This is a genomic window from Empedobacter sp. UBA5987, assembly GCF_002429865.1.
Lineage (GTDB): Bacteria > Bacteroidota > Bacteroidia > Flavobacteriales > Weeksellaceae > Empedobacter > Empedobacter falsenii_B.
Map to the genome: position 1 here is coordinate 1 of NZ_DJBB01000054.1, position 57,671 is coordinate 57,671.

Annotated in this window: 51 protein-coding genes, 4 pseudogenes and 2 riboswitches (1 of these 57 running past the window's edge); of the genes and pseudogenes, 28 read left to right on the forward strand and 27 right to left on the reverse strand. The window is 30.7% G+C overall.

Annotated features, from left to right (window positions below; translation table 11 throughout):
* Positions 1 to 336 precede the first annotated feature (336 nt).
* A complete protein-coding gene (locus B3J26_RS08735; protein WP_147279997.1) occupies positions 337 to 750 on the reverse strand; it encodes a hypothetical protein in 414 nt (137 codons plus the stop codon).
* Positions 728 to 982, reverse strand: a complete 255-nt coding sequence (locus B3J26_RS08740; protein ID WP_115000598.1) for a hypothetical protein — start codon at positions 980 to 982, stop codon at positions 728 to 730. Before B3J26_RS08740 ends, B3J26_RS08735 begins: the two co-directional genes overlap by 23 nt.
* Before the next feature lie 120 nt (positions 983 to 1,102).
* Between B3J26_RS08740 and ligA the strand changes: the two genes are divergently transcribed.
* Positions 1,103 to 3,097, forward strand: coding sequence for an NAD-dependent DNA ligase LigA (gene ligA, locus B3J26_RS08745; protein ID WP_291074174.1), 1,995 nt, complete (start codon positions 1,103 to 1,105; stop codon positions 3,095 to 3,097).
* Positions 3,097 to 3,654, forward strand: coding sequence for a hypothetical protein (locus B3J26_RS08750; protein WP_219034626.1), 558 nt, complete (start codon positions 3,097 to 3,099; stop codon positions 3,652 to 3,654). Before ligA ends, B3J26_RS08750 begins: the two co-directional genes overlap by 1 nt.
* 31 nt (positions 3,655 to 3,685) lie before the next feature.
* On the opposite strand, the gene B3J26_RS08755 is transcribed toward B3J26_RS08750, so the two are convergent.
* Positions 3,686 to 4,318, reverse strand: coding sequence for a hypothetical protein (locus B3J26_RS08755; protein ID WP_291074176.1), 633 nt, complete (start codon positions 4,316 to 4,318; stop codon positions 3,686 to 3,688).
* Between the two features lie 42 nt (positions 4,319 to 4,360).
* A complete protein-coding gene (locus tag B3J26_RS08760) occupies positions 4,361 to 4,867 on the reverse strand; it encodes a hypothetical protein (RefSeq protein ID WP_291074178.1) in 507 nt (168 codons plus the stop codon).
* A 327-nt stretch (positions 4,868 to 5,194) separates the two neighbouring features.
* Between B3J26_RS08760 and B3J26_RS08765 the strand changes: the two genes are divergently transcribed.
* The 5 genes and pseudogenes from B3J26_RS08765 to B3J26_RS08785 all read left to right on the forward strand — a co-directional run bounded on the left by B3J26_RS08765 (position 5,195) and on the right by B3J26_RS08785 (position 12,085).
* Positions 5,195 to 5,572: a VOC family protein gene (locus tag B3J26_RS08765; RefSeq protein ID WP_291074180.1), complete on the forward strand. Its 378-nt coding sequence runs from the start codon at positions 5,195 to 5,197 to the stop codon at positions 5,570 to 5,572.
* A gap of 25 nt (positions 5,573 to 5,597) precedes the next feature.
* Positions 5,598 to 6,389 (forward strand): annotated as a pseudogene (locus B3J26_RS08770) (DUF4846 domain-containing protein).
* A gap of 51 nt (positions 6,390 to 6,440) precedes the next feature.
* Entirely contained in the window at positions 6,441 to 9,887 is a 3,447-nt protein-coding gene (locus tag B3J26_RS08775) for an ATP-dependent helicase (RefSeq protein WP_291074181.1), read from the forward strand.
* Positions 9,888 to 9,949: 62 nt separating this feature from the next.
* Entirely contained in the window at positions 9,950 to 11,233 is a 1,284-nt protein-coding gene (gene hemL, locus B3J26_RS08780) for a glutamate-1-semialdehyde 2,1-aminomutase (RefSeq protein ID WP_291074183.1), read from the forward strand.
* Positions 11,234 to 11,473: 240 nt separating this feature from the next.
* Positions 11,474 to 12,085, forward strand: coding sequence for a hypothetical protein (locus tag B3J26_RS08785; protein ID WP_291074185.1), 612 nt, complete (start codon positions 11,474 to 11,476; stop codon positions 12,083 to 12,085).
* A 31-nt stretch (positions 12,086 to 12,116) separates the two neighbouring features.
* Here B3J26_RS08785 and B3J26_RS08790 read toward each other — a convergent pair whose 3' ends face one another.
* A complete protein-coding gene (locus tag B3J26_RS08790; RefSeq protein WP_284583689.1) occupies positions 12,117 to 12,431 on the reverse strand; it encodes a DUF4286 family protein in 315 nt (104 codons plus the stop codon).
* 111 nt (positions 12,432 to 12,542) lie between these two features.
* On the opposite strand from B3J26_RS08790, the gene B3J26_RS08795 reads away from it, so the two are divergent.
* Both B3J26_RS08795 and B3J26_RS08800 read left to right on the forward strand, forming a co-directional pair.
* A complete protein-coding gene (locus tag B3J26_RS08795; RefSeq protein WP_038334410.1) occupies positions 12,543 to 13,925 on the forward strand; it encodes a dipeptidase in 1,383 nt (460 codons plus the stop codon).
* Between the two features lie 96 nt (positions 13,926 to 14,021).
* Complete coding sequence (locus B3J26_RS08800; protein WP_291074187.1) at positions 14,022 to 15,173, forward strand: FAD-dependent monooxygenase; 1,152 nt, start codon at positions 14,022 to 14,024, stop codon at positions 15,171 to 15,173.
* On the opposite strand, the gene B3J26_RS08805 is transcribed toward B3J26_RS08800, so the two are convergent.
* Positions 15,160 to 15,654 (reverse strand): DUF1493 family protein, encoded by a 495-nt coding sequence (locus tag B3J26_RS08805; RefSeq protein ID WP_291074188.1) that lies wholly within the window; start codon positions 15,652 to 15,654, stop codon positions 15,160 to 15,162. The genes B3J26_RS08800 and B3J26_RS08805 overlap by 14 nt on opposite strands.
* Before the next feature lie 6 nt (positions 15,655 to 15,660).
* A complete protein-coding gene (locus tag B3J26_RS08810) occupies positions 15,661 to 15,963 on the reverse strand; it encodes a hypothetical protein (RefSeq protein WP_291069585.1) in 303 nt (100 codons plus the stop codon).
* Between the two features lie 148 nt (positions 15,964 to 16,111).
* Between B3J26_RS08810 and B3J26_RS08815 the strand changes: the two are divergent.
* The 8 genes and pseudogenes from B3J26_RS08815 to B3J26_RS08850 form a co-directional block, all read left to right on the forward strand.
* Positions 16,112 to 16,777 (forward strand): annotated as a pseudogene (locus tag B3J26_RS08815) (IS982 family transposase); the annotation flags it as partial.
* 61 nt (positions 16,778 to 16,838) lie between these two features.
* On the forward strand, positions 16,839 to 17,138 hold the full coding sequence (locus B3J26_RS08820; protein ID WP_225540518.1) for a transposase: 300 nt from the start codon (positions 16,839 to 16,841) through the stop codon (positions 17,136 to 17,138).
* On the forward strand, positions 17,135 to 18,013 hold the full coding sequence (locus B3J26_RS08825; protein WP_257467973.1) for an IS3 family transposase: 879 nt from the start codon (positions 17,135 to 17,137) through the stop codon (positions 18,011 to 18,013). The genes B3J26_RS08820 and B3J26_RS08825 overlap by 4 nt, the downstream gene beginning before the upstream one ends.
* A 47-nt stretch (positions 18,014 to 18,060) precedes the next feature.
* Positions 18,061 to 18,255, forward strand: a pseudogene (locus B3J26_RS08830) (IS982 family transposase); the annotation flags it as partial.
* 129 nt (positions 18,256 to 18,384) lie between these two features.
* The gene (locus B3J26_RS08835; protein WP_291074192.1) at positions 18,385 to 18,567 is read left to right on the forward strand and encodes an aldo/keto reductase; all 183 of its coding nucleotides are present in this window, start codon (positions 18,385 to 18,387) and stop codon (positions 18,565 to 18,567) included.
* Complete coding sequence (locus tag B3J26_RS08840; protein WP_291074194.1) at positions 18,533 to 19,225, forward strand: aldo/keto reductase; 693 nt, start codon at positions 18,533 to 18,535, stop codon at positions 19,223 to 19,225. Before B3J26_RS08835 ends, B3J26_RS08840 begins: the two co-directional genes overlap by 35 nt.
* Before the next feature lie 123 nt (positions 19,226 to 19,348).
* Positions 19,349 to 20,443, forward strand: a complete 1,095-nt coding sequence (locus tag B3J26_RS08845) for a hypothetical protein (RefSeq protein WP_291074196.1) — start codon at positions 19,349 to 19,351, stop codon at positions 20,441 to 20,443.
* Positions 20,431 to 20,694, forward strand: a complete 264-nt coding sequence (locus tag B3J26_RS08850) for a hypothetical protein (protein ID WP_280045593.1) — start codon at positions 20,431 to 20,433, stop codon at positions 20,692 to 20,694. Before B3J26_RS08845 ends, B3J26_RS08850 begins: the two co-directional genes overlap by 13 nt.
* 329 nt (positions 20,695 to 21,023) lie before the next feature.
* Here the strand turns inward: B3J26_RS08850 and B3J26_RS08855 are convergent, their stop codons facing one another.
* From B3J26_RS08855 to B3J26_RS08870, 4 genes are all read right to left on the reverse strand, one after another.
* Entirely contained in the window at positions 21,024 to 23,090 is a 2,067-nt protein-coding gene (locus B3J26_RS08855; protein WP_291074198.1) for a protein-disulfide reductase DsbD family protein, read from the reverse strand.
* The gene (gene tilS, locus B3J26_RS08860; RefSeq protein ID WP_291074199.1) at positions 23,084 to 24,391 is read right to left on the reverse strand and encodes a tRNA lysidine(34) synthetase TilS; all 1,308 of its coding nucleotides are present in this window, start codon (positions 24,389 to 24,391) and stop codon (positions 23,084 to 23,086) included. Before tilS ends, B3J26_RS08855 begins: the two co-directional genes overlap by 7 nt.
* Positions 24,392 to 24,502: 111 nt before the next feature.
* Positions 24,503 to 24,910, reverse strand: a complete 408-nt coding sequence (locus tag B3J26_RS08865) for an RrF2 family transcriptional regulator (RefSeq protein WP_219035236.1) — start codon at positions 24,908 to 24,910, stop codon at positions 24,503 to 24,505.
* Positions 24,911 to 24,987: 77 nt separating this feature from the next.
* Complete coding sequence (locus B3J26_RS08870) at positions 24,988 to 26,397, reverse strand: aldehyde dehydrogenase family protein (RefSeq protein ID WP_291074201.1); 1,410 nt, start codon at positions 26,395 to 26,397, stop codon at positions 24,988 to 24,990.
* A gap of 63 nt (positions 26,398 to 26,460) precedes the next feature.
* Here B3J26_RS08870 and B3J26_RS08875 point away from each other — a divergent pair, with 63 nt between their 5' ends.
* Positions 26,461 to 26,895, forward strand: a complete 435-nt coding sequence (locus B3J26_RS08875; RefSeq protein WP_038334450.1) for a hypothetical protein — start codon at positions 26,461 to 26,463, stop codon at positions 26,893 to 26,895.
* Between the two features lie 4 nt (positions 26,896 to 26,899).
* Here the strand turns inward: B3J26_RS08875 and B3J26_RS08880 are convergent, their stop codons facing one another.
* From B3J26_RS08880 to B3J26_RS08900, 5 genes and pseudogenes are all read right to left on the reverse strand, one after another.
* Positions 26,900 to 27,538 carry a LysE family transporter gene (locus tag B3J26_RS08880; RefSeq protein WP_291074202.1) on the reverse strand — a complete coding sequence of 213 codons (639 nt, stop codon included), beginning with the start codon at positions 27,536 to 27,538 and terminating at the stop codon, positions 26,900 to 26,902.
* 83 nt (positions 27,539 to 27,621) lie between these two features.
* The gene (locus B3J26_RS08885) at positions 27,622 to 28,353 is read right to left on the reverse strand and encodes an alpha/beta hydrolase (RefSeq protein WP_291074204.1); all 732 of its coding nucleotides are present in this window, start codon (positions 28,351 to 28,353) and stop codon (positions 27,622 to 27,624) included.
* 105 nt (positions 28,354 to 28,458) lie between these two features.
* Positions 28,459 to 31,080 (reverse strand): valine--tRNA ligase, encoded by a 2,622-nt coding sequence (locus tag B3J26_RS08890; RefSeq protein ID WP_291074205.1) that lies wholly within the window; start codon positions 31,078 to 31,080, stop codon positions 28,459 to 28,461.
* Between the two features lie 78 nt (positions 31,081 to 31,158).
* Positions 31,159 to 31,818 (reverse strand): hypothetical protein, encoded by a 660-nt coding sequence (locus B3J26_RS08895; RefSeq protein ID WP_291074207.1) that lies wholly within the window; start codon positions 31,816 to 31,818, stop codon positions 31,159 to 31,161.
* Positions 31,819 to 31,856: 38 nt separating this feature from the next.
* Positions 31,857 to 32,456: pseudogene (locus tag B3J26_RS08900) on the reverse strand (IS982 family transposase); the annotation flags it as partial.
* Positions 32,457 to 32,631: 175 nt separating this feature from the next.
* Here B3J26_RS08900 and B3J26_RS08905 point away from each other — a divergent pair.
* On the forward strand, positions 32,632 to 32,997 hold the full coding sequence (locus B3J26_RS08905) for a DUF1573 domain-containing protein (RefSeq protein ID WP_291062867.1): 366 nt from the start codon (positions 32,632 to 32,634) through the stop codon (positions 32,995 to 32,997).
* 74 nt (positions 32,998 to 33,071) lie between these two features.
* Here B3J26_RS08905 and B3J26_RS08910 read toward each other — a convergent pair whose 3' ends face one another.
* Entirely contained in the window at positions 33,072 to 33,728 is a 657-nt protein-coding gene (locus B3J26_RS08910; protein ID WP_286496173.1) for a metal-dependent transcriptional regulator, read from the reverse strand.
* Between the two features lie 106 nt (positions 33,729 to 33,834).
* Between B3J26_RS08910 and B3J26_RS08915 the strand changes: the two genes are divergently transcribed.
* Positions 33,835 to 35,889 carry a TonB-dependent receptor plug domain-containing protein gene (locus B3J26_RS08915; protein ID WP_291074209.1) on the forward strand — a complete coding sequence of 685 codons (2,055 nt, stop codon included), beginning with the start codon at positions 33,835 to 33,837 and terminating at the stop codon, positions 35,887 to 35,889.
* Positions 35,889 to 36,335 carry a thioredoxin fold domain-containing protein gene (locus tag B3J26_RS08920; RefSeq protein WP_125350313.1) on the forward strand — a complete coding sequence of 149 codons (447 nt, stop codon included), beginning with the start codon at positions 35,889 to 35,891 and terminating at the stop codon, positions 36,333 to 36,335. Before B3J26_RS08915 ends, B3J26_RS08920 begins: the two co-directional genes overlap by 1 nt.
* A gap of 56 nt (positions 36,336 to 36,391) precedes the next feature.
* Here B3J26_RS08920 and B3J26_RS08925 read toward each other — a convergent pair whose 3' ends face one another.
* The gene (locus B3J26_RS08925) at positions 36,392 to 37,573 is read right to left on the reverse strand and encodes a homoserine dehydrogenase (protein ID WP_221856801.1); all 1,182 of its coding nucleotides are present in this window, start codon (positions 37,571 to 37,573) and stop codon (positions 36,392 to 36,394) included.
* Between the two features lie 124 nt (positions 37,574 to 37,697).
* Positions 37,698 to 37,796, reverse strand: a riboswitch (SAM riboswitch).
* A 445-nt stretch (positions 37,797 to 38,241) separates the two neighbouring features.
* Positions 38,242 to 38,340, forward strand: a riboswitch (SAM riboswitch).
* A gap of 43 nt (positions 38,341 to 38,383) precedes the next feature.
* Between B3J26_RS08925 and B3J26_RS08930 the strand changes: the two genes are divergently transcribed.
* The 3 genes from B3J26_RS08930 to metF all read left to right on the forward strand — a co-directional run bounded on the left by B3J26_RS08930 (position 38,384) and on the right by metF (position 43,289).
* Positions 38,384 to 39,382, forward strand: a complete 999-nt coding sequence (locus B3J26_RS08930; protein ID WP_219035074.1) for a homocysteine S-methyltransferase family protein — start codon at positions 38,384 to 38,386, stop codon at positions 39,380 to 39,382.
* Entirely contained in the window at positions 39,370 to 42,033 is a 2,664-nt protein-coding gene (gene metH / locus B3J26_RS08935) for a methionine synthase (protein ID WP_291074211.1), read from the forward strand. Before B3J26_RS08930 ends, metH begins: the two co-directional genes overlap by 13 nt.
* A 299-nt stretch (positions 42,034 to 42,332) precedes the next feature.
* Positions 42,333 to 43,289: a methylenetetrahydrofolate reductase [NAD(P)H] gene (gene metF / locus B3J26_RS08940; RefSeq protein WP_115000637.1), complete on the forward strand. Its 957-nt coding sequence runs from the start codon at positions 42,333 to 42,335 to the stop codon at positions 43,287 to 43,289.
* Between the two features lie 96 nt (positions 43,290 to 43,385).
* Here the strand turns inward: metF and B3J26_RS08945 are convergent, their stop codons facing one another.
* The 3 genes from B3J26_RS08945 to B3J26_RS08955 all read right to left on the reverse strand — a co-directional run bounded on the left by B3J26_RS08945 (position 43,386) and on the right by B3J26_RS08955 (position 46,400).
* The gene (locus tag B3J26_RS08945) at positions 43,386 to 44,021 is read right to left on the reverse strand and encodes a tetratricopeptide repeat protein (RefSeq protein ID WP_115000640.1); all 636 of its coding nucleotides are present in this window, start codon (positions 44,019 to 44,021) and stop codon (positions 43,386 to 43,388) included.
* 162 nt (positions 44,022 to 44,183) lie between these two features.
* Positions 44,184 to 45,398 (reverse strand): MFS transporter, encoded by a 1,215-nt coding sequence (locus B3J26_RS08950; RefSeq protein ID WP_291074214.1) that lies wholly within the window; start codon positions 45,396 to 45,398, stop codon positions 44,184 to 44,186.
* Between the two features lie 87 nt (positions 45,399 to 45,485).
* On the reverse strand, positions 45,486 to 46,400 hold the full coding sequence (locus B3J26_RS08955; RefSeq protein WP_291074216.1) for a helix-turn-helix domain-containing protein: 915 nt from the start codon (positions 46,398 to 46,400) through the stop codon (positions 45,486 to 45,488).
* A gap of 119 nt (positions 46,401 to 46,519) precedes the next feature.
* On the opposite strand from B3J26_RS08955, the gene B3J26_RS08960 reads away from it, so the two are divergent.
* Complete coding sequence (locus B3J26_RS08960) at positions 46,520 to 47,287, forward strand: methyltransferase domain-containing protein (RefSeq protein WP_291074218.1); 768 nt, start codon at positions 46,520 to 46,522, stop codon at positions 47,285 to 47,287.
* 46 nt (positions 47,288 to 47,333) lie between these two features.
* Here B3J26_RS08960 and B3J26_RS08965 read toward each other — a convergent pair whose 3' ends face one another.
* The 3 genes from B3J26_RS08965 to B3J26_RS08975 are packed head-to-tail and all read right to left on the reverse strand — an operon-like array spanning position 47,334 to position 50,793.
* Positions 47,334 to 48,521: an aspartate aminotransferase family protein gene (locus B3J26_RS08965; protein WP_291074220.1), complete on the reverse strand. Its 1,188-nt coding sequence runs from the start codon at positions 48,519 to 48,521 to the stop codon at positions 47,334 to 47,336.
* A gap of 1 nt (position 48,522) precedes the next feature.
* Positions 48,523 to 49,080, reverse strand: a complete 558-nt coding sequence (locus tag B3J26_RS08970) for a hypothetical protein (protein WP_286473428.1) — start codon at positions 49,078 to 49,080, stop codon at positions 48,523 to 48,525.
* Positions 49,081 to 49,119: 39 nt separating this feature from the next.
* Positions 49,120 to 50,793, reverse strand: a complete 1,674-nt coding sequence (locus tag B3J26_RS08975) for an OstA-like protein (protein ID WP_236688166.1) — start codon at positions 50,791 to 50,793, stop codon at positions 49,120 to 49,122.
* A gap of 244 nt (positions 50,794 to 51,037) precedes the next feature.
* Here B3J26_RS08975 and B3J26_RS08980 point away from each other — a divergent pair, with 244 nt between their 5' ends.
* On the forward strand, positions 51,038 to 51,958 hold the full coding sequence (locus B3J26_RS08980) for a Dyp-type peroxidase (protein ID WP_291074222.1): 921 nt from the start codon (positions 51,038 to 51,040) through the stop codon (positions 51,956 to 51,958).
* 61 nt (positions 51,959 to 52,019) lie between these two features.
* Here B3J26_RS08980 and B3J26_RS08985 read toward each other — a convergent pair whose 3' ends face one another.
* Positions 52,020 to 52,472, reverse strand: coding sequence for a Fur family transcriptional regulator (locus B3J26_RS08985; protein ID WP_038331681.1), 453 nt, complete (start codon positions 52,470 to 52,472; stop codon positions 52,020 to 52,022).
* A gap of 196 nt (positions 52,473 to 52,668) precedes the next feature.
* Between B3J26_RS08985 and B3J26_RS08990 the strand changes: the two genes are divergently transcribed.
* Together B3J26_RS08990 and B3J26_RS08995 are read left to right on the forward strand one after the other, a co-directional pair.
* On the forward strand, positions 52,669 to 55,011 hold the full coding sequence (locus B3J26_RS08990; protein ID WP_280048912.1) for an ATP-dependent helicase: 2,343 nt from the start codon (positions 52,669 to 52,671) through the stop codon (positions 55,009 to 55,011).
* 235 nt (positions 55,012 to 55,246) lie between these two features.
* Positions 55,247 to 56,710 (forward strand): alanine/glycine:cation symporter family protein, encoded by a 1,464-nt coding sequence (locus B3J26_RS08995; protein ID WP_291074224.1) that lies wholly within the window; start codon positions 55,247 to 55,249, stop codon positions 56,708 to 56,710.
* Positions 56,711 to 56,763: 53 nt separating this feature from the next.
* Here the strand turns inward: B3J26_RS08995 and B3J26_RS09000 are convergent, their stop codons facing one another.
* Together B3J26_RS09000 and ygiD are read right to left on the reverse strand one after the other, a co-directional pair.
* On the reverse strand, positions 56,764 to 57,282 hold the full coding sequence (locus tag B3J26_RS09000; RefSeq protein WP_125350085.1) for a YceI family protein: 519 nt from the start codon (positions 57,280 to 57,282) through the stop codon (positions 56,764 to 56,766).
* 38 nt (positions 57,283 to 57,320) lie between these two features.
* Positions 57,321 to 57,671, reverse strand: the 3' portion of a protein-coding gene (ygiD, locus tag B3J26_RS09005) for a 4,5-DOPA dioxygenase extradiol (RefSeq protein WP_125350084.1). The gene runs 468 nt beyond the window's last position; the window shows 351 of its 819 coding nt (coding positions 469–819); its start codon lies off the right edge, out of view; its stop codon occupies positions 57,321 to 57,323.

The window sequence follows — 57,671 nt, forward strand, 5'->3', positions numbered from 1 at the left end:
CAATTTACTGCTTTTTAGCAGGTTGTACAACTTTTATATACAATCCAATACAAATGCACTACCGGTATATAATACAATATAAGATCAATAAATTATACAAGCATATTTTATTTATACTTAAATTATCTTCGAAAACGAATTATCATATTCGTAAAATAGAAGAAAATCAGTCCAAATTGGCATTAAATAAAGGTTTTCATAGAGTATGGATTGCTAATTAATTCGAAAATCAATATAATTATTAAGATAAAAACATTTAAAATGTCTTAAGAATAAATTCTATCTAATCATCTTCGAGAACGAATTATGAATATCACAAAACTAAAAAGTCAAACTTTACAATGTTTGACTTTTTAATTTATATTTTTTGTAATGATAAATTAGGACAAAAATGGATGAAAATAACCAAATCCAATAACCAAAATGTGGTAAATCATATTCATGTATTTGTAAAATATCTAATCTTGTTAAATGATTAATTTCGTATAATGACATTTGAATAACAGCGATAATACCTAATATTAATCCTATTTTTTTCTTATAAAAAATCCAAGATAATAATAATGTAAAGTTCCCTAACCAACAAAAAAAGTCCAAATAAGGAAAAGCCATCCATCCGACATAAGCGTATATATATCCTGAATATTCTTCGGGATTGTCAAAAATGAAATGCACAGGTAAAATCAAACTCACCAAATAAGTTAAAATACTTACATATAAAAACAGATTATTTTTCCAATTTAGCTTCAAATTCTTCTATTTGTTTTTCCAATTTTTTATTCACTTTTTTCAATTTGTTTTGAGGACTAAACATTGCATAAACCAGCAAACCTACTCCTACTCCCACAACAGCGCCAACTTTTTCGTTCTTATTAATTGCTTTCGAAATTGCAATTCCTGCAGCTGCTCCAGTTGTTACGATTGAAACTGTATTTTCAAAACCTTTTGATTTTGTGTCCAAAACCTCTAATAAATTATTCATAGTTGATTATTTTTTTTTAATAGTTGCAATAAATATTCCTAAATATAAATCATTCCAAATTATTTTAAAAATTGTTCGTATTAATTCAAGTGTTTATCTTTGTTCGGTAACATTTTTAGAATGGAAATACAAGACAAAATTTTAGCGCTTCGAGAAGAGCTTACTCAGCATAATTATAATTATTACGTTTTAGATAATCCGACAATTTCTGATTTCGAATTTGATTTGAAATTGAAAGAATTGAAACGGTTAGAAGACGAAAATCCTATCTTTTTTGATGTCAATTCCCCTACACAACGCGTTGGTGGAATGGTTACAAAAAATTTTCCGACGATTACACACGAATTTAGAATGTATTCGTTAGACAATTCATATTCAGTTGAAGATTTACAAGATTGGGAAAAACGAATTGAGAAAACGTTAGGTGAAAAAGTAGAATTTGTTTGCGAATTGAAATATGATGGCGCTTCGATTTCTATTTTGTATGAAAATGGAGAATTGACGCAGGCTGTAACGCGTGGAGATGGAACGCAAGGTGATGAAATCACGAATAATATTCGTACAATACAATCTGTTCCATTGAAATTGAAAGGAAATTATCCTGAACGATTTTATATGCGTGGCGAAATTACAATTCCGCTCAATAAATTTGCTTCAATTAATGAAGAACGCGCTAATAATGGTTTAGAATTGTATGCAAATCCTCGAAATACTGCTTCTGGATCATTGAAATTACAAGATAATACCGAAGTTGCTAAACGTGGTTTACAATGTTTCCCGTATTATTTTATTGGAAATAATTTGCCTTATTCTACGCAATGGGAAATGCTACAAGCCGCTGATGAATTAGGTTTTAAGATTCCGCATACGTCAAAATTATGTACTTCTTTGGAAGAAGTTTTAGCTTTTGTAGATCATTGGGATATCGAACGTAAAAATTTACCTTACGAAACGGACGGAATTGTGATCAAAGTGAATTCTTTTTCACAACAAGACGAATTAGGTTATACAGCAAAATCTCCACGTTGGGCAATGGCATATAAATTCAAAGCTGAAGCTGCCGAAACCGAATTATTGAGTATTGATTATCAAGTTGGTCGAACTGGAGCGATTACGCCTGTTGCAAATCTTGCGCCTGTTTCTTTGGCTGGAACGATCGTAAAACGTGCTTCTGTCCACAACGAAGATATTATTAAAAAGTTGGATATCCGCATTGGTGATATGGTTTATGTGGAAAAAGGAGGCGAAATTATTCCGAAAATTATTGGTGTCAATACTGATGTTCGCCAACCTGGAACCGAAGAAATCGAATTCATTAAAAATTGTCCTTCTTGCGGAACAGAATTAATTCGTAATGAAGGTGAAGCGCAGCATTATTGTCCAAATGAGAATGGTTGCGAACCGCAAATTATTGGAAAATTAGAACATTTTGTTTCTCGAAAAGCAATGGATATTGAAAGTATTGGTGGTGAAACAGCGGTTTTGTTACACAAAGCAAATTTGCTAAATAACATTGCTGATTTTTATACTTTACAAAAAGAAGATATTTTGCCTTTGGAAAGAATGGCTGAAAAATCTGCTCAAAATATTATTAATTCTGTCGAAAAATCTAAAGAGCAACCTTTCGAAAAGGTGTTGTACGCAATTGGAATTCGTCATGTAGGTGAAACGGTTGCAAAAAAATTGGTTAAACATTTTCAAAATATTGATCGTTTGATGAATGCAACAATGGAAGAATTAGTTTCTGTAACGGATGTTGGAGAAAAAATTGCAATTTCGATTAAGGAATATTTTAAAGAAGAACAACATCAGATTTTGATTCAACGTTTACGTGATTATGGATTGAATTTCGAGATTGGTGAAGAAGCAAAACCTTTGTCAGATTCTTTGGAAGGTAAAACGTTTTTGTTTACAGGAACTTTGACTAAATTCAATCGTACTGATGCACAAAAAATGGTGGAAGATCATGGCGGGAAAAATATTTCTGCAGTTTCTAAAAACTTAAATTTCTTGGTTGCTGGCGATAAAGCTGGAAGTAAATTGAAAAAAGCAGAAGAAATTGGAACAGTTGTCGTGTTGACGGAAGACGAATTTTTAAATATGATTAACGGCTAATGGAATCAGGATTAATTGCTGTCATTATATTCGGAATTGTATTATTGATTTTGATTCCATTTATCTATTATGGATTGCGAATGGCTGGCTACAACAAAGCTGCAATGATTGTATCACTTACGATATTTTTTATTGTGATGATTCCGATGATGAAATATGGTTACAGAAGTCAAATGTATTCCAACGATGATTTGAAAACCGATTTACATCAAGCTGGAATTGGTTTTAAAGGAAATTTAAAGATTGTATCGACAGATATTTCTGGAATTAAAAACATGAAACTAGAAACAGTTTTGATTATGGATTCTGCCGATGTCAATACAATTATTAATCGAATAGAAACTGATTCTCGCTTCAAAATTTCTCCAGAAACACTGAGTTTGAAAGAAGAGTTAGGTTCGAATGCAAAACATAAAACCAATAGAAATTATCGTTTTAAGGATAATTTTATTTTAGAAACTTACGGAATGTCTGATGATTATACGATTCGATATTCGGAACTGAAATTTAGAAAAGGAAATGACACAGTTTTCTTCAAAAAAGAAGAAGTGTATTAAAAAGATAAAATCCGTCAATTGACGGATTTTTTTATTCAAGATTATTTATTTTTGAGATATTAAAACTATGACTTTTTGAATTTTCAATTTTCCTTTTAATAATAGTGGAATCTACTTTCAATGTGTCAAAATTGAATGTTCGAGGTTCTAAATAATATAATTCTAAAATAGAATCTTTTCTATTTATTGTTCCAAATTTATATTGTTTATTAGTTATAGTATCAAAATATATTGTATCGTTTTTCAAATAATATTTACCAACTTCTCGTGAAGGGAAAAAACAAAACGAATTTACAATATAAATACTATCTGATTTAAAATGATAGCTGATACCGCAACTTGCTGTTCCTTCACTAAAAGCAAATAATTTATCCTTACCATAAATTGTATTATCAGTAATTATTCCTGATGGATATAGAAAAACTAAAGTCAAAACAATAATGCTAATAAAGACAGGTATTCCTTTTTTGAAATTTCTTTCATCATCAAAATATTTATATAACTTTAGTATTGTAGAAATAATTAATCCTATGAATAAAATAAGTTCTATTAAATATAAAACAATCGCGAAAATTCCAGTTTCATGAATCCAAAAATGTTGTGTATTAATTAATAGAAACAATAATACTAAAGAACAAGAATGATACGGATATAGTTTGAACATAAAACAAGTTAATCAAATTGTAATATAACTATTATAAATCATTTATTTAGAATTATTTTCTATCTTAATTAATTCATCAAAATCATTTAAAGTATTCTCACTTTCAGTTTTATAATTTTTTGATTTTCCTATAAAATGAATCAATTTTCTATCTTCAAAATAATAACGAGATTCTTCAATTTTCGATTTTTTATCATCAAATTCTTTCCAATACAAAGGGAAATTATAAGTTGTATCTTGTTCAAAAACGAAAGACAATTTATCATTTAACAAATAATATTCAGCCAAATATTGACCTGATTCTCCAAATTTTCGTACCACAATTTTTTCTAATTTATTGTTCAAAAAATAATAATTTAGAAAACCACCTTCGGTAGAATCATCAGTTTCAACTTCTTTTATTTTTGTCCAATTTTTAATTGAATTAATTCGACTAAAATTTGCTTTGATCGTTTTAATTTCTTCACTTTTAACTTTGTCATTTTTCTGAGCAAAAGAAATCATCACAGAGAATGTTACAAGAACAAAAAAGAATACTATTTTTTTCATCTAAATCAATATATTATATAAACTATATGAGTAAAATTGGATTGTTTATTTTCGATATATCTTTACAAATCCTTTTATTAAGCTAAATATACCGATTATAAACCCTATGATGATAAAAAGAAATCCTACAAGTAAAAAATATACACCATAATCCTTTTTGTTATAATCCAAATTATAGCCATATCCAGTCGAGAATATTCCTATTATAAAGACACAGAGCGAACAGATAAAAAGTTTTGTATATCGATTTTGTTTAAACATGATTAAATATTTCATTAAAATTCAATAAAATATACTAATTTTCAATCAATAATAATAGTGAATTTTATGCAATTTAGAGTCGCTCGACATACCAATCAAATCCAAAAAATAAAGGATTTTTATATTAAAGTTTTGAATTTTAAAATCCTTGGAGAATTTCAAAATCACAATGGACATGATGGTATTTTTATTGGAAAACCAAATTTAGACTGGCATTTAGAATTTACAACAACTCACGAAAATGTCGATCATCATTTTGATGAAGACGATTGTTTGGTATTTTATCCAACAACGCAACAAGAATATGACGAAATTATTGAACGTTTAGAACTTCATCAGATCAAACCAATAAAATCTAAAAATCCATATTGGAATGATAACGGAATTTCTTTCTTAGATCCTGATGGATTTGCTGTCATTGTTTCACCTTTGAGAATTAAATAATTTGAAAAAATACATCTGCTTCATATTGCCATTTTTCATCTTTAGTTGCAAAAATGAAAATTCTACGAATTCTAAAACTCATAATGATTCAAATCCAAAAATTATTGAGAAAGAAAGCTTTATAAACAGAAAAGAAGATAAAATAATTCATCGATATTCCGTACCGAAAGGTTTTCAAAGAGAAAATTATAGTCAAAATGAATTTGGTTATTATCTACAACATCTGAAATTGAAAGACTTTGGAACACTTGTGAAATATTATAATGGAAAAGAAAAACCTGTAAATAATGTATACAATGCAGTGATTGATTTACCAATTGGAAACTAAGATTTACATCAATGTGCAGATGCAATAATGCGTTTGAGAGCCGATTATCTCTATCTACAAAAGCGTTATAATGAAATCTCTTTTAACTTTTTATTGGACGGAAAACCACGCAAATTTACAGATTTTGCAAATGGAGATTATTCACCAGAAAATTATTGGAAGTATTTAGAATATGTTTTCAGTTACGCAAATACAGCTTCTTTGAAAAATCAATTGAAATTGGTTAATTTTGAACAGGTGAAAATTGGAGATATTCTTTTGCAACAAGGAAATCCTTATGGACACGCCGTTATGGTAGTTGATCTAGCAAAAAATGAACAAGGCGAAAAAATTGTTTTACTCGCCCAAAGTTATATACCAGCTCAAGAAATTCAAATTCTTAATAATCCAATGGATAAAAAATTAAATCCTTGGTATAAATTACAACAAGGTAAAATTAAAACTCCAGAATGGTTGTTTACAAGTGATGATTGGAAAACGTGGGATTAAACGTCTTTTTAATACAATATTTAGTCTTAATTTTACACCAAATTAATCGCCGTGAATCGAGAAGAAATAGGAAATCAACTGCTAAATGAAGTTTTACAAATTCAACTTGCCAATAAACCAATCAATTCTAAATATTTAGATTTAAAACGTTTGGTTGAAAATATTGCATTTGAGTTAACAAAAAACGAAGCTTTACAGTTTTCTAACTTTTTCTCGAAGCTATCTTTTATCTGTAATCATTACAAAGTTTCAACTAAAATTCATTCGTTTCGTAAAACAGCTCAACGAATTCTGAGCGAGAAATACGAACCGACTGAACACGAATATTTCACACATTATAAATATGTTGCGGATTTTATTTCTTCAATTTATGAAGTCATGATTCCAGCAGAAATTATCTATTATTTTCCTGAAAAAGAATTTTATACCAACAAAATTCTTTCTCGAAATCGGGTAAAAAAATTGCGTGTTCAAGTGATTGAAATCAAGCTAGATTGTTTGATTTGCGATCATGAAGATAATGAAACAGAAGAAAATATTACAGTTCAAATTGATGAAGATGGCGTGAATGAAAATTTTACTTCTGTTGAGGATTTTTGGGTTGGTGCGCAATTAAATTTAGTCAATTCGACGATTGATGAAGAAGGAATTTATCATCCACGTTTCATCATTCTCGAACCAGATTATTTGGTTGATATTTCGGCAATTGCTGAATGTTTTCAAGATTATGGAACTTCTGAATTACATTATATTCAGAAAAAGTTTGAAGAAGCACCAAACAGCAAACACATTCGTTTAGGAAATTTTGCTAATTCGGTTGTCGATCACTTTTCAACAGAAAACATTGAAAACACTGATTTTAATGAGATTTTCAAGAATGATTTTAAAAATTATCCATTAGAATATACGGCTTGCAACGATTTGACGAATCCACAAGATTTGAAAAATTATTATTTGGAAGCGAAAGGTCATTTTGATCGTATTCAAAAAGTGCTGACGGAGGATTTTCCGCAATATGATATTTCATTGGATCGTGCGTTAATAGAGCCTTCTTTTTTATGTGAACAATACGGAATTCAAGGACGTTTGGATTTATTGGATATTAATCCTGAAGAAAAAAATAAAATTATCGAGCTGAAATCTGGTGGCGCACCTTTTCCTGATGATGGAAAAAGTGTCAAACCAAATCATGCGACGCAGCTCTTTTTATATTACCAAATTATTGGTGTTTTGTATGATTTAGAGTTTAAAGATGTTACCAAAAATACCGAAGGCTATATTTTCTATTCGAAAGTATATCAAGGAAATTTACGTTTTGATGTGCCAACTTTAGCGCGAGTTCAACGCATTTTTGATTTACGAAATCGAATAATTATCAACGAAAATCGATTAGCAAATCACACTTTAACTGATATTGAATCGACTATTTTTTCGATTAAACCTGCGAATTTTATTAAACGAAAAATTAATCCTCGTTTCAAAGAAATTCTAGAAGAACAATTGGATAAATTTATCTATCCGATAAAAAATAGTACGCCTTTAGAAAAGGCTTACTTCTACTCTTTTACGAATTTCATTGCGAAAGAGCAATATATGGCGAAACTTGGTTTGGGACAATCGACTTCCAACAATGGTTTGGCGAGTTTGTGGTTGAATACTTTCGAAGAGAAAAACAATAATTTCGAGATTATTTATGATTTAGAAATTGTAGAGAATCATATTTCTGATCCAAAACGTGAAATTAAATTAAAAAGAACTAATCCTGCGAATGATTTTATTTCGATTAGAGAAGGTGATATTTGCATTCTTTATCCTCGAAATAATTTTAAAGATTCTGTTTTAACGAATCAGGTTTTTAAATGTACAATTAAAAGTATTTCGAGAGAATTTATTGTGTTACGTTTTCGTTATCAACAACCTAATACACGCTTTTTTGATTCGTTTGATTCATCAGGAAAATGGGCTTTGGAGCGCGATTTTATGGATTCTTCTTTTGTTTCGATGTACCGAAATCTGTATGGATTAATTCATTCTTCGAAAGCAAAGAAAGATTTGATTTTAACGCAATCTATTCCAAGAAATCAAATGGATTATGCGTATTTTAACTCAAATCTTTCGGATGAACAAAATCGAATTCTGAAAAAAGCACTTTCCGCAAAAGATTATTTCTTGTTGAATGGACCTCCAGGAACAGGAAAAACATCGATTATCATCAAAGAATTGGTGAAAGAAATCTACGAGAAACAAGATTGTAATATTTTGCTCTTGGCCTATACCAATCGCGCGGTTGATGAATTATGTGAATCGATCTATTCGGCTATTTCTGATCAAATTGAACAAAAATTCATCAGAATTGGGAATGAATTATCTACTTCTCCTGAATTTCATCCAAACTTATTGAATAAAATTATTGAGCAAAAAGATGCTGATTTAGAACAAAAAGGAGAAAAATTTTCGAGAAAAACAATTCAAGATATTATTCGTAAACAACGCATTTTTGTTTCGACTGTAGCTTCGATTTCGACTAAAAATGATATTCTAAAATTAAAGAGATTTGATACAATTATAATTGATGAAGCTTCACAAATTTTAGAACCACAAATTGTTGGAATTCTACCAAAAGCAGAACGTTTTATCATGATTGGTGATCACAAACAATTGCCTGCAATTGTTTTGCAAAATCCTGAATTAGCAAAAACGAACAACGAATTATTAGAAAATATTGGTTTAATCAATCGTAAAAACTCAATTTTCGAACGTTTGTATGAATTTTGTGAACGAAATAATTACGAAAATGCCTTTGATCAATTGACTTATCAAGGAAGAATGCATGCTGAAATTGCAGATTTTCCGAACAATTATTTTTATGATGGAAAATTAAATGTTGCTTATGATATTCCAAATTTGAATGAAGAAATAAAACAAACTTTGAATCGTCAACGTGCAGATTTATATTTCGAAAATTATAATCAAGAAAATGATTTACAAAACTTTATTACCAATCATCGTTTTGCATTTATCAATGTTGACGAAAATCCTTATCTACCTTCAACGAAGGTACAAGAAGCCGATTTGATTGTGAAATTTGTACAAGAAATTATTCATTTATACGAAATCAATCAAAAACCATTTGATCCAAAGAAAACAATTGGAATTATTGCGCCTTTCAGAAATCAAATTGCATTAATTAAACAGAAATTAGAATTAGCAAATATTCCAAATCATGAACAAATTACAGTTGATACTGTTGAGCGTTACCAAGGAAGTCAGCGCGATATTATTTTGTATAGTTTTGCGGTAACATATCATTCACAATTGAATGCGTTGGTGAATATGAATGACCAAGGAAATGTTGACCGAAAACTAAATGTGGCGTTAACACGTGCAAAAGAGCAATTATTTTTGATTGGAAATCAAACGATTTTGAAAGAAAATCAATTGATTAAAACATTAATTGAGTATTTAGAAAATAAATCTTCACATAAACTTATAATCTAATCAAAATCACTTCATAATTCATTTAAGATTCAGTAAATTTGTGCAACTATTTTTGTAAAATTATGTTGTATCAAAGAAGTAGCGCATTATTCAAAGACGCGCAAGAATATATTCCAGGAGGTGTAAATTCTCCTGTTCGTGCATTTAAATCTGTTGGAGGAACGCCAATTTTTATCAAAAAAGCCGAAGGTGCTTATATTTATGATGAAGATGGACGTGCTTACGTAGATTACATCAATTCTTGGGGACCAATGATTATTGGACACACAGATCCGCGTGTTTTGAATGCGACTGTTGAGCAGATGAAAAATGGTTTTTCTTTTGGTACACCAACTGAATTGGAAACTGAAATTGCGAAATTAATTACTTCTGTTGTACCAAACATCGATATGGTTCGTATGGTAAACTCTGGTACAGAAGCTTGTATGTCTGCAATTCGTTTAGCAAGAGGTTATACAAATCGTGATAAAATTGTAAAGTTTGAAGGTTGTTACCACGGACATTCAGATTCATTTTTGATTAAAGCTGGTTCTGGTGCTGCAACTTTCGGAAATCCAAATTCGCCAGGTGTAACGCAAGGAACTGCAAAAGATACATTGTTAGCCGAATACAATAATTTGGAAGATGTAAAAGCTTTATTCGAACAAAATAAAGACGAGATTGCTGCTATTATTGTTGAGCCAATTGCAGGAAACATGGGATGTATTGTTCCTGAAAAAGGTTTCTTAGAAGGATTAAGACAAATTTGTGATGAAAATGGAGCTTTATTAATTTTTGATGAAGTAATGACTGGTTTCCGTCAAGCGATGGGTGGTTCTCAAGAACGTTTAAACATTAATGCGGATATCGTAACATTTGGTAAAGTAATTGGTGGTGGTTTTCCAGTAGGAGCTTTTGCTGCTCGTCGCGAAATTATGAATCACCTTGCTCCTCTTGGTCCTGTTTATCAAGCGGGAACTTTATCTGGAAATCCAATTGCGATGCGTGCTGGTATGACAACTTTGAATATTATTAATAATGATAGAGCATTATTTAATCGTATTGATAATGCAACAGAAACTTTAGATAACGAGATTTCTAAAATATTTGCTGAGAAAGGAATTCCTGCACATATTAATCGTTTAGGTTCGATGATGTCTGTGTTCTTTACTGAACAAACAGAAATCAAAAACTTTACAGATGTAACGAAATGTAACCATGAAAGATTCAATAAATTTTTCCATCATTTGTTGACAAACGAAGTTTACATTGCACCTTCAGGATACGAAACTTGGTTTATTTCTGATGCGATTAAAGACGCTGAAATCAATAAAACGTTAGATGCTGTAAGAAGCTTCGAAGGTTAAACATAAACAAAAAATGCAGTAGAAAAACTACTGCATTTTTTTATTCTATTTTGGAACTACATTTTTGCGTCCATCAATTTTTCTGTTTTATCAGGTGATTTGCCCATTTTCATTTTAATAACAAACGCTTTGTTTGAATTATAATTTTTCGGAAGTAAAATATCGTAATAGGTATTTTTATCTAAATCGAAACCAATTCTGAAATAATTCAACTAAAGTCAAAAAAACATAAATCAAAAATTGATAACTAAACAAATCAATGAAATTATTATATTTACTAAAATTCATAATGATATGATTACAAATTACTTTAAACTACTACTTGCATCTAGTATAATTCTTATTAATTTTGGATGTAAAGATGATGATGGTTTTTCGGAAGAAGATGTAGTTGATACTTATAATATTGTATCCTATATAGCTAATATCCCAGTCGATTTAAACAATGATAAAAAAACATCAACTAATTTGATGGATGAAATTGAAATTCTTAATAAACAAGAGAACTTTTTAGAAGTTAGACCTAAAGTAAAAATAATATCCTTTAATTTTCCTCTAACTTTATTAAATTATGATTATCCAAGTATACCAGACGGTTATGCGAATTTTGTAAAATATGGTTTTGCAACATCTACAACATTATCGGATAAAGTAATGGTTATAAAAGATAGTAGTTATACAGAAAGCAACTATACTGGTAACAAGGAAAATAAAAAAAATGTTTCTATTGAAAATTTAAAAATTATAGACAACAACCATCTATCTACTACTATTACAAAGTCTTTTTATGATTTTAGCACCAAACAATGGATTGAATTGAATATTGAAGTTATTTTTCAAAAAAGAATATAAAAAAAGCTCGAGAAAATTCTCGAGCTTTTGTTTAATTATAATCCCCTATATGTTCCATTTCACTTTCGAAACTTAGTACTTTAGTCGCGTATTTTTGCAAACTTTTTTGTTTAATTTCTGATAAAAAATTATTCTTGAATTTATCTAAAGTCAATTCATCATTCACAAATAATTGCAAAGAATAAGAAACCGCCCCAGGTTCTATATGAGAAGTTATTTTTCCTAAACGAGCACCGATAAAACAATTTGATTTCAAATAATCATTAATATGCTCTTTCTGAATCCACGCAAACCAATCATCATGCACTTCTTGTTCAACAATAAAAGTTGTATTATATAATATCATTCTCTAATTTTTTGCAAAGATACAAAGGTTTTCGCATTATATTTTTCTTGAAAAAGAAAGTCTAATCAAGATTTTATTTTTAAATTTACCTATTATTCATAACAAACAAAAATGAACAATACGCAACAATTTATACAAGAGAATAAACAACGTTTTCTTGATGAATTAATCGAATTACTTAAAATTCCTTCAGTTAGTGCTGATCCAGCCTACACACAAGACGTAAATGATGCTGCCGAAATGGTGGCAAAATATTTAAAAGAAGCAGGTGCTGATAATGTTGAAGTATGCGAAACAGAAGGTTTTCCTGTTGTTTACGGAGAAAAAATAGTTGACGCTTCAAAACCTACTGTTTTAGTTTACGGACATTACGATGTACAACCAGCTGATCCTTTAGAATTATGGGAATCTGGACCATACGAGCCAGTAATCAAAAAAACAGAAATTCATCCTGATGGAGCAATTTTCGCTCGTGGTTCTGCTGATGATAAAGGTCAAATGTTTATGCACGTTAAAGCTTTTGAGGCTTTAAACAAATCAAACGAATTACCTTGTAACGTTAAATTTATGATCGAAGGTGAAGAAGAAGTTGGTTCTCCTTCATTAGTAAATTTCGTTAAAAACAATAAAGAGAAATTAAAAAATGATGTGATTTTGATTTCTGATACTTCTATGATTTCAAACGAACAACCTTCTATTTCTGTTGGTTTACGTGGTTTATCTTATGTAGAAGTTGAGGTAAAAGGAGCTAATCGCGATATGCACTCAGGTGTTTATGGTGGGGCTGTTCCTAATCCGATTAATGTTTTAGCAACAATGATTGGAAAATTAATCAATGAAAAAGGTCACATTACAATTCCAGGTTTTTACGAGCCAATTCTTGAATTAACTGAAGATGAAAGAGCTGATTTAGCAAAAATTCCATTTGATGTTGAAGAATACAAAAAATCTATCGGTATAGCTGATATTCAAGGAGAAGAAGGTTTTTCTACAATCGAGAGAGCGTCTATTCGTCCTACGTTAGATGTAAACGGAATTTGGGGAGGCTACATTGGCGAAGGTGCTAAAACAGTTATTCCTTCTCATGCGTATGCTAAAATTTCAATGCGTTTGGTTCCTGGACAAGATCCAGAAGTTGTAACAAAACAATTTGCAGATTATTTCCCAACTTTAGCGCCTTCTTCTGTAGAAGTTAAAGTAAAACCACATCATGGAGGTAAACCTTATATTTTACCAACAAATCATCCTGGTTTTATCGCTGCTAAAAAAGCGTTAGCTGAAACTTTTGAGAAAGAAGCGTTAGCCGAAAGAGCTGGTGGATCTATTCCAATTGTTGCTTTATTCGAAGAAGAATTAGGAACAAAATCTGTTTTAATGGGATTCGGATTAAACTCTGACGTTATCCACTCTCCAAACGAACATTATGGTTTATTCAATTTCTACAAAGGAATCGAAACTATTCCATATTTCTACAAATATTTTAACGAACAATAATTTTCGACAAAATAACTTCTGAAAAGCGAATCAAATTGATTCGCTTTTCTTTTTGGTTTATAGTAGAATGATTAATTTTGAACTTTATTTTTATCAATGAGTAAAAAATTCTTAATTGCGGGTGCAGGAATTGCGGGTTTAACTTTAGCAAAAGCTTTGCAAGACTTAAATTATGATTACGAAATCTTCGAGGCTTCGTCAGAAGTTCGTGGAATTGGGGCTGGTTTTGGTTTGGCTTCTAATGCAATGAAAGCATTTGAAATTCTAGGTTTAGCAGAAGAAGTTGCTCCTTTGGGGCATATGTTAGAAGATTTTGAAATTCAAGATTGGAAAGAAAAAACGATTCTGAAAGCCGATACAGAACGATTAAGAAAAAATTACAACAACGAAAATTTTGCCATTCATCGTGCAGATTTACATCATTATCTAGTCTCGAAAATTGATTCGAATAAAATTAAAACGTCAAAAAAAATAAAATTATTTGAACAAAGTTTTGAGAAAGTTGTCCTTCATTTTGAAGATGGAACTTCTACAGAAGGTGATTATTTAATTGGTGCTGATGGGATAAATTCTACAATTCGTCAACAATTGTTAAAACAGTCGACACCTCGTTATGCGGGATATATTTGTTGGCGTGCCATTGTGGAAGATAAATCGTATAACTCAAAGAAAAGTATCGAAACATGGGGACCAAATGGTCGATTTGGTTTGACTCCTCTTATCAATCATCAAATATATTGGTACGCTTGTGTCAATACAAAACTAAATTCTGAAGTTTACAACTACGCTTTAAGTGATATTAAAAATCAGTTCAAAGATTATTCGGGACAAATCAGAAATACATTACAAAAAACGAATCCAGAAAGCATCATAGCAACACCAATTATGGATATTAAACCGATTAATAATTATGCATTTAATCGTGTATTGTTAATTGGAGATGCAGCACATGCAACCACACCAAACATGGGACAAGGCGCATGCATGGCGGTGGAAGATGTTTGTGTTTTGTATGATGAATTAATCAAAAAAGATACTGATGTTTTGTTAGCTTTTGAGCATTACAATTTACGCCGTTTGAAACGTACACATTATATTATTGACACTTCTCGTTTGGCTGGGAAAGTTGCTCAAATTGACAATAAATTTTTAATGAATATACGAAATTTTGCTTTCCGAAATTTACCACAATCTTTGATGCAAAGTCCATTAGAAGACTTGTTGGAAGAAGATTTTATGAGGGTTTAGGATTATGCAAAACGAATTTTGTAGTGTTTCTTAACGTATATTTCTTGTTGACATAAGAAGTTAACAAATCTCCAAAACTCATATCACGAGTTTCTCTTTGATTAGTTGAAAATAATTTCACAATCTTAATCAAATATTTATTTAAGTCAATCAAATCAAAAGTAAATTCTTTCACCAACCAAAACAGAAAATATAACGGAAGTAAAACCATATTGAAGAGAACTTGGAATCCACTCATCAATTCAAATTCCTCTAAAAAATGTTCTGAAAAATCAAATTTAGAAAAATCAATATCATATTTTTCTATAAACGCTATCAAAAGTGATTCATTATCTAATCCTGATAAAAATAAATCTTCCTCAATCAGAACATCAACATTTTCAACTTTTTCTTTTGTTGTTTTTTCTAGAAAATTTTTGACTTCTATATACCATTGTCTTAAAGTTGCGAAATCTATATATAAAATCTGTTTTTCTTCCATAATCGCCTACTTCAACAGCACATTATCTTCTAATTCTTGCTTCGAAATTTGAAAATGTTTGTCAAATTCTTGCTCAAAAGATTCCAAATCCATTGTAATTTCCCAATCACCAAATTCATTTTCGAACAAATCAGTCATATGTTCTTTTAAATCATCTAATTTTTGTTGAATAAATTCATTTTGCTGAATATCTTCTGCATCTTTCTTATCTAATACAACTTGTTGATTAATTTTTCTAAGAATCAAAGTATTAATAAATTCTTCATGTGTATTCATAAAATCCTCAATCGTACCTGTAAATTGTGTCATTTTTAATATTTTTTCCTATCACTTTTCGAGAATAAATATAGAACTATTTTATTAACAAACACCCGTAGTGCATTTGTATTAGCTTGTATATAAAAGTTGTACAAGCTACTAAAAAGCAGTAAATTGTAGTTACTACACACACAATTCAATGCACAACTTTAAAGCAAATTACGATAAAATTTTAGAAGTATTAAAGAGTTTAGATCTTGAAAGTGAGAATTTTTTATTTCAGATACGAAAGCCCAGGTTATCTGACTTGGAAATAGTTGCCCTAAATCTGACTTCAGAATACATGAGTATTGATAGTGAATATCAACTTTTTAGAATATTACCTTCTGATATTAAGTCACTTATAGAACGCAGTGTTTATAATAGACGAAAAAGAAGATTATTTATACATATGGAACGGATTCGAAAACTGTTAGCAGAAAAATTTAATGGTTCTGAAAAGTATTTTATTGTGGATAGCATGCCTTTAGAAGTTTGCAAATTATCAAGAAGCTCACGTAGCAAAATATGCAGAGAAACCGATTATGCAATTCCAAATAAAGGTTATTGTGCTTCACAGAAAATGCATTATTATGGGTATAAACTTCATGCGGTTTGCTCAGCGGAAGGTGTCTTTCAAAGTTTGGATATTAGTCCAGCTTCAGTGCATGACATTCATTATCTGAAAGATATAAAACAGCAGTTTAAAAATTGTACGCTCTTAGCTGATAAAGGATATTTATCCGCAGAATACCAATTGGATTTGTTTACATCGCACAATATAAAGCTGGAAGTTCCTATGAGAACAAATCAAAAAAACTATAAAGATCTGGATATACTAACTTAGTTGGGAGTAAAAGTTAAGCATAAAACCTTAATTTTAATATATGAAAAGAATCCGTAAAATTTATCCAAGCGATTTTAAACTCCAAGCGGTTGAATTAAGTTTTGAGCGAAAAAACATATCAGAATTAGCCAGAGAATTGGGTATAACAGTTAGTTTACTATATAAATGGCGCAAAGAATATGCTGAATTTGGTACAGGAAGTTTTCCAGGTAAAGGAAATCTTAAACTCACTGCAGAGCAGGAAAAAATTCACGATTTAGAGCGAAAACTGAAGGATGCTGAACTTGAACGAGACATCCTAAAAAAGGCGATCAGCATTTTTTCCAAGAGCGGTCGTTGAAATATCAATTCATCAAAAATCATGAAATTATTTATCCGATTGAAAAAATGTGTAAAGTTTTAAAAATCAGTCAAAGCAGTTATTTTAGATGGAAAAAGTGTCCGTTTTCTGTTAGATTTCATAAAAAAGAAGAGCTGAAACAACGTATTTTAACGATTTATTTTGATTCAAAGCAACGTTACGGTAGTCCAAGAATTACAGCAGAATTAAATAATTTAGGATTTAAAATATCTCGAATTACAGTTTCAAAATACATGAGAGAACTTGGAATTAGAAGTAAATTGAGCAAGAAATTTAAAATCACAACAGATTCTAAACATAATTATTTGGTTGTAGAAAATATTCTTGATAGAGATTTCGAAAGCACTAAACCTGCCCAAAAATGGGTTTCTGACATCACTTACATCAGAACAATTGAAGGATTTTTGTATTTAACAATTGTTCTTGATTTGTACGATCGCAAGGTTATTGGTTGGAGTTTGTACGATGAAATGAGCACTGAAAAAACAAGTTTATCAGCCTGGAAAGTCGCTTTAGCAAACAGAAAGATAGAAAAAGGATTGATTTTTCATTCAGATCGAGGAGTTCAATATGCCAACAATAAATTTGCTAATATGCTAGAATCTCATCATGTTATTAGAAGTATGTCGCGTAAAGGAAATTGCTGGGATAACGCTGTGGCAGAGAGTTTCTTTAAAACACTGAAAACAGAATTGATTTATGGAAATAAACTCATAAATAAACAACAAATGGAATTGGAAATATTTCAATACATCGAAATATTTTACAATAAAAAAAGAAGGCATAGTGCCTTAAATTATAAAACGATTGAAGAATTTAATCAACAAAAAATTAGTTATAAAAATGTAGCTTAACTAATACTCCTATTTTTGTTTGCATATCCAATCAGCCTTTTGTAATACGCAAATACAGAAAAAGGATAGAAACGTTATTCTCTCAACTCTGTGACCAGTTCATGATTAGACGTAATTATGCTAAAAGCTTTTTAGGCTTTAAAACAAGGATACTATCTAAAATACTCACGCTTACTATTATTCAAACAATAAACAGAAACCAAAATAGAAATATTAACAACTTAAAAATTAATATTATCTAAATGCACTACAGGTTAACAAACAATTAAATTTAAGATTTCTATAAATGAGTTTTAACATAAGAATTAACGTCTACTAATTATTGAAATTGGTTGTTTTGAGATAAATTTGAATATATAAATATTGAAAAAATGGAAAACTTTAAACTATCAAACGGGATCGAAATTCCTGCAATTGGATTTGGAACATGGTTATTAGAAGGTGAAAAAGTTATAGAACCTCTAAAAATAGCATTAACAAAAGGATATACACATATTGACACGGCAGCAATCTACAAAAATGAAAAAAGAAATTGGAACAGTTTTGAAAGCTGAAAATGTAGATCGTAGCAAATTATTCATTACATCTAAATGTTGGAATTCTGAGCGTGGATACGAAAAAGCAATGGCTGCATTTCAGCAAACATTAACGGATTTACAGACAGATTATTTGGATTTATATTTGATTCATTGGCCAGCAAATGAAACGCAATTTCCTGATAATTGGGCAGAATTGAATGCTGGAACTTGGCGAGCTTTTGAGGAAATTTACAAATCTGGAAAAGCAAAAGCGATTGGTGTAAGTAATTTCAATATCAATCATTTAGAAGCTTTATTTGAAACGGCTGAAATCAAACCAATGGTTAATCAAATTGAGATTCATCCAGGACATTCGCAACCAGAATTAGTCGATTTTTGTAGACAAAACGATTTGTTAGTTGAAGCATGGAGTCCACTAGGTTCGGGAAGAATTTTGGAGAACGAATTAATTGTTTCTTTGGCTGATAAATACAATGTTTCAGTTGGTCAGATTTGTATTAATTATTGTTTGGCGAAAGAAATTTTACCACTTCCTCGCTCCTCTTCAGAAAAAAATATTGAAGCGAATTTAACTTCAAATAATTTTAAATTAAGTGTAGAAGATGTAAAAGCGATAGATGAAATGCCAGCTGATGGTTTTTCTGGATTGAATCCTTCAATGGTTGAATTTTAACAAGTTAAACAAATTCACTAAAATAAATTTTAAAAACCTCTGTTTTACAGAGGTTTTTTCGTTTTAAATCTATAAAAAATCAATACTTTTACTTTTTAAAATGATAAAATAAAATTATTCGATATGAGCCAAAATCCTAAAAATCCATTCAAAACTTATTTTGATCAAACCCTTGAAAGATGTGGTTTTGATGAAGATTTGAAAGCTGGTATTTTATTTTTTTTAGGTGAAAGTATTATTGCTGCGAACACCAATCAATTGATGAATATGTTTGCGGAAGAAGAAAAGATTCAGCAAGAATTTCATCGTTTGTTTACGTTGTATGCTACGCCAAATGCTGACATCAATCCTTTTGAAGCTTTAGACACAGCACCAATCAAGCAAATTATTTATACATACAACGAAATTTACGTTAATGTAATTAGAAAGAAATCATTTGATTTTGATAAAGTTATCAATGATAATTTAAAGTCTGAGTTTAAGTTAGATTTTATTAAAGAATTTGAAAATAAACAATATAAATTAGTTACAAATCATAACTTAAATACTTCTTTTTTCAAACAGATTGGAGCGTATCTTAATCAGTTTGAATTGAGTTATGAGGATATTTATTTGGCTGGAATTAATTATTATCAAACGAATCAGAAAGTAGATTTTGAAGGAATAAATGTATTGAATTTAAACATTATTGATAGTTTTTCGCCTTTGTACACAACATTGTTTCATTATCCATTATTGTACACATATTATCCAGCGAATTTGAACGCAAATCATTTGTTTAGTTCGATTTTGCAGTTTCTTTATTTACATACCAACACGGATATTGCGAAACATGTTCACGCTTTTCACAACCATATTTTTTATGAAAATAATCCGAGAAAAGTTCGTAAAGGTTGGGAATTTGAAGAATTGGAACGTGGCGTTTTGATTTCGCAAACTTTTCATAATGCATTAAATATTCGTAAATCTCCAATTTTCGGAACTCGTGCAGACTTTTTAGCTTCGAATAATTATTTATTAAATGAATTGAAAGATCAAAATATTCCGTTGGAGAATTTTAAGGCCTTGATGACTAAAACAATTGAAGAGTATTACGAGGCAGATATTGATGAAGTGGTTGCTGGAAAGCTAAATCATGCTGAATTTTTACAATTATTAGCGATTATTTTCTACGAAACTTCTGCTAATGCAATGATTATTAAATCATGGAAAAACTAACAATTAATCAAGAAAATAGGATCAAATTAGAAGAACATTTTGGTGAACTTTTGCCAAGATTACCTTTTGCAATGGTTTCATTTTACGAATCGAGTAATTCTTGGGAAGGACAAATTGAATATAATTTAAATTTGAAAACGGGAGAATTGACGTACAATACTATCGAAAATGTAAAACATCAAATAGAAATTTCGCCTGAAATGATGCAACGCATCGAAAGTGAAATTATCTTGATGTTAGAGAATTTATAAACTAATATTTTAAAATCTTTTTCTCGATACAAAATTCTAAAAGAATTTCACTAGAAATGACGATTTTAATAAAAAGTAACATTATAAGTTAATTAAAATCTCACAAATGTGAGATTTTTTTATCTATTCATCCAATCCATCCAACTATTAATCTGCGTTTTGCTGATAAAAATAGCTTGTTCAGTTTCTGATTTTGGTTGAAGATGAATTTAAATTTTACTTAAATGAATGTAAAATAAAAACAGTAGCAACTTGTTAGCTACTACTGTTTAATTTATGTATTTAATCACTGAAAAATTGTATATATTTTTCAGGACGGGACAAAATAATTATTTCGCTTTATACTTCGCGATTCCATCTTGTAACCATTTTAAGTAAACTTCTACATCAAGTTCAGCTTCTAAAGGTTTTGAGAAACGATTCAAATCTTTATCAACCAAAATATAATAAGGTTGCGCATTTGCATTAAAATGTTCAATCTCGAAAGAAGTCCATTTATTACCTACTGTTTTCAAATTACGACCTAACGCTTTCGAAAATACTTTTTGATCTTCTGGTAATTCTTTTGCTTCATCAACATATAACGAAACTAAAACAACATCTTCAGCCAGAATCTTTTTCACACGCTCATCGCTCCAAACACGTTCTTCAACTTTACGACAGTTTGCACACGCATGCCCAGTGAAATCTAACAACATTGGTTTTCCAACTTTCGTTGCATAAGCCGCAGCCTGATCGAAATCTTTGAATGCAGGAATTCCATGAGGTCCAGCAACCATATTAGGATCATCAAATTTAGCTGTCGCTTGTCCACCGCCTACACCTTCGTGAAAACCTCGAGGCGCTTCAGAATAAGTCATTGGAGGTGTTAAACCACTTAATAATTTTAATGGTCCACCCCATAAACCAGGAATCATGTAAATCGCAAATGATACTGAAACCAATGCAAATAACATTCTCGGAACACCTATAGTTTGTACTGGTGAATCTAATTCTAATCTAAATTTTCCTAAAAGATATAATCCTAAGAAGATAAAAATTGCAATCCAAAATGCTAAGAAAATTTCTCTTGGTAACCAGTTCATTTGCCAAACTAAATCAGCATTTGATAAGAATTTTAAGGCAAAAGCTAATTCAATAAACCCTAAAGAAACTTTGATTGTATTTAACCATCCTCCAGATTTTGGCATTGAATTTAACCATCCTGGGAACATTGCAAATAATGTAAATGGAATAGCTAATGCTAAAGAGAAACCGAACATTCCTACGATTAACGAATAATAGTTCCCTCCTTGCGTCGCTTGAACTAATAACGAACCAATAATTGGTCCTGTACAAGAGAATGACACTAATGCTAATGTGAATGCCATAAAGAAGATTCCAATTAATCCACCTTTATCAGCACCTTTATCAGCTGCATTTACCCATTTACTTGGTAATGTCAATTCGAAAGCTCCGAAGAATGAAATTGCAAATACAATAAAAATTACAAAGAAAGCTAAATTTACCCACGGATTTGTTGACATTTCATTTAGGACTGATGGTCCAAAAATAACTGTCGCCAATAAACCTAATGCAACATAAATAACAATGATTGATAAACCATAAATAAAGGCTTTTCCAACTCCTTCTCCTTTCGATTTACTTTGTTTTGTAAACATACTTACAGTCAAAGGAATCATTGGGAAAATACAAGGCATCAATAGCGCTGCTAATCCTCCTAAAAATCCTAAAGAAAAGATTTTCAATAAACCATTATCTTTCTTTTCGTTATCTGCTAATAAAGAATCATCAACTTTTTTGATTGTATCTTGTGTTGCCGCAACAACTGCTGTAGAATCTTCTTGAACAGAATCCTGCGTAATTTCAGTTACTGCTACTGTATCTTTTGCTTCTGTAGCATCTGCTGGCTTCGCCTCTTCTTTCGTTTCTTCAACTTTTGCAGACGGCGTTAATTTTATTGTTCCGCTTGTTTCATCTGGTGGCAAACAACGTTCGGCATCACACATCTGAAATTCGATTGTGTATGATACATTTACAGGTTTATCACCCGAAACTTTTACTTTTTGAACAAATTTTACTTGATTTTCGTAATATTTTTCATCTTGTTCAAAAATTTGGCTGTATTTATCTATACGTTTTCCTACTTCTCGCGCACCTCCAACTAATTTTGCATTTGCAGCTGGTTTAAATGATGCACTTGCTGGAATTCCAATTCCTCCATCAGGATGTTTCATTGAATAAAGGTGCCAACCTTTATCAATTTTTCCTGTTACCTCGATTTCAAACTCATTCTGTCCAACCTCCTTCACCGAACTCGACCATTTTGCAGGACTAAATAATTGTGCGTTGACTAAAATTGGAAACAAAAAAAGTATCCAAAGTTTCTTTAACATACTGTAATGTTTAAAAAGTTTTTACTTGTTTCTGTCGTTTTGAAACGTTCATCCAAACGATGATTTACCACCCAAATAATTTGATCTTTTTGGTCACAAAGCAACCAAACCTTCTCTTTTTCTAACTTAGAAAGTTTCAAATCTTTCATAAACTTACTCAACAATTTTTTTTGACCTTTCATTCCAATTGGATAAAAGAAATCTCCCTCTTTCACTTTTCTAAGTTTAAGCGGAAACAAAATTGATGTAAAGTCTACTATTTCAGTAGCGTTTTCGTGTGGATTTATCGATTTCACGAACTTCAAATTTAACGAATTGATTTCAATTAACTCATCAAAAATCGTTAATTCATCTTCATTTTCTTCTTCTATTTTTTGCAACAACAAATTTTCTCGATTTTTAATTAATCGATAAGTTGCTGATTTTATTTCACTTCCCGTTTCTGCATCCAAAAATTTTAAAATTTCTTTGCTCGACGAAAATCCATATTTTTCGAACAAATAATGTAAAAATGTTTCTAATGGTTGAAGTTTTTTTAATGCTGAAATTTCAATTTCAATCGGATTATCTCCTGAGAATAAATCACTTCTAACTTCTCCAACTTTATTTTGTACAATTTGATAATTATCATTGATATGATTTAAACTTGACAAAAAATTCTCATCAAATTGCGGATGAAGCTCTTTTAGAATTGGTGTAATGTGATGACGAATCTTATTTCTAGTATAATCATCCGTCGCATTCGTATAATCTTCTCGCCAATTTATTTCATTTGATTTTGCATATTCCAACAAATCATTTTTTGTAAAATTTAAAAGTGGACGAAAGATTTTTCCATTATCAATTTGCATTCCAACCAAACCTTTCAAACCTGTTCCACGAGAAAGATTAATCAAAAAAGTTTCAATATTATCATCCAAATGATGAGCTGTCACCAAAACATCCAAACGATTTTGTTGTTGAACTTGCTCAAACCACTCATAACGCAAATTTCGGCAAGCCATTTCGACCGAATAATTTCCTGTTTTCTGATAAGGCGCAACATCAAAACGAACTGAATGAAATGGAATATTATATTTTCCGCAATATTCTCTCACAAACATTTCATCACCATTTGCGTCTTCTTCACGCAATTGAAAATTACAATGTGCCACCTGAAAATTTGCAGCTGTTTGACGGAATAAATCTAACAAAACCATACTATCAATCCCTCCACTAATCGCCAATAAATAACGATGTGTAGAAAAAGAATGTTGTTCTAAAAGTTCTTTAAACTCTTCTTGTATAGATTTATTTTTCATGAAATACAAATGTTCGAAATTAGGAAGAATTCTCGAAAAAGAGTTATACTTTTTTTCTTCATTCTTATAAAATTTTCCAATAAAAAAGCCTGAAAAACTCAGGCTAAAGATTTATTTTAAACTTTCTAAAGATTTATTTTCAAGAATTTCTAAAGTCGAATCTCTCAATTCAACCATCACCTTATTCAATGTACAAATGCCTTCGTTAGGGCAATCATCACATTTTTCGTAGTAATTTTTACTTACACAAGGTAAAAGCGCGATTGGTCCTTCTAAAACACGAATCAAAGATGCTAAACTAATATCTTTCGCATCACGTGCCAAATAATATCCACCACCTTTCCCTTGTTTCGAATTGACGAAACCTAACTTTTTTAAATCCAATAAAATAGCCTCCAAGAATTTTTTCGGAATAACTTCTGTTTCAGAAATTTGTCCGATTAAAACTGGTTTGTTACTTTCTTGTCTGGCCAAATGAGCCATTGCTTTTAGTCCGTATTTTGTCTTTTTTGATAACAATTCTATAAGATTTAACTACAAAAATAACGTTGATTGTTGTATAAAACAAATATAAAATTAAATCGTTGAACCGAGATTTAAAAATATTTCATCAAAAAATCAATTACCTTTTGAGTTGTAGAATTATAGGGATAATTGAGAAATTTTGATGGTGACAAAAACCGATTGACTTTTAAGATCGGTTTCATATGCGAAAAATCTTTGAAACCTGCATAACCTGTTGAAGCTCCAATTCCAGAATTATTAACTCCGCCAAAAGGCAAATTTGAATGTAAAACCTGCACCAATGTTTCGTTAATTACCACAGAACCAGATGAAGTTTCATTCTTAATTTTATCAATAAAAATAGAATCTTTCGAAAAAATATATAACGCTAAAGGCTTTTCTTTCTGATTAATAGATTCAATTACTTCATTTATTTCTTTAAATGTATAAATCGGAAAAATTGGTCCAAATATTTCTTCTTCATTTATTTTTGCATTTATTGGAACATCTGTCAAAAAAGTTGGTTTAATGTACAATTCAGCTTCAATGTATTCATTTCCAAAAGGACAATTTGCACCATTTTCTATTGCATTTTCAATCAAGTTTTTTAATCGATTATAATTTTGAAGATTTACAATTCTCGCTAAATCTTTCGATTGAGCAGGATTTTTTCCAAAAACTTTTTCAATATGTTCAATAAACATATTTATAAATTGCTCTTGAAATTCTTCTTTAATCAAAATATAATCTGGCGCAATACATGTTTGACCAAAATTTATCAATTTTCCCCAAACTGCTTTTTCAACCACTTCTTGCATCGGAATTGTTCCATCAATAATCAAAGGCGACTTTCCCCCTAACTCCAACGTCACCGAAGAAAGATGTTTTGCACCTGCTTGCATCACAATTTTACCCACTTTTGGCGAACCTGTAAAATGAATATGATTAAATTTTTTGGTTAACAAATAAGTTGTTTCCTCAATTTCTCCTTCAACTAGAGCGACATGATTTTCTTCAAAAACTTCAGAAATAATTTTATCAATAACTTTTGAAACATTTGGACAAAACTCCGAAGGTTTAAGAATTGCTGTATTTCCAGCTGAAATACAAGCAACCAAATGCACTAAAGACAATTGAAAAGGATAATTCCAAGGCGAAATAATCAAACAATTTCCCAAAGCTTCTGGTTGAATTTGCGCTTTTGAACCGAAAAAAAGTAAATTATTTGAAACTGTTTTCGTTTTTGTCCAACAATTCAAATTCTTTCGAAATAATCGAATTTCAGCTAAAACAGGAAATATTTCGGTAGAATCAGCTTCTATTTTAGATTTTCTTAAATCCAAAAATAATGCATCTTCTATTTCGGCACGATGATTTAGAATTGAATTTTCTAAGTTTTTCAAACTTTCTTTCCGCTGATAAACAGTAAGATGACTAATATTTGCTTTATTCTCACATTGCTTATCATAAATCTCATCTATTTTCGTTTTAAAATCTGACACATGAAAAAATTTGAACGTTAATTTACTATTATTTTGAGTATTTTTAATCCCAAAAAGCGACAAATGAAAAATAATCTTACTTTGGTTGATAAATTAAATCACATCAAAAATTTATTTATTATTGGTAAAAGTGATGGTAATTTGAATGAAAAAGAGATTCAAATTATTTCTGATATTGCCAAATACCATGAACTTTCTGCTAAAGATGTAAGTTATATTCTGAACGAAAACACGAAGTTTGATTTTACGTTGCCTAAAACATTTACAGATCGACTTTCTTTGTTGTACGACGCTGTTTTGTTAATGGTTGTGGATTTGAATATTCATCAAAATGAAAAGGCAATTTGCATTGATTTGGCTAAAAAATTTGAGTTTAATCCTCAAATTATTGATGAGTTAATTGAGGATATTTTGAGTTATATTTTAGAAGGTAAAGAATGTGATGAAGTGATGGAATATTTGGTTAAATACTCGCATCCAAAGCAAAATTTGAATTAAATTTTTATTGAAAAAGTTGATAAATCGTTAACAAAGAAATCACACTCGTCACTCCTCCTATTACATAGTTGATATTCTTCAAAATAAATGAATCTTCTTCTGATTTTGAGTTAAAAAATTTCAGATACAGTCCAAAAATAATCATCGAACCAACAACAACTCCTAAAGCAAAAACTGATCTATTTGGTTGTCCAAAAACATTAACATTATATGAAACCAACGTTGCGCTTAAAAACACATAAAAAGGTATTGGAAAAACATTTACAGCGGATAACAATAATCCATAAATGAATTTATTTTTTTGTTTTACATCACCTTGTTGTTTTAGCTTTTTATTCTTCTTTTTTTGATCTTGTTTCTTTGCAAAAAAGAGAAAATAAATCGTAATAATTACAAAAACAGCTAATCCAACTTCCCTAAAAATTTTAGTAACTTCTTCATTAAAATCAATAAATTTTGCCAGAAAAATTGCCAAATAAACCTGAATTGCAATCGTAATCGCTGTTCCAGACATAAAACTATATGCACTTTTAGTTCCTTCTTGTTTCCCAATTTTTACCACCGTCATATTCAACAATCCAGGAATGGATGATCCAATAAAAGCTGTGAAAACTCCGATTAAAAGTAGTTCTAAATACTGCATTAATTCTTTTTAAAAAGGTTTGCAAATTTAGACAAACTTGTTGGAGAAACCTATTGAAGTAATATGAATCATTTAAAAAAATATTACTTAAACATCCATATTAACGCTGATTTTATTGAAGAATTGAAAATTGTGAAATGATTTTGCGAAGGATCATGTAAATAATTCCAATTTGATTTCAAGTTATCTTTTTCGCGTAATTTTTCTACAAATTGATCTGTAAACTTTGAAATTGAAATAGTTTTAGAACTTGAAATCCAAATCTTTTTATTTTCTAATAGATTAAAATCAAATTTTTCAAAATAAGAATCAAACAATTCGTGGTTATTCCACCAAAGCGAAGGATCAATTGCGATATAAGAATCAAAATAATGCGAAAAATAAAACAATATATCCATTACCAATAATCCGCCTAAAGACTCACCAACAATAGTTTTCGAATTATTTGTATAGTAATTTTTCGAAATATAAGGAAGTAATTCTAATACAATAAATTTCTCAAAATATTCTGCATTTCCATATTCTGGAACCCATTTTTTATCTTTTGCAATGTATGTATTTCTTGTAAAATCTAAATTTCGATTAATATTTTCAATTCCTACAATCATCAATGGTTGAATATGATTTGATATAATTAACTCATCAATTAGTTTTGATATTTGCTTAAATTTTTCATTAATTCCGCCATCTAATAAATACAAAACAGGCAAACTTTCATTTATAAAACGCTCTGGTATCCAAACAAAAATATTTCTTTCTTGGTTTAAAAAATCAGAATACAACTTTTTCTTTTTGTAATTTAATTCGCTTGACATTTATACTTTTTTGAGGCTTTATTAAAGTTAATCGAAAAAAATCAATAAAAAAACCACTCCAAAATTTGGAGTGGTTTTTCATATATTTTAAAAATTAAATTAAAATTACAAAGCTTGTAACTGCTCTTCAATTTGAGCAATTTTAGATAATGCATCAGCCTCTTTTTTACGTTCTGCATTAATCACTTGTTCTGGTGCACCAGCAACAAACTTTTCGTTTGATAATTTTTTACGAACAGAATTTAAGAAACCTTGGTTGTAATCCAACTCTTTTTGTAATTTCTCACGCTCAGCTTCAATATCGATATTATCAGACATCGGAACCATAAATTCTAACGTACCAACACGGAAAGCAAAACCTTTTTCTGGTTTATCACCTGTATTGAAATTAGAAACATTTCCTAATTTAGAGAACACATCTACATAAATTTCGTTCGCAGCCTGAGCATCAGCAAAAACTTCTAAAGCTTCTTTTGGCGACATTCCTTTTTCTGAACGTAATCCACGAATAGCAGTTGTTGCTTCTTTTGTATTTTCGAAATTCCTGATAATCTCTTCATTGAAAGATGTTACTTCAGGATATTTAGAAATAATTAAGGCTTCGTTTTCTGTTCTTTCAGCAATTAAATGCCAAATTTCTTCTGTTAAGAAAGGCATAAATGGATGTAAAACTTTCAATACATTTTCTAAATAAGAAATTGTTGCTGCATAAGTTTTTGCATCAATTGGCTCACCAAAAGTAGGTTTAATTGCTTCTAAGTACCAAGAACAGAAATCATCCCAAATCAATTTATAAATTACCATCAATGAATCAGATAAACGATATTGATCGTAATTATGTTCGATATCTGCTAATGCTTGTTGGAATTTATTTTCGAACCATTCAACCGCTTTTGTTTGAGCAGAAGTTTGTTCTAAATCTTCTTTCACTTCCCAACCTTTGATCAAACGGAAAGCATTCCAAATTTTATTAGCGAAATTACGCCCTTGTAAACACAAATCAACATCGAAAGGTAAATCATTCCCAGCAGGCGCCGTTAACAACATTCCCATACGCGTTGCATCTGCCCCGTATTCATTCATCAATTCGATTGGATCTGGTGAATTTCCTAACGATTTTGACATTTTACGACCTTGTTTATCACGAACAATTCCTGTGAAATATACATTTTCGAAAGGTAATTCGTTACGATACTCATATCCAGCCACAATCATACGTGCTACCCAGAAGAAAATAATATCTGGACCTGTTACTAAATCTTGTGTTGGATAATAATAATTGATTTCTTCGTTTTCTGGCTCATTAATTCCGTTGAAAACAGAAATTGGCCATAACCAAGAAGAAAACCAAGTATCTAATGCATCTTCATCTTGACGTAAATCTTCGATTTTTAATGCTGCATTTCCTGTTTTTACTTGTGCTAATGGTAAAGCTTCTTCTTTTGTTAAAGCTACAACGAAATCTTCATTTCCATCACCATAGAAAAATGCAGGAATTTGGTGTCCCCACCATAATTGGCGAGAAATGTTCCAATCTGTTACATTTTCCATCCAATTACGATACGTATTTTTAAATTTCGCAGGATGAAATTTAATCGTATCATTCATTACATTATCTAAAGCTGGTTTAGCTAAATCTGTCATTTTCAAGAACCATTGATTAGAGATTTTAGGCTCAATCACCGCTCCTGTTCTTTCAGATGTACCAACTTTATTATTATAATTTTCTACTTTTTCAAGTAAACCTTTTTCTTCTAATTCTTTCTCGATTTCTTTACGCGCTTTGAAACGATCTAATCCAGCATAATTTAATCCTAAATCATTCAATTTCGCATCATCTGTAAAAATATCAATGAAATCTAAGTTATGTTTTTTACCTAATTCGTAATCATTCACATCGTGTGCAGGCGTAACTTTAAGACATCCTGTACCAAATTCGATGTCAACATATTCGTCTTCGATAATATTTACTTTACGACCAACGATTGGAACAATAACTTGTTTTCCTTTCAACCATTCGTAGCGCTCGTCATTTGGATTGATACAAACCGCAGAGTCACCAAAAATTGTTTCAGGACGAGTTGTCGCCACAACAATATATTGATCAGTTCCATCAACTTGATATTTTAAATGATATAATTTTCCATTTTTATCAACATGAACAACTTCTTCGTCAGAAATATTTGTCTTCGCTTCCGGATCCCAGTTTACCATACGGTAACCACGATAAATTAATCCTTTGTTATATAAATCAATAAAAACACGTTGAACAGATTCTGATAAATCTGGATCCATCGTAAATTTTGTACGATCCCAATCACAAGAAGCTCCTAACTTTTTTAATTGATCTAAAATGATTCCGCCATGTTTATGCGTCCAATCCCAAGCGTGATTCAAAAATTCTTCACGACCGATATCAAATTTAGAAACACCCTCCTCTTTCAATTTCGCAACAACTTTCGCTTCAGTAGCAATCGAAGCATGGTCTGTACCTGGCACCCAACAAGCGTTAAATCCACGCATACGCGCACGACGAATTAAAACGTCTTGAATCGTATTATTTAACATATGTCCCATGTGTAAGACTCCTGTTACATTAGGTGGTGGAATGACGATTGTGTAAGCTTTTCTTTCATCTGGAGTAGATTTAAAATACTTCTTCTCCATCCAGTATTCATACCATTTTCCTTCAACTTCCGTTGGCGTATATTTAGATGCGATTTCCATTATTTATATATGACTTAAAATAAATTTGGGCAAATTTACACAATCTGCCCAACATTTCTAAGATATTATATAATTTGTTTATTTATTCAATAAATCAATAAGTTTAATTAAATCTTGTTCTTTTTTAAGATTAAGTTTATTTGTACTTACTATAGCATTTACATCTTTATCCGTAAAGTCTTTAAATTTTTTAGGTGAATTTGGAACATTATACATTTTGTCATTATAACCAATCAATAATTTCTCTTGTTTAAAATAATTTCTCTTATTAGAAGCATTTAAACCACCAGCACCAAGACCATCTACTCCATCAATAGATAATTTTCTATAAAGTACAATTTTTCGATCTAAAGGTGATAATACTTGTAAATATCTTGATGTTAATGTACCCCCATCAATATAACTTACATACTTAAGAATTTTACCATCATCGAATCTAATAGTCTGGTTTGATAATTTATTCATTTTATATAAATATCCATCTCTTAAAAACTCTAAATCGTCTAGTAATGCATTATATCTAAAATTCTCCTTTTCTTTAAAACCATCAATACTAGCAGGAAGAAAATTAACATCAAAATATTCTTCTTTATTTGTTACTCCTTCAGTATACTTTTGTTGCTTAACTTCTGCAACTATAGTTTGTAAATTATATTCATTAACTGTAGCTGTTGAAGACATTTGTGCATTAGCAAAGCCATAAACCAAGAGCATAATTGTTACAAAAATTCTTTTCATATTAATATATATTAAACCCGTTGTGCATTTTAAATNNAGTCAATTTGAATTGTTTGTGACAAATATCCTTTGTCTCCAAGTAGCACACAATCTGACAGTTGAGATTTTATATCTTTCAAAAAATGAATATCATGAACAGATGCGGGACTGATATCAATACTCTGGAAAACACCATTTAAAGAACAAATAGCATGAAGTTTATAGCCATAAAAAGACATTTGCTGAGAAGCACAAAAACCTCTATTTGGTGCACTATACTGATGTTCTTTGCAAATTTTAGAGCGATTAATTCTTGCTATTTTACACACTTCCAACGGCATACTATCAACGATGAAACAATTTTCAAATTCATTAAATTCTTTCGCTAATTTGAGGCGAATACTATTAATTTGCTCTGATAATCTACGTTTTCTACGATTGTAAATACTACGCTCAATTTTACAACTTAACGCATTAGGAAGATTTCGAAATAAATGATTTTCACTATCAATACCCATAAATTCAGCAGTTAAGACAAGACTGATAAGTTCTAAATCAAAAAGTTTAGGTCTTCTACGTTGATAAATTAAAAGTGTATCTGTTGATATTTTTCGTAGAACTTCCAATATTCTTTCGTAATTTGCAAGTAAGTTGTTCATTGTAAATGTTTTGTAGTTAAAGCAATTTACTGATTTTCAATCAAATGAACAACTTTATTATTTAGTAATCAAAATGCACAACGGGTATATATTAATTATTTTAGTACTAAAATACAAAAAAAGGTAGACTTTTTGTATTATTTATTTTAACTTTGGTTACAAATTAATTATCGTCATGAAAAAATTAATGTTTTTAGGCACTTTTACTTTAGGCGTTACAAGTTTATTTGCTCAAACACTTAGTTTAGAAAAAGAAGAAATTCAATTTGGAAATATAAAGTTGAATACCGAAGTAACAGCTAAGATGAAAGTAACCAACTCAGGTGATAAACCTTTAATTCTTAAAAGCGTTGTTGGTTCTTGTGGATGTACAGTTCCTGAATATCCTACAACACCTATCCAACCAGGAAAATCTGCGGATATTACCATTAAATATTCAAGTGGAGGAGTTACTGGAGATTTCAATAAATCTGTAACAATCACATCTAACGATCCAGTTTCTTCTCGAAAAATTTTCAGAATAAAAGGAAAAGCGGAATAATTGTAAAGCAAGTTAAATAACTTGCTTTTTTAAGTTAAATAACTTGCTTTTTTCTTTTTATAAATTAAAAACCATTATCTACCTAATAATCTTGAAGTCACATGATTACTAAATATTTCAATTTCATTTGATTTTAGGAACTTAACCTTCATTGTTCCATCAAAATCTTCAACAGAAATGATTTCAATTTCATCATTCAAATGAATATTTTTTGAATTCAAATACTTCAAAAATTCATCAGAAGAACCAATAACAGCGCATATTTCTACTTTATCACCTTCTTTAAATTCGGCCAATTTTTTGTAATTGATAATTTCTATTTTTCCATTTTTATCTGGAATTGGAGAACCATGCGGATCTAATTTAGGAAAATTCAATAATTCGTCCATTTTATCGAAAAAAATTGGACTTTGAATATGTTCTATTTGCTCAGCAATTTCATGAACTTGTTCCCAACCAAATCCCATTTTATCTACCAAAAACATCTCTGTTAATCGGTGTTTTCTTACAATCAAAGAAGCTTTCAGAATTCCTTTATCAGATAACCGAAGTGGTTTATACGATTCATAAATCACCAATTCTTTTTCAGCTAATTTTTTCATCATACTGTTTACAGTAGGCATTTTTATTTCCAAATGCTTACTCAAATCCTTCACATTCACTTCTCCTTTCCCATTTTCAGAAAGATGAAATAATGCTTTTAGGTAATTTTCTTCGACCAATGAATTCATGGAAACAAATATAGTTGAAAATTAAGTAAAATTTAAAAATTCATTTTTAATAATATTTTTGTTAGATTTGTCTAACTTTTTAATTTGATTATAAATTTTACTTAACATGAAAACAACATTTTATTTATTCATCACCTTAACCTCCATTCTATCAAATGCTCAGGAACAAAAAGATTCTATTTATATGGAAGATTCTTCAGAAAATTTAGATGAGATTGTAATTACAGGAACAATGAAAGCTGTAAGAAAATCTGATAGTCCAGTTCCAATTGAAATCTATACACCAAAGTTTTTTCAAAAAAATCCAACACCTTCATTATTTGACGCTGTACAATTAATAAATGGTGTTCAACCACAACTAAACTGTAATGTTTGTAACACAGGTGATATTCATATTAACGGAATGGAAGGTCCATATACCATGATTTTAATTGACGGAATGCCAATTGTTTCTTCTTTATCTACTGTTTATGGTTTGAGCGGAATTCCGAACTCTTTGGTAGAACGAATAGAAGTTGTAAAAGGACCAGCATCTTCCCTTTATGGAACAGAAGCCATGGGTGGTATAATTAATGTAATTACGAAATCTCCTAAATCTGCTCCAAAATTATCTTTGGATGCTTTTACAACTTCTTGGTTGGAAACCAATCTTGATGGTGGATACAAATACAATTTAGGAGAAAAGGTAAATAGTTTATTTGGTTTTAATTACTTTAAATATGGTAATAAGAAAGATAAAAATAACGACGGTTTCACGGATGTAACTCTACAAGATCGTATTACGTTATTCAATAAATTTGATTTTGAACGTCAAGAAAATAGAACAGCTTCCGTTGCTTTACGTTATTTATATGAAGATAGATGGGGAGGTCAAATGAATTGGAAAAGAAAACTTCACAGAGGAAGCGACGAAGTTTATGCTGAAAGCATTATGACAAATCGTTTTGAAGCGATAGGAATGTATCAATTACCTCTAAAAGAGAAAATAATGACTCAATTTTCTTATAATTTTCATCAACAGAATTCATTTTATGGTCCAGAATCGTATCAAGGAAAACAACAAGTTGTTTTTGCTCAAGCTTATTGGGATAAAATAATTGGACAACATAGTTTACTTTTAGGAACTTCATTCAAGTATACTTATTACGATGATAACACAAGAGGGACTGGAGAATATGATGAAGATAATAATCTAATTAAGAATAACCCTATGAATACACCAATTCCTGGTATTTTTGTACAAGACGAATGGACATTAAACTCTGAAAATAAATTATTACTTGGTTATCGATTTGATTATGATAAAACACATAAAGGAATACATTCTCCAAGAGTAGCTTATAAATTTTCACCTTCATCTCATCATACTTTAAGAGCAAGTTTTGGTACAGGATTTCGTGTTGTAAATGTTTTCACAGAAGATCATCGTGCATTAACTGGAGCTAGACAAGTAGTTTTTGAAAATGAATTAAAACCTGAAAAATCATATAATGGAAATATTAATTATGTATTCAAACTACCAACTTCTTTCACCGCTTTAAACTTTGATTTTACAACATTCTATTCTTATTTCACAAACAAAATTATTGCTGATACAGATACTGACGAAACAAAGATTATCTATGACAATTTAGATGGACACGCAATATCTCAAGGAGTTTCTTTAAACATAGATGCAACATTTGACTTTCCTCTAAAAATAATGCTTGGCGCAACCTATATGGATGTATACAAAAAAGAAGATGGAGAAAAAGAAGTTCAATATCATGCACCAAAATGGTCTGGAAATTTCTTAGCAAGTTATACATTCAAAAAAGGTTTTACTGTTGATTTAACCGCCAATTATAATGACAAAATGAAATTACCTCAAGTAGAAAATGATTATCGACCAGAATATTCAAAACCAACTGTTATTGCAAATATTCAATTAAGTAAATCATTTAAGAATAATATTGAAATCTATGGTGGAATCAAAAATATTTTTAATGTTTTACCAAAAGGCGATGTTATTGCTCGTTGGTGGGACCCATTCGGAGAACCTGGAAATGGCGTTACTCCTCCTAAAGGAAGAAACGATGTTATTTTTGAACCAAATGATTACAGCTATACACCTATGCAGGGAACAAGAGGTTTTATAGGTGTTCGATACAATTTACGTTAATGAAAATCTGGTACTTCATATTCATTTTATCATCATTGAATCTCCAAGCACAGATTTCATTAGAAAAATTTAATTCAATTTCTAATGAAAATCCTAAACCAATTCTACTTTATTTTTCGACAAATTGGTGTAGTTACTGTATGATTCAAAAGAAACAATTAAAAAAGGATAAAGAATTACTTCAAATTCTAAATAATGACATTTATTTTATTGAATTTGAAGCAGAAACAAATGAATCTATTATCTTTTTAAACAAAAAATATGAACCTAAATCGAATAAAAAAACTCACCTATTTTTAGAAGAATTCATTGATAAAAATGAACAAATTAGTTATCCATATTGGGTTTTAATCTCAAAAGATTATAAAATTGAAATGACTTATACTGGATTAATTAAAAATAAACCCCTAAAACTTTTATTGGAAAAGTATTTACAAAAACCTTAATTTTTAGATTTACAAAAAAGCCTCAATTAATATTGAGGCTTTTTAATCACAAAAATTTACTCAAACGCAATTATCGAAAGTTTTGGATTTTCAATAGTCTCTTTTTGTTTGAGCTTTTCTATATCAATCACACCAACAATATGATTGTAATTTTTACTCTGATAACGTTCTTCTATTTCATCAAAAATATTTGAAACATCATCTGCTTGATTCTCAAAACCGATATAAATTCGCTTCTTTCCTGTTTGATTAAAAACTCCTTCTTCTTTGTTTTCATATTTTCGAATCGAATATTGATAATCATATTTCAACGCAGAAATATCACTCAAAACAGCCGAAGAAGTTGGGAAACGCCCTGCTCCTTTTCCATATAAAAATTGCTCATCTGAAAGCGAACTTCCAATCAAAACTCCATTATATTCGTTATTCACAAGCGCAATTGTTTTATTTAATTCAACAAAAGTTGGCAAAACTGTTGATGTAATTTCACCCGTTTGATGATTAATTTTAGAATTAGCAATCAACTTTATTGTATAATTTTTTTCTTTTGCGTATTTAAAATCTTCAACTTTCAATGAAGTAATTCCTTTTCGAATAACTTGATCAACATCAATCTTTTTACCGAAAGCATGCAACGTAATAATTGCTAATTTACTCGACGCATCAAAACCTTCTACATCAGCCGTTGGATCAGCTTCTGCAAAACCACTTTCTTGCGCTGCTTTTAAGGCATCTTGATACGACTCATTTTCATTCGCCATTTTCGTCAAAATGTAATTTGTTGTCCCATTTACAATTCCAGATACATAATTCAATAAATCGTTATCAAAATATTCTTCTAGATTTCTAATAATCGGAACTGACCCGCAAACAGAGGCTTCATAAAGAAAAGAAACATTGTTTTGTGCTTGCAAATCCAATAATTCTTTGTGATGATCTGCAATCAATTTTTTATTTGCACTTACCACATGTTTACCTTTATTGAACGCTTTTATAATGATATCATGTGCCGCATCAGCATCCGAAATTAACTCAACAACAACATTTATTTCATCGTCATTTAAAATATCATCCGCATTAGTCGAAAATAATTCAGACGGAGCATTTCTAGATTTAGAATTATCTTTAATTACAATTTTTTTAATTGCAGCATTCAATTGTGGTTTTTCTTCCAATACCTTGTAAATTCCTTCTCCTACAACTCCAAATCCGAACAATCCGATATTTATTTTTTTCATTTATTTGTTTTGTTTTTAATTATTTACCAAAGAAAAGTGAAGAAAAAAAATGGTTCAATCGCATAAAAACAATTGAACCATTTTGAATAAAGAATATTATTGAAGATTGGTTTACAGTAGTTTTTATTCATCTTTCCTATAAGGATGGATTTAGCACCTTGATTCATTAATCAGGTTGCTAAAGTTTCTTTGGGCCATTTCCCTCCACTTTTCTTGATAAAATGTAAATTTTAATGAACTATTTCTGAGGACAAATTTAGGCGAAAGAATTCTATATATCCAAATTAATTTCATTTCTTTAATTTAATATTTTCCGTAATTATAGATAAAAATACACAAATAATGAATTTTATTCTATAAATATTTATAGACAAAAATAATTTTCTAAAAAATACAATTAAAAGAAAAAACAAATCTTAATAATTTTTAATAAAACCCTATTTTTATTAAAAATATTCTAAAAACTACAATTTTCAATAACTAATTAAAATATTATTTCTTTAAAATAGTAATTTTAAAGAAATATTTTCTAAAATAAATTTCAAAAATGACCTATTAGAGATTTTGAACTATTTCAAACAAAAATTATTTCTATGAACCAAGTTTCGAACTCGTTTTTTTCAATCTTGATTTTTTTATTCTCAATACTTTAAATAATTTTGCACATAGCTTTATAAAGAAAGATGGAGGGAATAGGCCCGTTGAAATCTTAGCAACCCAAAGTATAGTTGGGTGCTAAATCCTACTCAAATAGAGAAAGATAAGGACTTACCTCACACTTCTTCCCATAAGGCTTTTAAAATATTTAGAATGAAATTAGACGATATACTAAAAGAGCGTATTGTTATTTTAGATGGTGCAATGGGAACGATGATCCAAAAGCACAATTTACAAGAAGAAGATTATCGTGGAGAACGATTCAAGGATTTTCATACTTCTTTAAAAGGAAATAACGATTTATTGGTTTTAACCCAACCTCAAATCATAAAAGATATTCACCGAGAATATTTGGCTGCTGGTGCAGATTTAATCGAAACAAATACGTTCAATGCCAATATTATTTCTATGGTTGATTATGATATGGTTGATTTGGTTGATGAATTAAATTACGAAGCCGTTCGCTTAGCAAAAGAAGCTTGTGAAGAGTTTTCTACCCCAGATAAACCTCGTTTTGTAGTTGGATCTTTAGGTCCAACCAACAAGACAGCCTCTATTTCGCCACAAGTAAATGACCCTAGTTATCGCGATGTGGATTTTGATTTATTGGCAAATGTATATTATCGTCAAGCAAAAACAATGTTAGAAGCTGGTGCAGATATTTTACTTGTCGAAACTATTTTTGATACTTTAAATGCAAAAGCAGCATTTTATGGAATTCAAGATGCGATAGAAAAAACAGGAATCAACGTTCCTCTAATGGCTTCTGGTACAATAACAGATAAATCTGGACGTACACTTTCTGGACAAACAACAGAAGCTTTCTTGATTTCATTAGAACATATTGATTTAATTTCAGTTGGGTTAAATTGTGCTTTAGGTGCAACAGATTTGATTCCATATTTAGAAGTATTAGCCGAAAAAGCACCATTTTATGTCAGCGCATACCCAAATGCTGGTTTACCAAACGCTTTCGGTGGATACGATGAAACTCCTGAAATGATGCGAGATTTTATCAAACCTTTCTTAGATAAAAAATTGGTTAATATTTTGGGTGGATGTTGTGGAACTACACCAGATCATATCAAATTGATGGCAGATTTAGCAAAAGAATACGAACCTCGAAAAATTAGTGAACAATGTCAGGCGTAAAAATTCAACTTTCTGGATTAGAACCTTTAATTGTACGAGAAAATTCAAACTTTGTAAACGTTGGCGAACGTACAAATGTAACTGGTTCTAAAAAATTCTTGCGATTAATCAAAGAAGAAAAATTTGAAGAAGCACTTCAGGTTGCACGTGACCAAGTGGATGGTGGCGCGCAAATTATCGATATCAATATGGATGAAGGTATGCTTGATGGTGTAGCTTCTATGGTAAAATATTTGCGTTTGATTGCTTCTGAACCTGATATTTCGAAAGTTCCAATTATGATTGATTCTTCGAAATGGGAAATTATTGAAGCTGGTCTAAAAAATGTTCAAGGTAAAGCGATTGTCAACTCAATTTCTTTAAAAGAGGGAGAAGAATTATTTATCGAACATGCGAAGAAAATTAAACGTTACGGTGCTGCAACAGTGGTTATGGCGTTTGATGAGAAAGGTCAAGCGGATAATTATGAACGTCGAATCGAAATCGTAAAACGTTCGTATGATATTTTGGTAAATCAAGTAAATTTCAATCCAAGAGATATCATTTTTGATGTGAATATTTTCCCAGTTGCAACAGGAATGGAAGAACATCGCCGTAATGCCATCGATTTTTTTGATGCAACAAAATGGATCAAAGAAAATCTTCCACATGCGTTAGTTTCGGGTGGAGTTTCGAATGTTTCGTTTTCCTTCCGTGGAAACAATGCGGTTCGTGAAGCGATGCACACGGCGTTTTTATATCACGCCATCAAACACGGAATGGATATGGGAATCGTCAATCCAGAAATGATTGAGATTTACGATGATATTCCAAAAGATTTATTAGAGCACGTTGAAGATGTTTTATTGGATCGACGTGACGATGCAACAGAGCGTTTGATTGATTTTGCCGAACATCTAAAAGGTGTTACAAAAGAGAAAAAGAAAGATGATACTTGGCGCGAATTACCTTTGGAAAAGCGTATTGAAATTTCTTTAGTAAAAGGAATTACAGAATTTATTGACGAAGATACTGCAGAAGCTTTGGAAAAAATTGGTTCTCCATTACGTGTTATTGAAGGTCCTTTGATGGACGGAATGAATGTCGTTGGAGATCTTTTCGGAAGTGGTAAAATGTTCTTACCGCAGGTAGTGAAATCGGCTCGCGTAATGAAAAAATCTGTTGCTTATTTAACGCCATTTTTAGAGGAAGAAAAACTTAGAAATAAAACAGACAAAGAGCCTTCTAAGATCTTGATGGCAACTGTAAAAGGTGATGTTCACGATATCGGAAAAAATATTGTTTCAGTCGTTTTAAGCTGTAATGGTTTCGAGATTATCGATTTAGGCGTAATGGTTTCTTCTGAAACAATTTTAGACGAAGCGCAAAAAAATAATGTCGATGTGATTGGTCTTTCTGGATTGATTACTCCATCTTTAGATGAAATGGTGCATGTTGCCAGAGAAATGAAACGCCTTAATCTTGATATTCCATTGATGATTGGTGGCGCAACAACTTCTAAAGCGCATACAGCTGTAAAAATTGCACCAGAATATGACAAAGCAATTCATGTTTTAGATGCTTCGCGTTCGGTTACGATTTGTCAAAAATTGATTGGAAATCAACAGGCGGAATTGCTAACAGAAACTACTACTGATTATACAAAAATTAGAGAAGGTTTCTTGAATCGCGCTGTATCAAAGGAATATCTATCGATTGAAGATGCTCGAAAAAACAAATTAAAAGTTGATTTTGAAGAAAATAAACCTTTTAAACCAAATAAATTAGGTGTTTTCACGCATCAAACAACAGTTTCTGAATTAAAAGATTTTATAGATTGGACGCCATTTTTCAAAACGTGGGATTTACACGGAAAGTTTCCAGCTATTTTAGATGATGAAATTGTCGGAACAAATGCCAAGGAATTATATGTAGATGCTTTGTCAATGTTAAATAAAATCGAAACGGAGAATTTAGCAAAACCAAAAGCTGTTTTTGGACTTTTCAAAGCGAATACGGTAAACGATGACACGATTGAGTTATTTGATGAAAATGATAACAAAATCGAGGAATTCTATACACTTCGTCAACAAGCAAAAAAATCGAAAGAGCAACCAAATATTTCGATTGCTGATTTTATTGCGCCAAAAGATTCAGAAATTCAAGATTATATAGGTGCATTTGCTGTGACTGCAGGACAAGAAATTGAAGAGATTGCCAAAGCTTACGAAACGAATTTAGATGATTATAATTCGATTATGGTAAAAGCAATTGCCGATCGTTTGGCTGAAGCTTATGCTGAATATTTGCACAAATATGTTCGTACAGAAGTTTGGGGTTATGCGAAAGATGAAACTTTATCGAATGATGAATTAATTTCAGAAAAATATAAAGGAATTCGCCCTGCTCCTGGTTATCCTGCGTGTCCTGACCATTTAGAAAAAGAAACGATTTTCAAGATTTTGGATGTGGAGAAAAATGCTGGAATTGAGTTAACAAGTTCGTTGGCCATGTATCCCGTTTCGTCTGTTTCGGGTTATTATTTTGGAAATCCAGAAGCAAAATATTTCGGAGTTGGTAAAATAAAAATGGATCAGGTTGAAGATTTTGCAAAACGTAAAAATATAGAACTTGATAAAGCTGAGCGTTGGTTGAGTCCTAATTTGGCGTAAGAATTAGATATTAGTATTTAGACATTGATATTTAGAACTTAACTCAAAAATTGTCATCCTGAGCTTTTCGAAGAATCGCACAAATTTGGATAAGTTGCTGAAATAAGCTCAGAATGATAATGAATATAGAACAAAATTAAAAAATGCGTTAGGGATTGTAGTGAAAATCCTTTTTTGTTGATTGAGCGAAGTCGAAATCAACAAAAAAGATTGCAACGAAAAGCCCGCCCGAAGGGAACGCCCTTATAAAAGAAATTATATAATCGAAATTCGAACTTCGCTAAACGATAAAATAAAGAATGAAAGTTACCGAACATATAGAACGCGCAAACGGAAAACCGTTGTTTTCTGTGGAAATTTTACCACCTTTGAAAGGGCAAGATGTCAATGCGACCTTCAAAACTTTAGATCCATTAGTTGAGTTAAATCCAGCTTTTATTGATGTAACTTATCATCGTCAAGAGTATATTTACAAACAGAAAGAAAACGGATTGTTGAAGCGATATCAAGTACGAAAACGTCCTGGTACAGTTGCGATTTGCGCTGCGATACAGAATCATTATAAGATAGATGCAATTCCGCATTTGATTTGTGGTGGATTTACAAAAGAGGATACAGAAGATGCATTGATTGATCTGAATTTCTTAGGAATTGATAATCTTTTGGTTTTGCGTGGAGATCCTATAAAATCGGAGAAATCTTTTGTTCCAGAAGTTGGTGGACATGCGCATGCATCGGAATTGATTGAACAAATTACAGCATTAAATACTGGAAATTATTTGGACGACGAGCTACAAGAGTCGCATGCAATGGATTTTTGTATTGGTGTAGCGGGTTATCCTGAGAAGCATTTCGAATCGCCAAATCTTGCAATGGATTTGTATTATTTGAAAAAGAAAGTGGAATTAGGAGCGGATTATATCGTGACGCAAATGTTTTTTGATAATCAGAAATATTTTGATTTTGTAAAGAAATGTCGCGAAATGGATATTAATATTCCGATTATTCCAGGTATAAAACCTTTGACAACTTTCAATCAACTGACGTCGATTCCGCAGAATTTTTATTTGGATTTACCAGAAGCTTTGGCAATGGAAGTTTTGAAATCAAAAGATAAGGAACGAATTAAGGAAATCGGGATTGAATGGTGCATCCAACAATGTAAAGAGTTGATTGATTTTGGTGTTCCAGGATTACATTTCTACACAATGAGTAATTCGATAAATACAAAAAGAATCGCTGAAGCGGTTTATTAAAATATAAGTTATTAAAAATCCGAGTGAATGCTCGGATTTTTTTGGGTTTATTTATTTTATATTTTAATAATACGATGTTAACTACAGTTGTAATTTCTATTTTCCAATTATATTTAATAAATCATTAGATATTTCATTATCATTTTGCAATAGTAGGTGTCTTGCATTTTTAATTTCATTATTTTCTAGTGAAAGTAAAGCTAATTGATAATTGACTTGTTCGATTTCATATACGGAATATTTTTCGACTTGAGATTTTATCGTTAAAAAGATATTTTTAGCAATTTCTAAATTTTTCGGAATTCCTAAACCGTACAAATAATGAAATGCTAATTCGATAGGATACGCTTTATCTATTTCATAAACTTTATAAAGTAATTCAACTACTTTTTTATAATCACCAAGATCACGATATACAGTTGATAAATTAAATGCTGCAATACTATTATTTTCAGAAATTAATTCGTTGTATAGCTTAATTGCTTTTTCAATATCCTTTTTACAACCTAATCCTTCTGATAAATAATCAGCAACTCTTATTTTACAATATTTGAAATTTAGTCCAGTTAAATAATATTCAAAAGCTTTTTTATATTCTTGTTTAATTTCAAGACTATTTTCAAATTTTATCCCATCTTCATAAACTTGTGCAATTAATAAAATATCATCCTCAGACTTATCTTTTTTGGATAATAAATCATTCCAATCTTCAATGTTTTTGATTTGTCTCATTTGAGATAAGTTTGCTTTTACAATTGAAATTAACTGAAAAAATATCGCAATTACGAATAAATTAAATCAAGAAATCCAATACTTTTTCAACAATTCTAATTTAAAGAAAAAAACAATATAAAACTCTATTCACAAAAAATCCGAGCAAATGCTCGGATTTAATTATACGATTATAGCTTTTTTTCGAGCTGATTTTTTCATTCGATACATAAGGTAAATAATTAAAGACAATAGAAATGAAAAGATAAAATATCGAATTGCTAATCCATTTTGAGTATCAACTTTACCCGTGCTTGAGATTATAAAACTTGTAAGCGAGGTAATAATATATGTCATTCCTCCCATCAAACCCCCAGCAACACCAGCATTTTTAGGAAAAGCCATCATATTTGAAGTAAAGAATGATGTGAATAAAATTCCTGAACAAATATGAATGAAAAATGCAAAGAATAATAAAACAAATAGATTTTGTACAAAGAAACCTGTGATAATCAATAGTGAAATCAAAATTAATTGAACAATAATAGGTAAAGCTATACTTTCTTTAAAATCAAGATGCATTCTTTTCTTTCCGACAAATCCGCCAATCATCCACGAAAAACCTAAAATTAAAGTTGAATAACCAATCACAACAGAATTAAAATGATAGGTATTTTCAATTAAAAACGGACCAATAATATTGAAAATCATCACAATAGAATAAGCAACAGCTTGTATCATTATTCCAACTATAAATAATTGATTTCTAAGCATCATTCTATAAGTATCAATAACGTTTTTCAAATTCAATTTAGTCTTTTCAACAATACTTTCCCCACTAAAAATCAATTCAAAAATTAAAATTAAAGCAGCGTAAATAGCTAAAAAATAAAAATTCGCATGCCAATTGAACAACTTTTCTAAATATCCACCTAAAAATGGAGCCAAAATAGGTCCGCATGACCAAACAATCGTGAAATAACCTAAATAATGTTTCGCCTTTTCTGGTGTATGAATATCAATAAAAAGTGCTCTGGTCGCAATGACTATAATCGCAACTGAAATTCCTTGAATAACACGCAGCAAACAAATCAGCAAAATACTATCTGTACTCGCTATAATTAAACTTGTAATTAATACAACAAATAATGCTACAATTTTTGGATAATATCGTCCAATTGCATCCAAAATACTTCCAATAAACAATTGGGATAAACCGTAACTCAATAAAAAACAAGTCAAAGTTAATTGAATACTACTTTCTGGAACCATCAACGATTTTGCCATCGACGGAAATGATGGCAAATAGATATCTGTTACAAATCCCGAAATTGGAATCGAAAAGAAACCAAGTATACTTACAATTTTTTTCCTTTTTTCTGATGCTTCTCTCAACATAAATCATTTTTTACCATGCAAAAGTAAAATGAATGTGAAATTGAGGAATTAAAAAAGACAAATAAAAAATTACAAAAATCAAATAAATTAATTTTCTTGTTTAAATTTTAATGGAGAAGTTAAAGTATGTTTTTTAAAAAAATTATTAAAATGAGCAGGTTCCTCAAAACCTAATGTATAACCAACTTGCGCAATATCCCAATCAGTATACAACAACAGGTTTTTAGCTTCTTCAACTATTTTCTGTTTAATAATTTGTGTCGTTGTTTGTTTTGTTACAGATTTCACAGATGAGTTGAGATGATTTACATGAATATTTAATTTCGTTGCAAAATCAGCGGGTGTTTTCAAAATAAGTGGATGAGCAGGTGAATCTAGTGGAAATTGTTTATTTAATAATTCATCAAACTTCTTATACAATCTCACATTTGATGGCAATTCAACCGCATGTATTTCATCAACTTTTTGTTCTAAAACATAATGAAAAATAGCAGATAAATGATTACGAATACTAAAATATCTCAATTGATAATTGGATTGATTAAGACGATACATTTCCTGAAAATAAGACAAAATCAAAGGCAATTGTTCATCAGAAATCTCAATAAAAGGAGAACTCCAATCTTTAAACAAAGATGTTTTTTTGAAGACATCAAACTCTTTATTTTCAGAAAAAAATTGTTGATTGAATAAACAAAAATAACCTTCTTGCAAACTCGATTTACATTCCCAAGTATAAGAAATATGCGGAGATGGAAGAAATAAAACCGGTTTAGAAATATATCTTTCATTATTTCCATATTTAAAAATTCCTTCACCAATCAACAAACTGATTTTGTAATAATCTCGCCGACTATATGGACTTTTAAAACTACAATATTTACGCAAAGAAATATTAAAATGCGCTTTATCGTGTTCAAAATTAGCAGAATTCATCAACTCAGCTTGTTTTAAACTAATTTTATTATAATAATCTGCAATAGTTTCTAATTCTTGGCTCATCTCTATTCTTACAAAATTCAAATAAACAACATTTTATAATAATTACATGTTAAAATCTACATTAATCATAAATATTATAAAATTTCATTAACTTTAATCACATTCAAAATTCAATAAAAATGCCTTGGAATCCCGAAATTTATAATCAATTCAAAAATATTCGTTATCAACCTTTTTATGATTTAGCGGATTTGATTTCTGCTGATAATTTGAAAAATTGCGGCGATGTTGGTTGTGGAACTGGTGAACAAACAGCTATTCTTGCCAATAAATTTGAATATGCTAATTTTTTAGGAATTGATTCTTCTAAAGAAATGCTCGAAAAGTCAAAAGAATTTGATTTAGCCAATCTTACATTTCAGCAAAAAACAATTGAAGAATTTGCAAATTCTGATACAAATTGGGATTTAATTTTTAGTAATGCAGCGTTACAATGGTCAGATAATCATGAAAAATTGTTTCCCACATTAATCTTAAAACTGAATGATAATGGACAATTTGCGGTGCAAATGCCTTGTCAAAAAGATAATGTATTAAATGTTATTTTGAGTGATTTGGCACAAGAAAAACCTTTTGCAAATTATTTGAATAATTTTCATCGAGATTCGCCTTTGTTAACGATAGATGATTATGCGAAAATCATGTTTGATAATGGATTGAAGGATTTGAACATTAACATGAAAGTTTATCCAATTTACGGAAATGACGAAACAGAATTTTATAATTTTATATCTGGTTCTGCCTTGATTCCTTATATAGAGCGCTTAACCACTGAACAGCAAGAATTATTTACTACAGAATTCAAAACGAGAATTAAGAAATATTACAAAACTTTTCCTGCAATTTATTCCTTTAAGAGAATATTGTTGTATGGGAGAAAGAGTTAAATAAAAAAGAGAATCATAATTGATTCTCTTTTTTATTTATTAAAATTTAATCTAAATCGTCTAATACAGATTTTAAGATATTACAACCTTTTATAATATCTTCATCAGAAATATTAATTGGTGGTGTAATTCGTAAATTCTCGATGCTATACATCAAAAAGAAAAGAATCAAACCTCTGTTCATACATTCTTGCTGAACGCACAACGTATATTCTGGCGATGATAACTCAGGAGCCAACATCAAACCTTTTCCGTGAATTTTTTTAATTTTTGGATGCTGAAGATTTTCTCTGAATAATTGTTCTTTACGATCAATATCATCCATTAATTTTTCATCATCTATAACATTTAGTAGTTCCAAAGCCGCTGCTGCAATCACAGGATTTCCTCCGAAAGTCGTGATATGTCCCAATTGAGGATTTTGTTTCAACGAACTCATAATTTTATCAGAAGTCATAAACGCACCAACAGGCAAACCGCTCGCCATGCCTTTTCCCATCGCTACAATATCTGGCACAACTCCAAAATGTTCGAAACCAAATAATTTCCCTGTACGTCCAAAACCTGGTTGAATTTCGTCCATAATCAATAATGCACCAACTTCTTCGCAACGTTTTTTCAGCTTGATAAAGAAATCATTTTCTGGCAACCTAAAACCAGAAGCACCACGAATACTTTCTACAATAACACCAGCTGTTTCTTTGGTAATTTTTTGTAAATCTTCTTCGTTATTAAACTCAATGAAATAAACTTCTGGTAACAATGGTCGGAAAGCAGCTTTCTTACGTTCATCACCCGAGACACTCAACGAACCATGTGTATTCCCATGATAGGCATTTCGAAAAGAAATTAATTGACGACGACCTGTAAAACGTTTCGCTAATTTAAGCGAAGCTTCGATCGCTTCTGTTCCAGAATTTACCAAATAAACTTGATCCAATCCTTCTGGTGTTAAATCAACCAATCGCTTACATAATTCAACTGGTTTTTCTTGCGCATATTCACCATAAACAGCAACATGCATATATTTGTTTACCTGATCTATAATCGCTTGATTGATACGCGGATGGCTATGTCCAAGTGTATTCACCGAAACGCCAGCCACAAAATCAAGATAGGCTCTTCCATCCTTTCCATAGATATAAGAGCCCTTTGCGTAATCGACTTCAAAACCAGATGCAAAATTTGTTGTTTGCGCCTGATATTTGAAAAATCCTTCCTTTAATCTTCCCATTTTATTTTAATAAAAAAAGTACAGCTGCACCGCCCATTGCATATGCTGCAACAGTAAGAGCATCTGATTTACCTTTCGAAAATTTTCTTATTTTGAACGATGAAATATCGTTTTTATGAAACTTTAATTCTTTTTCTGTTCCTTTTACAACAGCATATAAAGTATCAGCTTTCCATTGCTTCGCCTCTATTGTATATTCTTTTCCTTGCGCATCTACTTTATAAAATTGATCGGGTTTGATAACATCCGAAATTTTAATTGTAGAAGGATCTATCGCTACTTTCTCTTCTTTATTCTCTTGTTTTTTAGCTTTTAGTGCAGCTAATTCTTCTTGACTTTCTGAAAGAGATGAACTAATTGCATTTTCATTCGGACTTTTGCGTTCTCTTCTCAATTCAGCAATATCAGCTCTGGAACGACTTCTTTCATTAGAGTTAGTCGTTTGATTTTGATTATTACCTTTAGATATTTCCAATGCATACTCCTCAGGATCAAAAGCTTTGTATGTATAACAACTTGATAATAATAGAATAGATAATATGATAGATGTAGTTTTCATTTATAGTTTTAGAAATTAAACGATTAATTTATGAAAAGATTATTTCGAATCGATAAAAATATCTCGCCAAGTGTTTAATCGTTCAGAAATTCGCCATTTAAAATCGGGTAAATAACGCATTTCTTCTGGAAATTTTGACAATGGATACATTTTTCCGTCCGATTTTATACGACATGCAACCAATTCAACATCTTTTCCTACAACATCAACTTCTATAATTCCACAATACGAAATATTAACTCCGTAACGTTCTTTCACTTTCGTTTTTTGATCCGTATCATCCATGTACGTCAACGCAACAGCGTTTTCTTCTACATTAATAAAATCAATTTTATCATCTTGAAAAAGAACAGTCAAATATTTTCCTTTGATTTGATGATATTCATTTTCCACAAGCGAATCCACTTTAGCAATCACAAAAGCATTATTGAACACTTTCATCGAATCTAATTTTTCTGTTTTCGCATTTGTATACGCTTCGATATAATCTCCTGTCACTTGATTATCGCCAGAAAACAAAATTGGATCTTTATAAAATTGCATCAATCCTTTAGTTTGATTGTACACCAAAGAATCTGCTTTTCCGTTCGCATTCGATTTGTAAAAACGCGCTTTATGAAATGCTTTCACCAATGAAGTCGAATCAACATCGTGACGTTTTACCGCCAACAAAGTATCCGCACTAATGTAAAGCGAATCTTTATCAAACGCTTTCACAGCATACGCATTCTTCGTTACAAAAGCCGAATCTAAGTATTTAAAAGCTTCTCCGTAATCTCCCTTCAAAAATCTTTTTTCTAAAGGATCATCTAAAAAAACATCACCTTCACCTTTACCAAAACCTGTTTTATCGTTGAAATAAAGTTTTTTAGCCGTCAACGTTTTGTTTTGATAATAAACTTTTGAATTTCCTCTTAACCAAGCTTCACCTGTTTTTTTATTAAAATCTCCATCAGAAGTAATAATATATTGCGATGGATCATTTCGACGCGTAATTTTAGAATAATCGCGGAAAGTTGTAATTCCCGTAATATCATTGGTCGTCATTTTTCTTGAATAAATCGTATAATCTTTATTCGTAATAAAAACTTCTGAACCAAAATTTGCCGATTTAGACTTTACATTATACACAACATTTCGTCCTTCAACTAAAGTACCATCAGAACCGATTGTTTTGTAAGTATCATTTACAATAATATTTCCAGTCAATCGCTCGTAAATCATTTTCTCAGAACTTATTTGTTGCGTAGGCGTCTTCACTTCTACTTTCCCAATACCAGTCGCAATCTCAGTTGTACGATTATAATCCATATAATCTGCCGTAATACGAGAACTTGGATCAGTCAACACCACATCTTTGAAAGCTTTTGCAATTGTTGTGTTTCCGTCATACTCCATTTTATGCGCCGTAATTGTTTTGTCTTTACTCACCAAACGTGCATTCGACCAAACAACAGCCAAGTTTTTATCACGATATAAAACCGCACTATCAGCTGTAATTACATCACCTTTATATTCAATAACAACATTACCTGTTAAAATCTGATTCCCTTCAAAACGATCTGGATAACGCTCAACTAAATCAGCATTCTTCAACACAACTTTTTCTTTTTTAGGTTTCTGTTGCGCAAAAGCACTTATCGTCATAAAACATGAAAGTAAAAAAGCAACTTTCAAACCTGTTTTATTTTTATTTATATAATTAATTAACAATTACTTAATGTTTTTATTTAATCTCTATTTCACTTCAAAAAAGTGTTAGCCAAAATTAGTATTATTTTTTTAGTCCTAAAAATTAATTATTACGTTAAAACGTGCTTGAATACTTAAAATTTTCATAATGTTTTAATCAATATGATAGATTTTTAAGTCTTAATTTGATTAAAAAAATAACGATTATTCATAAAATTCAATTTTAAAATTCTTAACTTCATATTCAATTTTATAAATCTATTAAATGCCTCAATATCAAAATGTATTAGATAGTCCAAATACCAATACTATTTTTATGGTTTGGAATTTCAAGGAGAATACGACTTACAAAGACGCTTTCAAAAAGCTTTGCGCTTTGGTTATCAATCTTAATCATTCAGCAAATACACGTTTTCCGAAAACGCAATCGAGCGTTATTTTAGGAATTAGCTACGAAGCTTGGATAAAATTAGATTTACCTAAACCTTTACCGAAAGAATTAAAACCTTTTGTTGCTATTAAAGGAGAAAAGCATGAAGCTGTTTCTACAAAAGCTGATATTCATTTTCATATCCGTTCTACGCAACAAAGTTATTGCATTGATATTGTTTCTAATCTAACTGATTTATTAAATGATGTTGCGACTTGTCAAGAAGAAATTCATGGTTTTAGATATTGGGATGGTCGTAGTATTTTAGGTTTTGTTGATGGAACTGAAAATCCACAAGGTAACGAAAGAATAAATTTTGGTTTGATTGGCAATGAAGATTCTGCTTATACAAATGGAAGTTATTTATTTGTGCAAAAATACATTCATGATATGCAAGCTTGGAAAGATTTACCAATTTCTGAACAAGAAAAAGTAATTGGAAGATCTAAAGTTGATGATATTGAAATGAATGATGATGAAAAACCCTCGAATTCACATTCTGCATTAGCAAATGTTGGAGATGACAAAAAAATTGTTCGCGATAATATGCCTTTTGGAAATATGTCGACAAATGAAATGGGAACCTATTTTATTGCTTATGCTAGAAAGTTTAGCATTGTAGAAGAAATGTTAGAACGCATGTTTGTTGGTGAACCTATCGGAAACTATGATCGAATATTAGATTTTAGTAAAGCTAAAACTGGAACTTTATTTTTTGTTCCTTCTTTTGATTTGTTAGATCAATTTTCTAATTAAAAATAACAAAAAAGACCTTTTACGAAATCGTAAAAGGTCTTTTGATTTTATAAAATCAAGGTTATTTATTCTTACGAGTTCCGTAAAAATACAATGAATGATTATCAATTTTGATATCAAAAATATCTTCTATCGTTTGTTTAATAGATTGAATTCTTGGATCACAAAACTCCAATACTTCTCCTGTATCAGACAAAATAATATGGTCATGATTTTTGTCGAAATATGATTTTTCGTAATGCGCTTGTTGATCTCCAAACTGATGTTTACGCACCAATTTTGCTTCCATCAAAAGCTCGATAGTATTGTATAAAGTAGCACGACTAACGCGGTATTTCTTATTTTTCATTTTGATATACAACATATCAATATCAAAATGATCATCTGTAAAATAAATTTCCTCTAAAATAGCATAACGTTCAGGTGTCTTACGATGTCCATTGTCTTCCAAGAAATTCGTAAACACTTGCTTTACTATTTCGTAATTACTTGATTTTACTGATTCGTCTGTCATATAAAAAATTTGTGTAAATATACAGAATATTTCCTTATCAATGTAACGAAACAGCTTTCAATTCGTACGTTTTTTTCTATCTCTTGATAATAAATCTTTATAGCAGCATATAATTAACAATACATCTATATAAGAAAATATATAATCTTTCAAAATTATTTTATCCTTTACACCACAAAGGTTAACTTTGCACACGATGGAAGAAAATTATTTAGAAAAACTGAACGAACCACAGCGTTTGGCTGTAGAAGCTACCGAAGGTCCAGTAATGGTGATTGCAGGTGCGGGTTCTGGAAAGACGAGAGTGTTAACTTATCGCATTGCTCATTTACTAAATAAAGGAGTTGATGCTTTCAATATATTGTCTTTAACATTTACCAATAAAGCTGCCCGAGAAATGAAAGAACGTATCGGACATGTAGTTGGTGAAGCGAATGCAAAAGCTCTTTGGATGGGTACCTTCCACTCTGTTTTTGCGCGCATTCTACGTGTTGAAGCTCCGCTTTTAGGTTATCCATCAGATTTTACAATTTACGATCAACAAGATGCAGTTTCGGTAATGACAAAGATTATTAACGAAATGCATTTGGATAAAGATATTTACAAAGCAAAACAAGTTTTGGGAAGAATTTCTCAATACAAAAATAACTTGATTACAGTTAGAGCTTATCATAACAATCAAGCTTTGATTGAAGCCGATAATGAAGCAATGCGACCTCGAATGGGCGATATTTACAGAGCTTATGTAGATCGTTGTTTCAAATCTGGCGCAATGGATTTTGATGATTTATTGTTACGTACCAATGAAATTTTGACGCGTTTTCCTGAGGTTTTAGCAAAATATCAAGAACGTTTCAAATACATTATGGTTGATGAGTACCAAGATACCAATCATTCGCAATATTTGATTGTAAAAGCATTGGCTTCTCGTTACGAAAACCTTTGTGTGGTTGGTGATGATGCGCAATCTATCTATGCTTTCCGTGGTGCAAATATTCGAAATATTTTATCATTCAAATCTGATTATCCTGATGCGAAATTATATCCATTAGAACAAAATTATCGTTCGACACAAATGATTGTGGAAGCTGCGAATCAGATTATCAAACAAAATCAAGATCAATTAGAAAAAAATGTTTGGACAGCAAATGAAACTGGTGAGAAAATAGCCGTTTATCGTGGACTTTCTGATGCTGATGAAGCACGTTATATTGCAACTCAGATTTGGGAAAGACAGATCAATAAACATCTTCAACCAAAAGATTTTGCTATTCTTTATCGTACCAATGCGCAATCTCGTGCTTTAGAAGAAGCCTTGAGAAAAAGAGGAATTCAGTACCGTGTTTATGGCGGAACTTCTTTCTATCAGCGCAAAGAGATTAAGGATATGGTTAGCTATATGAGGTTATTGATTAATCAAAATGATGAAGAAGCTTTATTGCGAACAATCAATTATCCAGCACGTGGAATTGGTCAAACAACAATTTCTAAACTTTTGGTCGCAGCAGATCAACATCAAATTAGTTTATTTTCTTTAATTGAAAATATTGCGATGTATGCGCCAACAATTGGTATAAATGCAGGAACAGCAAACAAACTGAATGATTTTGTGTTGATGATTAAGCGTTTCCAAGTTATGTTAAAATCACATGATGTGTACGAAGTAACGATGGAAATGGCTAAAACTACACAATTGTTGAATGCGTTGAAAGAAGATTCTACACCAGAAGGTGTTTCTCGTTTAGAAAACGTTCAAGAGTTGTTGAATTCGATTCAAGGTTATGTCGAAGAACAACAACAATTAGACGAAGGGGATGCTTCTTTAGGTGGTTTCTTAGAAAATATTGCTTTAGCAACTGATGCGGATAACGAGGAAGATGACGATAACAAAGTCAATTTGATGACTGTTCACTTGGCAAAAGGTTTGGAATTCCCTGTTGTATTTATTGCAGGTTTAGAAGAAAACCTTTTCCCTTCTATGATGAGCGTTAACACGCGCGCTGAGTTAGAAGAAGAGCGTCGTTTATTTTATGTTGCCTTGACACGTGCCGAGAAAGTGGCTTATATGACCTACTCTGTTTCACGTTTTCGTTGGGGAAAAATTATCGATTGCGAACCATCTCGTTTCTTAGAAGAAATTGATGATAGTTTCTTGGATTGGAAAAATCTTAATATTTCTGCAAGAGCTTCTAATAATAGTGGATTATCGGCTGATTTATTTGGAGATGAACCAACGCCGCAACAGTATCAACAACGAGAGAAATCAGTTGCACGGCCTAATCCAAGAGCTCGTGTAGAACCAGCTCAACCAAGGTCAAATTTCAAACCAGTAAATCAAACAAAAAGTAATGCTTCATCAACAGCGAATGCTCAAGGTCTGCAAGTTGGTCAAGTTGTCGTTCACGATCGTTTTGGACGTGGAATTGTGAAAGATTTGCAAGGAGAACCATCAGATATGAAAGCAATTATTCATTTTGATAATGCTGGAGAGAAAAAATTACTCTTAAATTTTGCTAAACTAAAAATTATTCGATCATAATATAAAACTGAAAAAAGGTTACAATAATTTGTAACCTTTTTCAGTTATAAACAACTATTTAAATTATATAATTTAAACTATAACTTTAATTATAAAATAATCATTCATTCAACTTCATCAGTATAAATTGTTTAAATCTTTTGTTGAAAAAAAGAAATAATAAATATCATATATTAAGATTTTTTTAGCATTTTAGCACCACAAATAAACACAAGAACAAAAATTTTATACTCAAATGGATGATATCGTCAATATCATAAGTGGATATGTTTGGTCATATGCATTAATTGGACTTTGCGCTTTAACAGGAATTTACTTCTCTATTCGCACCGGATTTTTACAAATAGTCTACATAAAAGACATGGTTCGCTTGCTATTTAGTGGCGAAAAATCGGACAAAGGAATCACACCTTTCCAAGCTTTTTCTTTAGCAATTTCTGGTCGTGTCGGAACTGGAAACATTGTTGGTGTTGCAACTGCAATCGCAATGGGAGGCCCTGGAGCAATTTTTTGGATGTGGTTTATCGCATTTTTAGGAAGTGCATCTGCATTCATAGAATCTGCATTAGGACAGGTCTACAAGCAAGAAATCGATGGAGAATATCGTGGAGGTCCTTCATACTACATCGAAAAAGGTTTAGGAATCAAATGGTACGCGGTTTTGTTTGCAATCATTACAATTATGAGTTGTGGATTATTATTACCAGGCGTTCAGTCGAATAGTATTTCATCTGCTTTGAATAACGCGTTTGATATTCCTATTTATAATTTTGTAGGAATTCCAATCAACATTGTAGGATTCGTCATTATTGGATTATTAGCCTTGATTATTTTTGGAGGTGTAAAACGTTTGGGACAAGCTTCTGAATTTATCGTTCCTTTTATGGCAGGCGCTTACATCTTAATGGCAATCATTATTATTGGAATGAATATCCATCAAGTTCCATCAGTTTTACGATTAATTTTTTCATCAGCTTTCAATCAAGAATCACTTTATAGTGGTGTTTTTGGATCTGCAATTGCTTGGGGAATAAAACGTGGAATTTATTCTAACGAAGCTGGTCAAGGAACTGCTCCTCATGCGGCTGCGGCTGCGGAAGTAAACCATCCTGCACAACAAGGTTTGGTACAAGCTTTTTCTGTTTACATCGATACATTATTTGTATGTACTGCAACTGCTTTTATGATTTTATTTACAGGAAAATACAATGTGAATCACCCAGAAAAAGCGGGAAGTTTCATTACTCAAAATCTTCCTGGAGTAGATTATACAGGTTTTACGCAAGCAGCTGTTTCAAGTCATTTTCCTTCATTCGGAAATAGTTTTGTTGCAATTGCTTTGTTTTTCTTTGCTTTTACAACGATTATGGCTTATTACTATTATGCTGAAACGAATATTACATACATTTTCAAGAAAGGAAATAGAAAAGTATATGTATGGATTTTACGTATTTGTTTTTTAGGTGCTACGTATTACGGAACAATCAAAACTGCTGAAACTGCTTGGGCAATTGGAGATATTGGTGTTGGTTTAATGGCTTGGGTAAATGTTATTGCTATTTTATTATTAAGCGGAGTTGGGCTTAAAGTCTGGAAAGATTATAAAGACAAACGTAAAAAAGGAATTAAAAATCCTGATTTTAATCCTACAGAAATCGGAATTAAAAATGCTACTTTTTGGGAGAACAAAAATAAATAACACAAAAAAAACCACTTCGTTTGAAGTGGTTTTTTTGCTATTAAAAATTATGATTATTGGGCTTGAGTAAACTCTAAATTCACCAATAATTTTACTTTATCAGAAACCACTAATCCTCCAGCTTCTGTTACTTGGCTCCATCCTAATCCGTAATCTTTACGGTTGATTTCTCCTGAAAATTCGAATCCAGCTCTTTGTAATCCCCATGGATCAGTGATAACTCCACCAAAATCTGCATTTAATGTAATTGGCTGTTTTTCACCACGAATTTCTAAAGTTCCATTAATTTTTCCGTTTTGAATACCTGAAGTACTTTCAAATTTCATTTCTGGAAATTGCTCAGCAGCAAAGAAATCAGCTGATTTTAAATGTCCATCACGATCTGCATTTTTTGTATTGATTGAATCTACTTTTGCATCAAATTCAAATTTTGCATCAGAAAAATCATCTGAATTAGCTTCTACATCAGCATTGAAATGATCAAAATTTCCTGTTACTGTAGAAATTACCATGTGTTTTACTTTAAATTGGACTTCTGAATGAGAAGGGTCTAAATTCCATTTTGTTGCCATAATGTTTTGTTTTTATTTGTTATTTAAATTGATTTTATTTATCCTATTTTGAATGATAACATTCCTAATGATCCATAAATTAGTTTATCATTAAAAAGTGTTAGCTCCTCTTCTTTTCCTTGTAATGCTAATGCGTAAATAGCTGGCAAATAATGTTCCATAGATGGTACGGCGAGATTAAATGCGCTACCTTTTTGTACAAAATTGAACAATTCGTCGTGATTACCTGTTTGAACAATATTCTTGAATGTATCATTCACTTCATAAGCCCAATCATAACCAGCATTTGGCTCGCTCCAATTTAATGCTCTCAAATTGTGTACAACATTCCCACTTCCTACTATTAATATCCCTTTACTACGCAAAGCGTCTAATTCCTTCGCTAATTC

Coding starts and splice junctions, on each gene's coding strand:
- B3J26_RS08755 (WP_291074176.1), bottom strand. CDS start 4,318: ATGTTCAAACTATATCCGTATCATTCTTGTTCTTTAGTATTATTGTTT.
- B3J26_RS08990 (WP_280048912.1), top strand. CDS start 52,669: ATGGAAGAAAATTATTTAGAAAAACTGAACGAACCACAGCGTTTGGCT.
- B3J26_RS08895 (WP_291074207.1), bottom strand. CDS start 31,818: ATGAAAAGAATTTTTGTAACAATTATGCTCTTGGTTTATGGCTTTGCT.
- B3J26_RS08795 (WP_038334410.1), top strand. CDS start 12,543: ATGAACAATACGCAACAATTTATACAAGAGAATAAACAACGTTTTCTT.
- B3J26_RS08880 (WP_291074202.1), bottom strand. CDS start 27,538: ATGCAGTATTTAGAACTACTTTTAATCGGAGTTTTCACAGCTTTTATT.
- B3J26_RS08750 (WP_219034626.1), top strand. CDS start 3,097: ATGGAATCAGGATTAATTGCTGTCATTATATTCGGAATTGTATTATTG.
- B3J26_RS08765 (WP_291074180.1), top strand. CDS start 5,195: ATGCAATTTAGAGTCGCTCGACATACCAATCAAATCCAAAAAATAAAG.
- B3J26_RS08855 (WP_291074198.1), bottom strand. CDS start 23,090: ATGTTAAAGAAACTTTGGATACTTTTTTTGTTTCCAATTTTAGTCAAC.
- B3J26_RS08910 (WP_286496173.1), bottom strand. CDS start 33,728: ATGAATTCATTGGTCGAAGAAAATTACCTAAAAGCATTATTTCATCTT.
- B3J26_RS08845 (WP_291074196.1), top strand. CDS start 19,349: ATGAGCCAAAATCCTAAAAATCCATTCAAAACTTATTTTGATCAAACC.
- ligA (WP_291074174.1), top strand. CDS start 1,103: ATGGAAATACAAGACAAAATTTTAGCGCTTCGAGAAGAGCTTACTCAG.
- B3J26_RS08800 (WP_291074187.1), top strand. CDS start 14,022: ATGAGTAAAAAATTCTTAATTGCGGGTGCAGGAATTGCGGGTTTAACT.
- B3J26_RS08915 (WP_291074209.1), top strand. CDS start 33,835: ATGAAAACAACATTTTATTTATTCATCACCTTAACCTCCATTCTATCA.
- B3J26_RS08885 (WP_291074204.1), bottom strand. CDS start 28,353: ATGTCAAGCGAATTAAATTACAAAAAGAAAAAGTTGTATTCTGATTTT.
- B3J26_RS08995 (WP_291074224.1), top strand. CDS start 55,247: ATGGATGATATCGTCAATATCATAAGTGGATATGTTTGGTCATATGCA.
- B3J26_RS08875 (WP_038334450.1), top strand. CDS start 26,461: ATGAAAAATAATCTTACTTTGGTTGATAAATTAAATCACATCAAAAAT.
- B3J26_RS08890 (WP_291074205.1), bottom strand. CDS start 31,080: ATGGAAATCGCATCTAAATATACGCCAACGGAAGTTGAAGGAAAATGG.
- tilS (WP_291074199.1), bottom strand. CDS start 24,391: ATGAAAAATAAATCTATACAAGAAGAGTTTAAAGAACTTTTAGAACAA.
- B3J26_RS08740 (WP_115000598.1), bottom strand. CDS start 982: ATGAATAATTTATTAGAGGTTTTGGACACAAAATCAAAAGGTTTTGAA.
- B3J26_RS08955 (WP_291074216.1), bottom strand. CDS start 46,400: ATGAGCCAAGAATTAGAAACTATTGCAGATTATTATAATAAAATTAGT.
- B3J26_RS08960 (WP_291074218.1), top strand. CDS start 46,520: ATGCCTTGGAATCCCGAAATTTATAATCAATTCAAAAATATTCGTTAT.
- B3J26_RS08965 (WP_291074220.1), bottom strand. CDS start 48,521: ATGGGAAGATTAAAGGAAGGATTTTTCAAATATCAGGCGCAAACAACA.
- B3J26_RS08985 (WP_038331681.1), bottom strand. CDS start 52,472: ATGACAGACGAATCAGTAAAATCAAGTAATTACGAAATAGTAAAGCAA.
- B3J26_RS08950 (WP_291074214.1), bottom strand. CDS start 45,398: ATGTTGAGAGAAGCATCAGAAAAAAGGAAAAAAATTGTAAGTATACTT.
- metH (WP_291074211.1), top strand. CDS start 39,370: ATGTCAGGCGTAAAAATTCAACTTTCTGGATTAGAACCTTTAATTGTA.
- B3J26_RS08805 (WP_291074188.1), bottom strand. CDS start 15,654: ATGGAAGAAAAACAGATTTTATATATAGATTTCGCAACTTTAAGACAA.
- B3J26_RS08790 (WP_284583689.1), bottom strand. CDS start 12,431: ATGATATTATATAATACAACTTTTATTGTTGAACAAGAAGTGCATGAT.
- B3J26_RS08835 (WP_291074192.1), top strand. CDS start 18,385: ATGGAAAACTTTAAACTATCAAACGGGATCGAAATTCCTGCAATTGGA.
- B3J26_RS08925 (WP_221856801.1), bottom strand. CDS start 37,573: ATGAAAAAAATAAATATCGGATTGTTCGGATTTGGAGTTGTAGGAGAA.
- B3J26_RS08945 (WP_115000640.1), bottom strand. CDS start 44,021: ATGAGACAAATCAAAAACATTGAAGATTGGAATGATTTATTATCCAAA.
- B3J26_RS08850 (WP_280045593.1), top strand. CDS start 20,431: ATGGAAAAACTAACAATTAATCAAGAAAATAGGATCAAATTAGAAGAA.
- B3J26_RS08810 (WP_291069585.1), bottom strand. CDS start 15,963: ATGACACAATTTACAGGTACGATTGAGGATTTTATGAATACACATGAA.
- B3J26_RS08840 (WP_291074194.1), top strand. CDS start 18,533: ATGAAAAAAGAAATTGGAACAGTTTTGAAAGCTGAAAATGTAGATCGT.
- B3J26_RS08980 (WP_291074222.1), top strand. CDS start 51,038: ATGCCTCAATATCAAAATGTATTAGATAGTCCAAATACCAATACTATT.
- B3J26_RS08760 (WP_291074178.1), bottom strand. CDS start 4,867: ATGAAAAAAATAGTATTCTTTTTTGTTCTTGTAACATTCTCTGTGATG.
- B3J26_RS08920 (WP_125350313.1), top strand. CDS start 35,889: ATGAAAATCTGGTACTTCATATTCATTTTATCATCATTGAATCTCCAA.
- B3J26_RS08905 (WP_291062867.1), top strand. CDS start 32,632: ATGAAAAAATTAATGTTTTTAGGCACTTTTACTTTAGGCGTTACAAGT.
- B3J26_RS08930 (WP_219035074.1), top strand. CDS start 38,384: ATGAAATTAGACGATATACTAAAAGAGCGTATTGTTATTTTAGATGGT.
- B3J26_RS08970 (WP_286473428.1), bottom strand. CDS start 49,080: ATGAAAACTACATCTATCATATTATCTATTCTATTATTATCAAGTTGT.
- B3J26_RS09000 (WP_125350085.1), bottom strand. CDS start 57,282: ATGGCAACAAAATGGAATTTAGACCCTTCTCATTCAGAAGTCCAATTT.
- metF (WP_115000637.1), top strand. CDS start 42,333: ATGAAAGTTACCGAACATATAGAACGCGCAAACGGAAAACCGTTGTTT.
- hemL (WP_291074183.1), top strand. CDS start 9,950: ATGTTGTATCAAAGAAGTAGCGCATTATTCAAAGACGCGCAAGAATAT.
- B3J26_RS08820 (WP_225540518.1), top strand. CDS start 16,839: ATGAAAAGAATCCGTAAAATTTATCCAAGCGATTTTAAACTCCAAGCG.